The organism is Streptomyces sp. NPDC005141 (assembly GCF_053599975.1).
Genome location: NZ_JBSFYW010000018.1, coordinates 1 through 57,671, shown reverse-complemented (window position 1 = coordinate 57,671; position 57,671 = coordinate 1). Strand labels below are relative to the sequence as shown.

Annotated in this window: 43 protein-coding genes (1 of these 43 running past the window's edge); 21 read left to right on the top strand and 22 right to left on the bottom strand. The window is 67.5% G+C overall.

Translation table 11 applies throughout. The features are described 5' to 3' along the window. Positions 1 to 131, bottom strand: the 5' portion of a protein-coding gene (locus tag ACWD68_RS16655) for a hypothetical protein (protein ID WP_451807152.1). 94 nt of this gene lie to the left of the window's left edge; only the first 131 of its 225 coding nucleotides appear in the window; it begins with the start codon at positions 129 to 131; its stop codon lies off the left edge, out of view. A 42-nt stretch (positions 132 to 173) separates the two neighbouring features. On the opposite strand from ACWD68_RS16655, the gene ACWD68_RS16650 reads away from it, so the two are divergent. After that, positions 174 to 335 carry a hypothetical protein gene (locus ACWD68_RS16650; RefSeq protein WP_451807151.1) on the top strand — a complete coding sequence of 54 codons (162 nt, stop codon included), beginning with the start codon at positions 174 to 176 and terminating at the stop codon, positions 333 to 335. Between the two features lie 154 nt (positions 336 to 489). On the opposite strand, the gene ACWD68_RS16645 is transcribed toward ACWD68_RS16650, so the two are convergent. Beyond that, a complete protein-coding gene (locus tag ACWD68_RS16645) occupies positions 490 to 762 on the bottom strand; it encodes a hypothetical protein (RefSeq protein WP_451807150.1) in 273 nt (90 codons plus the stop codon). 72 nt (positions 763 to 834) lie between these two features. Then, positions 835 to 1,395 (bottom strand): hypothetical protein, encoded by a 561-nt coding sequence (locus ACWD68_RS16640; protein WP_451807149.1) that lies wholly within the window; start codon positions 1,393 to 1,395, stop codon positions 835 to 837. 240 nt (positions 1,396 to 1,635) lie between these two features. On the opposite strand from ACWD68_RS16640, the gene ACWD68_RS16635 reads away from it, so the two are divergent. After that, positions 1,636 to 2,190, top strand: a complete 555-nt coding sequence (locus ACWD68_RS16635) for a hypothetical protein (protein WP_451807148.1) — start codon at positions 1,636 to 1,638, stop codon at positions 2,188 to 2,190. Between the two features lie 158 nt (positions 2,191 to 2,348). Here the strand turns inward: ACWD68_RS16635 and ACWD68_RS16630 are convergent, their stop codons facing one another. Both ACWD68_RS16630 and ACWD68_RS16625 read right to left on the bottom strand, forming a co-directional pair. After that, complete coding sequence (locus ACWD68_RS16630; RefSeq protein WP_451807147.1) at positions 2,349 to 3,824, bottom strand: FG-GAP-like repeat-containing protein; 1,476 nt, start codon at positions 3,822 to 3,824, stop codon at positions 2,349 to 2,351. A gap of 422 nt (positions 3,825 to 4,246) precedes the next feature. Further along, positions 4,247 to 4,435: a hypothetical protein gene (locus ACWD68_RS16625; RefSeq protein ID WP_451807146.1), complete on the bottom strand. Its 189-nt coding sequence runs from the start codon at positions 4,433 to 4,435 to the stop codon at positions 4,247 to 4,249. A 722-nt stretch (positions 4,436 to 5,157) separates the two neighbouring features. On the opposite strand from ACWD68_RS16625, the gene ACWD68_RS16620 reads away from it, so the two are divergent. The 10 genes from ACWD68_RS16620 to ACWD68_RS16575 all read left to right on the top strand — a co-directional run bounded on the left by ACWD68_RS16620 (position 5,158) and on the right by ACWD68_RS16575 (position 17,111). Next, complete coding sequence (locus ACWD68_RS16620) at positions 5,158 to 6,246, top strand: FecCD family ABC transporter permease (RefSeq protein ID WP_451807145.1); 1,089 nt, start codon at positions 5,158 to 5,160, stop codon at positions 6,244 to 6,246. Next, positions 6,243 to 7,034, top strand: a complete 792-nt coding sequence (locus ACWD68_RS16615) for an ABC transporter ATP-binding protein (protein WP_451807144.1) — start codon at positions 6,243 to 6,245, stop codon at positions 7,032 to 7,034. The genes ACWD68_RS16620 and ACWD68_RS16615 overlap by 4 nt, the downstream gene beginning before the upstream one ends. 33 nt (positions 7,035 to 7,067) lie before the next feature. Continuing rightward, on the top strand, positions 7,068 to 8,165 hold the full coding sequence (locus ACWD68_RS16610; RefSeq protein ID WP_451807143.1) for an ABC transporter substrate-binding protein: 1,098 nt from the start codon (positions 7,068 to 7,070) through the stop codon (positions 8,163 to 8,165). 164 nt (positions 8,166 to 8,329) lie between these two features. Further along, complete coding sequence (locus ACWD68_RS16605; protein WP_451807142.1) at positions 8,330 to 9,748, top strand: aminotransferase class I/II-fold pyridoxal phosphate-dependent enzyme; 1,419 nt, start codon at positions 8,330 to 8,332, stop codon at positions 9,746 to 9,748. 22 nt (positions 9,749 to 9,770) lie between these two features. Then, positions 9,771 to 11,114 carry an NtaA/DmoA family FMN-dependent monooxygenase gene (locus ACWD68_RS16600; RefSeq protein WP_451807141.1) on the top strand — a complete coding sequence of 448 codons (1,344 nt, stop codon included), beginning with the start codon at positions 9,771 to 9,773 and terminating at the stop codon, positions 11,112 to 11,114. Next, positions 11,107 to 13,119, top strand: coding sequence for an FAD/NAD(P)-binding protein (locus tag ACWD68_RS16595; protein ID WP_451807140.1), 2,013 nt, complete (start codon positions 11,107 to 11,109; stop codon positions 13,117 to 13,119). The genes ACWD68_RS16600 and ACWD68_RS16595 overlap by 8 nt, the downstream gene beginning before the upstream one ends. 52 nt (positions 13,120 to 13,171) lie before the next feature. Next, positions 13,172 to 14,002: a sulfurtransferase gene (locus tag ACWD68_RS16590; protein ID WP_451807139.1), complete on the top strand. Its 831-nt coding sequence runs from the start codon at positions 13,172 to 13,174 to the stop codon at positions 14,000 to 14,002. A 193-nt stretch (positions 14,003 to 14,195) separates the two neighbouring features. Further along, on the top strand, positions 14,196 to 15,173 hold the full coding sequence (locus ACWD68_RS16585) for an aldo/keto reductase (protein ID WP_451807138.1): 978 nt from the start codon (positions 14,196 to 14,198) through the stop codon (positions 15,171 to 15,173). Between the two features lie 229 nt (positions 15,174 to 15,402). Beyond that, positions 15,403 to 15,804, top strand: a complete 402-nt coding sequence (locus ACWD68_RS16580) for a rhodanese-like domain-containing protein (protein ID WP_451807137.1) — start codon at positions 15,403 to 15,405, stop codon at positions 15,802 to 15,804. Beyond that, positions 15,804 to 17,111 (top strand): NtaA/DmoA family FMN-dependent monooxygenase, encoded by a 1,308-nt coding sequence (locus ACWD68_RS16575; RefSeq protein ID WP_451807136.1) that lies wholly within the window; start codon positions 15,804 to 15,806, stop codon positions 17,109 to 17,111. Before ACWD68_RS16580 ends, ACWD68_RS16575 begins: the two co-directional genes overlap by 1 nt. A 267-nt stretch (positions 17,112 to 17,378) precedes the next feature. Here ACWD68_RS16575 and ACWD68_RS16570 read toward each other — a convergent pair whose 3' ends face one another. Then, positions 17,379 to 18,713, bottom strand: coding sequence for an aminotransferase class I/II-fold pyridoxal phosphate-dependent enzyme (locus ACWD68_RS16570; protein WP_451807135.1), 1,335 nt, complete (start codon positions 18,711 to 18,713; stop codon positions 17,379 to 17,381). 130 nt (positions 18,714 to 18,843) lie between these two features. On the opposite strand from ACWD68_RS16570, the gene ACWD68_RS16565 reads away from it, so the two are divergent. Further along, positions 18,844 to 19,158 carry a pyridoxamine 5'-phosphate oxidase family protein gene (locus tag ACWD68_RS16565; protein ID WP_451807134.1) on the top strand — a complete coding sequence of 105 codons (315 nt, stop codon included), beginning with the start codon at positions 18,844 to 18,846 and terminating at the stop codon, positions 19,156 to 19,158. A 232-nt stretch (positions 19,159 to 19,390) separates the two neighbouring features. Beyond that, positions 19,391 to 22,171, top strand: a complete 2,781-nt coding sequence (locus ACWD68_RS16560) for an ATP-binding protein (protein WP_451807133.1) — start codon at positions 19,391 to 19,393, stop codon at positions 22,169 to 22,171. Positions 22,172 to 22,269: 98 nt separating this feature from the next. Here the strand turns inward: ACWD68_RS16560 and msrA (ACWD68_RS16555) are convergent, their stop codons facing one another. Beyond that, entirely contained in the window at positions 22,270 to 22,782 is a 513-nt protein-coding gene (gene msrA / locus ACWD68_RS16555) for a peptide-methionine (S)-S-oxide reductase MsrA (RefSeq protein ID WP_451807132.1), read from the bottom strand. 813 nt (positions 22,783 to 23,595) lie between these two features. Next, positions 23,596 to 24,786, bottom strand: coding sequence for an epoxide hydrolase family protein (locus ACWD68_RS16550; RefSeq protein WP_451807131.1), 1,191 nt, complete (start codon positions 24,784 to 24,786; stop codon positions 23,596 to 23,598). Positions 24,787 to 25,207: 421 nt separating this feature from the next. Here ACWD68_RS16550 and ACWD68_RS16545 point away from each other — a divergent pair, with 421 nt between their 5' ends. Continuing rightward, positions 25,208 to 27,115, top strand: coding sequence for a Na+/H+ antiporter NhaA (locus tag ACWD68_RS16545; RefSeq protein ID WP_451807130.1), 1,908 nt, complete (start codon positions 25,208 to 25,210; stop codon positions 27,113 to 27,115). 82 nt (positions 27,116 to 27,197) lie between these two features. Here the strand turns inward: ACWD68_RS16545 and ACWD68_RS16540 are convergent, their stop codons facing one another. The 7 genes from ACWD68_RS16540 to trxA all read right to left on the bottom strand — a co-directional run bounded on the left by ACWD68_RS16540 (position 27,198) and on the right by trxA (position 33,569). Continuing rightward, positions 27,198 to 27,680 (bottom strand): hypothetical protein, encoded by a 483-nt coding sequence (locus ACWD68_RS16540; RefSeq protein ID WP_451807129.1) that lies wholly within the window; start codon positions 27,678 to 27,680, stop codon positions 27,198 to 27,200. Positions 27,681 to 27,735: 55 nt separating this feature from the next. Further along, on the bottom strand, positions 27,736 to 28,221 hold the full coding sequence (locus tag ACWD68_RS16535; RefSeq protein WP_451807128.1) for a VOC family protein: 486 nt from the start codon (positions 28,219 to 28,221) through the stop codon (positions 27,736 to 27,738). A 251-nt stretch (positions 28,222 to 28,472) separates the two neighbouring features. Continuing rightward, positions 28,473 to 28,880 (bottom strand): PGPGW domain-containing protein, encoded by a 408-nt coding sequence (locus tag ACWD68_RS16530; RefSeq protein ID WP_451807127.1) that lies wholly within the window; start codon positions 28,878 to 28,880, stop codon positions 28,473 to 28,475. Between the two features lie 224 nt (positions 28,881 to 29,104). Then, entirely contained in the window at positions 29,105 to 30,229 is a 1,125-nt protein-coding gene (locus ACWD68_RS16525; RefSeq protein WP_451807126.1) for an NAD(+)/NADH kinase, read from the bottom strand. A gap of 400 nt (positions 30,230 to 30,629) precedes the next feature. Next, positions 30,630 to 31,232, bottom strand: coding sequence for a GPP34 family phosphoprotein (locus tag ACWD68_RS16520; RefSeq protein WP_451807125.1), 603 nt, complete (start codon positions 31,230 to 31,232; stop codon positions 30,630 to 30,632). A 345-nt stretch (positions 31,233 to 31,577) separates the two neighbouring features. Then, the gene (secY, locus tag ACWD68_RS16515) at positions 31,578 to 32,885 is read right to left on the bottom strand and encodes a preprotein translocase subunit SecY (RefSeq protein ID WP_451807124.1); all 1,308 of its coding nucleotides are present in this window, start codon (positions 32,883 to 32,885) and stop codon (positions 31,578 to 31,580) included. Positions 32,886 to 33,254: 369 nt separating this feature from the next. Further along, positions 33,255 to 33,569: a thioredoxin gene (trxA, locus tag ACWD68_RS16510; protein ID WP_451807123.1), complete on the bottom strand. Its 315-nt coding sequence runs from the start codon at positions 33,567 to 33,569 to the stop codon at positions 33,255 to 33,257. Positions 33,570 to 34,113: 544 nt separating this feature from the next. Here trxA and ACWD68_RS16505 point away from each other — a divergent pair. The 3 genes from ACWD68_RS16505 to msrB all read left to right on the top strand — a co-directional run bounded on the left by ACWD68_RS16505 (position 34,114) and on the right by msrB (position 36,309). Further along, the gene (locus ACWD68_RS16505) at positions 34,114 to 34,959 is read left to right on the top strand and encodes a Bax inhibitor-1/YccA family protein (RefSeq protein WP_451807225.1); all 846 of its coding nucleotides are present in this window, start codon (positions 34,114 to 34,116) and stop codon (positions 34,957 to 34,959) included. Between the two features lie 373 nt (positions 34,960 to 35,332). Then, a complete protein-coding gene (msrA, locus tag ACWD68_RS16500; protein WP_451807122.1) occupies positions 35,333 to 35,845 on the top strand; it encodes a peptide-methionine (S)-S-oxide reductase MsrA in 513 nt (170 codons plus the stop codon). A gap of 56 nt (positions 35,846 to 35,901) precedes the next feature. Then, positions 35,902 to 36,309, top strand: a complete 408-nt coding sequence (gene msrB / locus ACWD68_RS16495) for a peptide-methionine (R)-S-oxide reductase MsrB (RefSeq protein WP_451807121.1) — start codon at positions 35,902 to 35,904, stop codon at positions 36,307 to 36,309. Between the two features lie 75 nt (positions 36,310 to 36,384). Here the strand turns inward: msrB and ACWD68_RS16490 are convergent, their stop codons facing one another. From ACWD68_RS16490 to ACWD68_RS16475, 4 genes are all read right to left on the bottom strand, one after another. Continuing rightward, complete coding sequence (locus ACWD68_RS16490; protein WP_451807120.1) at positions 36,385 to 37,575, bottom strand: epoxide hydrolase family protein; 1,191 nt, start codon at positions 37,573 to 37,575, stop codon at positions 36,385 to 36,387. A gap of 135 nt (positions 37,576 to 37,710) precedes the next feature. Continuing rightward, on the bottom strand, positions 37,711 to 38,454 hold the full coding sequence (locus tag ACWD68_RS16485; RefSeq protein WP_451807119.1) for a GAF and ANTAR domain-containing protein: 744 nt from the start codon (positions 38,452 to 38,454) through the stop codon (positions 37,711 to 37,713). A 45-nt stretch (positions 38,455 to 38,499) separates the two neighbouring features. Then, positions 38,500 to 39,381: a GAF and ANTAR domain-containing protein gene (locus tag ACWD68_RS16480; protein ID WP_451807118.1), complete on the bottom strand. Its 882-nt coding sequence runs from the start codon at positions 39,379 to 39,381 to the stop codon at positions 38,500 to 38,502. A gap of 738 nt (positions 39,382 to 40,119) precedes the next feature. Then, positions 40,120 to 42,891, bottom strand: coding sequence for a helix-turn-helix transcriptional regulator (locus ACWD68_RS16475; protein ID WP_451807117.1), 2,772 nt, complete (start codon positions 42,889 to 42,891; stop codon positions 40,120 to 40,122). 390 nt (positions 42,892 to 43,281) lie between these two features. Between ACWD68_RS16475 and ACWD68_RS16470 the strand changes: the two genes are divergently transcribed. Further along, positions 43,282 to 44,481, top strand: a complete 1,200-nt coding sequence (locus ACWD68_RS16470) for an epoxide hydrolase family protein (RefSeq protein ID WP_451807116.1) — start codon at positions 43,282 to 43,284, stop codon at positions 44,479 to 44,481. Positions 44,482 to 44,620: 139 nt separating this feature from the next. Here ACWD68_RS16470 and ACWD68_RS16465 read toward each other — a convergent pair whose 3' ends face one another. Further along, positions 44,621 to 46,915, bottom strand: coding sequence for a SpoIIE family protein phosphatase (locus tag ACWD68_RS16465; RefSeq protein WP_451807115.1), 2,295 nt, complete (start codon positions 46,913 to 46,915; stop codon positions 44,621 to 44,623). A 543-nt stretch (positions 46,916 to 47,458) separates the two neighbouring features. On the opposite strand from ACWD68_RS16465, the gene ACWD68_RS16460 reads away from it, so the two are divergent. Beyond that, positions 47,459 to 48,205: a hypothetical protein gene (locus ACWD68_RS16460; protein ID WP_451807114.1), complete on the top strand. Its 747-nt coding sequence runs from the start codon at positions 47,459 to 47,461 to the stop codon at positions 48,203 to 48,205. A gap of 89 nt (positions 48,206 to 48,294) precedes the next feature. Here the strand turns inward: ACWD68_RS16460 and ACWD68_RS16455 are convergent, their stop codons facing one another. Next, positions 48,295 to 52,017, bottom strand: coding sequence for a S8 family serine peptidase (locus tag ACWD68_RS16455; RefSeq protein ID WP_451807113.1), 3,723 nt, complete (start codon positions 52,015 to 52,017; stop codon positions 48,295 to 48,297). Between the two features lie 317 nt (positions 52,018 to 52,334). Then, positions 52,335 to 53,333, bottom strand: a complete 999-nt coding sequence (locus ACWD68_RS16450; protein ID WP_451807112.1) for a winged helix-turn-helix domain-containing protein — start codon at positions 53,331 to 53,333, stop codon at positions 52,335 to 52,337. Positions 53,334 to 53,853: 520 nt separating this feature from the next. Between ACWD68_RS16450 and ACWD68_RS16445 the strand changes: the two genes are divergently transcribed. Then, on the top strand, positions 53,854 to 57,573 hold the full coding sequence (locus tag ACWD68_RS16445; RefSeq protein ID WP_451807111.1) for a S8 family serine peptidase: 3,720 nt from the start codon (positions 53,854 to 53,856) through the stop codon (positions 57,571 to 57,573). Positions 57,574 to 57,671 lie beyond the last annotated feature (98 nt).

Here is a 57,671-nt window from a genome sequence, read left to right as displayed (position 1 = left end):
GCGACGCCAGCGCGGTCGCCGTCCTGTTCGGCCGCGCGGGCGGCCTGCCCGGCACCGGCGCCAAGTCCTTCACTCAGGACCCCTCCGGCATCACCGGCACCGCGGAGACCCAGGATCAGTTCGGCACCCACCTCAAGCTCACCGACTACACCCGCGACGGCCGCGCCGACCTCATGATCGGCACCAACGAACAGCTGGGCTACGAGGACCGCTGGGGTCTCGTCCACTGCTTGAAGGGCTCCGGCTCGGGCATCACGACGACGGGCTCGAAGTCGTACTCCGTGACGTCGCTGAAGCTGTCGTACATGCGACTGGGCGGGCCGTTCGCACGCTGAGCCCACTGACCGCTGGGGAGCGATCGACAGCCAGCCCCCTGCCTGCCGGCACCGAGCCCGCAGGCAGGGGGTGTTGCGTCCGGTGCTCTGACCGGGAAGGTCTGCGAGACACGCGGCAACTGCCGGTGGTTGTGCGCTGAACGGGCGCAGCGGCTCAGAGATCTGTGATGGCCATCCACAGGTCAATGTCGGAGATCATCAGCCGGCCCGGCCGCTGTGTGGCAGTGTCCGGGACGACCGCCCGCACCAAGGGCTGGTCGCCCTTCTCGATGGTCACCTTCGTGCCGTCGAACTTCGGTGACTTGGCGCGGACGACGGAACGCAGCTTGTCCGCAACACGGTTGGCGGTCGTCTCGTCCTTGACCACGAGGCAGAGCGTCTCGACGTTCTTGGCGGCGGAGGCAGCCTGCTGGCCGAGGGCGGACAAGCGTACCGGCTTGGTGGAAGTGGGTGGATTGAAGTCGGCGCGGTAGACGTCGTCCAGGCACTCGGTTGCGCGCTAGTAGTCCTTCCTGTCGGCCAGTGAGGCGCCCTCCTTCGGGTTGACGGCCGCCATGGGGGTGTCGCCCTGGGAGGAGTAGGAGATCTCGTCCTTCGAGACCTGGAACGACGGCCCCGTGCTGCCGGGATGCGCCCAGGTCTGTCTACCGTCCTCTTCGCTCTGCTTGTAGCCGTTCGACTTCAGCGATGCGGTGATGGCGGCCACGTCGAACGAGCCCTCCCAACGGCCCGCGTTCTTGGTGTCGACAGCCGTGTCGATCTGGGTCACTTTCAAGTGCTGTCCCCACGGCCCGGGCTCGTACGCGTTCAGCAGGCTGCTGCCCGGCTGACCGACCGAGGTGAACCGATTCCCATCGCCCTTGCTCAGCTCGCGCACCTTGGCGGCGTCGAGGTAGGTCACCTGGCTTGTGCCGTTGCCGTCGGCCAGGGTCCCCAGCCCCTCCAGCACCTTTGACCCGTTGCCGACCTGGCCGGAGTCGGACGAACAGCCGGTGCCGGCAACCAGGAAGACGGCGAGGGCGGTGCCACCGAGGACAGATCTACGCGCTGTTGTGGGCATGACGAGGAAGCGTACCGGGGCGATCCGGAGAATCGGTCCCCGAGCCGGCATGCGCCCGCCACGGCCGGCACAACCGGCTGCACCACCGGCACAGCCGTCAACTCCCCCACCCACCACACCCACAGCGACGTCGTCATCCGTTCGGTCGGACCGGGCCGGCCTGTACCTCAAGCGCTCCCCCGTCCCTGTCAGGTTCGGTTCTGGCGTTACGCTGCGGGCCGTTGATCGTAAAGGGAAGACATGTTCAAGCAACTTGTGACGGCCGCCGTGACGGCACTTCTGATAGCCGGGCTCGGCGCGTGCAGCCGCGAAGGCGACGCCTACGACGAGGGCACGGACTACTCGGTCGACGTCGACCAGAGCAGCGGGAGCGTTGCCGAGCCCCAGCCGGACACAGCCACCACGACGGACACGAGCGTCTTCGGGCTCCGGGACGAGGTCCGCCACCTCGCCGCCAAGACCACCCGGGCCACACGGCCGCACATGACCAGGAAGTGCACCACGAGCACGCGGCGGGTCAAACACACGACAAGCACCGGATCGGGCACCAAGCGGCGCGTCCGCACCTGGTACTCCACCGAGCAGTCCAAGAACTGCAAACAGGTCCGCAGCGGAACCGAGACCTACACGCGCGTCGTCCGGCGGGAACAGTGGTGCGTCAGCCTGGACAACCTCGGCGGCAACGCAAAACGGGACGACGTCTGGTACCAGGTCAGCAAGACGACCTACGACGCGGCCATCGGCACGAACAGGCACGCCCGTATGAACTTCACTCCCACGGACAGCGGCTGCTGACCTGCTACCCACCGGCCCCTTCCTGCCGACCCCGTTACTGAGTTCTTCAGGTCGAGATCCGATCTCGTACGTTGTCTGCCGACGGCACTGACTGTTCCTCAGCGTCTTCCCGTCGAACGGGCCCGCTGGGGCGCGTTCGACGGATGGTGTTGCGAGCTCTAAGGGATCGCTATTCCGGGGCCGTTGTCGCTGCTCAGGTTCTCGCCGAACAGCGCCTTCGCCGCCGGTGCCCCGATGTCCGTCGGGTTCTGCGCGACAGACTTCGAGGCCGTCAGGCCGGAGGCGGTGCCGCGCAGCAGCCATACCGCGCCGCCGTTCACGACGGTGCCCAGGTTCTCGCCCGGCGCGCCCGCGACCAGGTCCGCCTTGCCGTCGCCGGTGACGTCGAGCAGTCGTGCCGAACCGCCGAACAGGTCACCGGACTCCGCGACACCCGGCACGCCCGCCGTGTCCTGGTGGAACGCCTGCGCGCCCGTGCCGGTGAGCCCGCGCTTGCCGCCCTTGAGCAGCACCACGGCGCCGGCCTTCTTTTTCGAACCGATGGCCTCACCGGGGACACCGACGGCCAGATCGGGATATCCGTCGCCGTTCACGTCGCCGGCGCTCAGCCGCCCGCCGAACTGGTCGCTCTTCTCGCTCACCCCGGGCACGCCCGCCGTGTTCTGTGTGATCGTCTGCGTACGCGTCTGGCTGGGGCCGGACGGCGAGCCGTAGTAGATCTTGACGGTGCCGGGGTCTTCCTCGGTCTCGGTGTCGCCGTTGGGGAAGATCCGTGTCGCGAGGTCGGCGTAGCCGTCCCGGTCGAAGTCGGCGACCGCGGTGCTGGATGAAGAGGTCAGCCGCTGCGGGACGGTGGACAGGCCGTCCTTGGTGCCGAGCCACAGCTTGCCGCCCTCGGCGTGGTTCTCGTAGACGTAGAAGGTCGCGAGGTCCTCGATGCCGTCGCCGTTGAAGTCGCCCGCGGCGGTGGAGTCGATGGTGTTGTCGGTGCTGTACACCTGCAGCCGCTGCTCACGGGCGGGAGAGCCGTCCCGGTCGAAGGGGCCGTAGAGCACGTCGTGGTAGTCGTAGGCATCTTCACTGTTGCCCATGAACAGGTCCACGTGCCCGTCGCTGTCGAAGTCGCCCGCGGTGATGTCTTCGCCGACCTGGGCGTTCGCCGGTGCGTCGATGCGGACGGCGTCCTGACCGGAGACGCCGAACTTTCGGCCCCACAGGACGATCACCGATCCGCCGATGTTGTTCTCCGGCCGGTATTCGCGGGTGACCAGGGCCAGGTCGGTCAGGCCGTCGCCGTCCAGGTCGCGGGAGATCATGTCATAGCCGAAGACCGCGTTGTCGGCGGAGACGCCGGGCACACCAGGGGTGTCCTGGGTGATGACCATAGTGCGGGCGGGCTCGAGGCCGTGCGCCGAGCCGTAGGTGATCGTGATGTAGCCGGCCCACGTATGGCCACCGACCGTCCCGCCGGGGGCTGCGACGGCGAGGTCCTGGTAGCCGTCACCGTTGAAGTCCTCGCGCACGCTGGCGGCACCCTCCCTCGCGGATGCGGTGCCTGCGACGATCGGCACGCTGAACGACCCGATCAGCGCGGCGGCTACGGCGGTCGATAGGGCGGGTCGGCGAATGCCCACGGTTCCTCCTTTGAGCGCGAGCGATGTCGAGACGCGTGCGCGCGGATGTGATTCACCTGAGAGACACGCGGCAACGGCTGATGGTTGTGCACTGAACGGCACTTGAACGGGTGGAAGACGGCTGTGGACCGGCAGTACACGCTCGACGGAGCAGGCCCGCCTCCCGGCTCGACGGAGCAGGCCCGCCTCCCGGCTCGACCGAGCAGGCCCGCCTCCCGGGCGCGCCTTCCACATCGCAGACCACCGGTACGCGCCCTGAAGGCGAGCCGGCGGGGTTGTCTCGCCTCAGGCGCCATGGTGCCGACGCGTCGGATGCCTGAGGGAGGCCACACCCCTCCCCTGTCAGGGTGTGGCCTCCCGTTCGGACTTTCGCTCTGCGTCGCCCGGATTCGCGTACCGGGTGTGCAGGCGAGGGCGTTTCGTCAGTTCACGGCGATAGTCGTGCCGGACTGGGATGCGTCGTGGTCCGTGTTGACGCCCGCCGACACCCGGTAGGAGCCGGTGGCCCGCAGGACGTCATCATCGGAGACCGTGGCGGCGTCCAGAGCCGGGAAGTTGATGACGCGCGGCTCCCGGCGCACGGTCGCGGAGGGCTGGAGCGGGCGTGGCACGGTCCGCGGCTCTTCACATCGGGGTGGACAGGACGCGGCTCCGGGCGCCGGCGCCCTGCTCTCTTCGCCGAGGCGGTGGCCCGCCTGTCGCCGAGTACGGCGATCCGTCGCGTTCCCGGGCCGACCTCGGGCGTGCTGCCGTACGAGCCGCCGACCTGAGCCATGAACGGTCGCGCCAACGCCCTTACGCGGAACGGCAGAACGATCCGGGCAGGGATTGATTCCTTTCACCGGTCGCCATATGATGCGTTTACTGACGGCGGATCAAGAGAAAAGATTCGTCGCGGCGCGAGATCAGAACTTGGGAGGTGGACCGTGACCGTGAACCCCACAGAGGTAGTGGTGCGGTCCGTCTCCCCCGCAAGCCCGTGCCCGGCGCAGAGCGTCGTGCTGCCGCAGACCAACCGCGCGTGCGCGAGTGTGGTGCGGCTCGGCTGTTGTTGTCGCTGTTGTTGTTCGGCTGCAGCTTCGATCTAGCGACCCCGTCGCCCCCTTGGCCGGCGCACTGAGCGCTGAGCCGTGTCTGTATCCGGCACACATTCCCGCATGCAATCCATCGGATCGATGTGTTTTGGGTCAGTCGCACCGCGGTCAGTCACCCTGTCGCGCTGAGCACTGGACCGGATCATATTTCAGAGCAGTCATTTGATTCACCAAACTTTTGCCGACGCGCGTGCCGACTGACAGCGGGCGCGGAGCGTCCGCCTGTGACACGGAGTGTTATGACCAACGCAGTTGCGCGAACCGTCAAGGCCATACCGCTGTGGGGCCGGTGGGGCCGGCCATCCCGGCCGGTGATCATCGGCGTCAGCCTGGTGGTGTCGCTGCTGTCGATCGCGCTGTCGGTTGTCATCGGTACGGCAGGTATCGGCGTGGGCGACGTCTTTCATGCCATCGCCATTCATGTCTTCGGGGCTCGATCGAGCGAAAGCTTCCGCCCCACAGAGGTGATCATCACCGAACTGAGGCTGCCACGCGCCCTGTTGGCGTTCCTGGCGGGTGCCGCGCTGTCGGTGTCCGGGGTCGTCATGCAGGGGCTGCTGCGCAATCCACTGGTGAGCCCTTACACCCTTGGTCTCTCGCCGGCTGCATCCTTCGGAGCGGCGCTGGCCATCGTGCTGTCCAACAAGGCCGGGCACGCGCCGTCCTCGGTCGTGACGATCTTCAGCGCCCTGGCCTTCAGCCTGGTCGTCTCGCTGATCGTCCTCGGAGTGGCATCGCTGAAGCGCATGAAGGCCATCACGCTGCTTCTGGTCGGCATGGCATTCTTCCAGCTCTTCGAGGCGCTCACCTCGGCCACACAGTTCTTCGCCGACGAGAACACGCTGGCCGAGATCGTCCACTGGACCTTCGGCTCGGTCAACGACGCCACCTGGCACCAGGTCTTGGTCGTCTCGATCCTGCTGGCGATCACGCTGCCGTATCTGTTCACACGCGCCAAGGCGCTCAACGCCATCGCGTTCGCGGGCGACGACGCGGCGGCGAGCCTCGGCGTCAACGTACGTCGCACCCGCCTGGTCCTCATCATCGTGGTGGTCGTCCTGACCGCGGTCGTCGTGTCCTTCACCGGCGTCATCGGCTTCGTGGGGCTGGTCGGTCCGCACATCGCGCGCCTGGTGGTGGGCTCGGACCACCGCTACCTGCTGCCGTTCGGGGCCATCGCCGGAGGTCTGCTCATCCTCTACGCGGATGTGGTCGGCCGGGCCGTGCTGTCTCCGGTCGTGATCCCGGTCGGCATCGTCGTCGCACTCATCGGTGCGCCGCTCTTCATCAACCTCGTCCTTTCGAAAGGAACGTTGGCCCAGTCATGACGCTGTCCGTCGAAGGCGTGGCCTTCTCCTACTCCCGCAACCGCTCGGTGCTGCACGACGTGAATCTGACGATGCGCCAGGGCGAGTTCGTCGGTCTGCTCGGCCCCAACGGCTCGGGCAAGTCGACGCTCACGAAGCTCATCGCCCGCGTCAACAGGCTGCGCACCGGGTCGATCAGGTACGAGGACAAGCACCTCAACCGTTTGCGGATGAGCGAACACGCCAAGGTGGTCGCCTACGTACCGCAATCGGGGGAGGCGACCTTCCAGCTGTCGGTACGCGAGTCGGTGCTGCTGGGCCGGACGCCGTACTTCGGGATGCGGCCGCGCCGCCAGGACTGGGACATCGTCGACGCCGCGATCGAGCACATGGGCCTGACGGAAATGACCGCCCTCTCGGTCGGCAACCTGAGCGGCGGCCAGGCGCAGCGGGTCCTGATCGCCCGTGCCATCGCCCAGGAGCCGGAGATCCTGCTGCTCGACGAACCCACCAGCGCACTGGATCTGCGCTACCAGGTCGAAACGCTGCGCCACGTACGTGATCTGACACGCAGTCGGAACCTCGTCTCACTGATCGCGATCCACGATCTCAACCTGGCGGCTCGCTTCTGCGACAAGGTCGCGATCCTCCAGGGCGGCCGGATCGTCGCGTTCGGCCGGCCCAACGATGTCTACGACAGCCAGGTGTTGGAGCGCGTGTACGGCCTCGAGGTCGATCTCTTCGAACGCGACGGCGCTGTCCAGGTACATCCCATCATCGAACCGCTGCCCGTTCCCGCCGTGTCCTGACGCTCCGCGTCGCCTTCACCCATGAGGAGAGAAGTGATCCATCCATCCACCCGCCGGCTGCGCAAAGTCGCCGCCGCGGCCCTGCTGACCGTCACCGCCCTGATCGCGACCGCTTGCGGCGGGAGTTCGCAGGACGGCTCCGACGGGGCGGCGAGCCGGTCGGGATCGAGTTCCGGCGCGTCCCCCGTCACGGTCACGGACAGCGTGAAGCGCAAGGTCGACTTCCCGAACGGTCCGATCAGCAAGGTCGCCATCGTCGGTGGCTTCAACGTCGACCTCGCGCTCGCCCTCGGCGCCCGCGATCAGATCGTCGGCATCGACGAGACGACGATCGACCAGGAGAACTTCGCCGGCTTCCCGAAGAGTCTGTCCATCGGCGCGAGCGCGGACGCGCTGAACTACGAGCGCATCATCCAGAGCGGCGCGCAGGCCGTGGTGTTGTACGGCAACCATCCGTGGCAGGCGGCGGAGTCCTCGCTGAAGTCGTCGGGCGTCAAGGTACTGGTCGTGAGTTCCTGGATATCGCAGGACTGGAAGACCAACGTGCGGCTGCTCGGCAAGGTGCTGGGGAGCGACAAGGAGGCCGCCAAGGTCCTGGCCTTCACCGACAAGGCCGGCGCGCTCACTGCCCGGGCCGGGAAGGTGAAGACCCAGGCCACCGCGTACTACGAGGACAGCGCGGGCAAGACCATCGGCGAGGAGGGCGGCAAGACGCTGGCGTTCGCCGACGCCAACATCAAGAGCATTTTCGCCGAGAGCCCGGGCAACACCATCGATTCCGACCCGGCCGCGGTACTGGCCGCGAACCCGGACGTCATCGTGGTGGAGACCGACAACCTCTATGGCGGGCGATCCGACACGGAGTACAAGGCGATCGCCGACAAGCTGCTCGCCCGGCCGGGCTGGAAGAACCTGAAAGCGGTGAAGAACGGCAAGCTGTTCCTCTACAACCCGTGGGCCTTCGACCTGGCAGGCAACCAGATCTCGCCGCTCTTCTTCGCGACGTTCGCCTACCCTGACCGCTACCGGGACGTAGACCCCCTGTCCGTCGTGGAGGAGTGGTCGAAGGACTTCATCGGCGCCACGAAGTTCACGCCGCAGGGCTACGTGTATCAGGTGGCGGCGCAGTGACCTGGCGCGTCCGGACGGGGCTCCTGTCGGTCCCGGTCCGGACGCGCCGCCTGCCTTGCCACGAGGAGTCGAAGAGAGGGGCAGCGCCTGCCGGCTCAGTCGGTCGTGGCGCCCGACCGGCGCACAGACCGACCGACGCGAGGACTGCGCGGGCGAACGAGACGATGGCCGAAGAACACGCGAATGAAACCCCGTACGCCGCTGATGTCGAGCAGCTTGACGACGACTGGCTGGTCCATCACATCGCGGCGGCCGGTTCCGCCGAGTCCGTCGTACCGCTGCTCGAACGCAAGATCCGTGAGGGGGCGATCCAGCCGGGCACGCGGCTGCCGACGATCCGCGCCCTGAGTGAGCAGTCCGGGGTGAGCTTCCGCAACATCCGCGACGCCCTCGCCGTGCTGCGCGGCAAGGGCCTCGTCGAGACGCGCCGGCGGGGCGGCACCGTTGTGGCCGATCCTCTCGCCACCCGCCCGGCCCCCACCGTCGAATCCGGGGGTACCGAAGCCCCGGCGACGAGCCCGGTCGGTGAACTCGCCCACGCCTCGTCCGACCCCGAACTGCTGCCGGACCTGACCGACGCCCTGGCCGCCGGTCTGCGCAGCCCCCACCTCCACTCGAACGTCCGGCAGTACATCACCGACCGGCTGCGGACGGTCGCCCAGCGGGACTGGCCGTTCGCGGCCGAGGCGTACATCGCGGGCGGCAGTGGCGCGGAGGCCGCGCTGCTCTGTGTCGGCACCTTGGCCACGCCGAGCGGGAAGCTCGCGATCGACGTCCCGATCAATCCCGGCCTGCTCGATCACATCCGGCGGCTGGGACTCGAAGTGTTCCAAGTACCCGCCGACGCGAACGGGGCCGACCCGGACGCACTGGCCTCAGCCCTGAAAAGGGGCGCCCGCACCTACCTGTTCCAGCCGACCGGTCCCTACGCCATGACGCCGCCCGCCACCGCCGCACGGATCGGGGAACTCGCCGACGTCATCGCCGGTTTCGATGACGTCATCGTGGTCGAGGACGACGCGGTGGGTCCCCTCGCCAACGTGGCGGGCCCGACGTTCGGCACTGTTCTGCCGGGCCAAGTCGTACGTGTGCGCTCGTTCTGCCGGTCGTACGGGGTCGATCTGCGTACGTCGGTGATCGGCGGTCCGCGCGAGGCGGTGGAGCGCATCCGTGACAACCGCAGCTACGGGCTGGCCGTCAACAGCCGCATCGTGCAGGACGCGCTCGCCCACCTCATCGAGAGCTCGGCCACCGCCCGGACGCTCAAGCGTGCGCGCGGCGTGTACGCCAAGCGCAAGGCGGCGCTGGCCGACGCGCTGCTGCGACGCGGTATCACCACCCAGTCCGGCCCGAATGCCCAGTTCCTCTGGGTCGAAGTGAACAGCGAGGTCGACACCCTCATCGACCTCGCCACCGTCGGCTACTCGGTCGGCGCGGGCAGCCGCAGTTTCGTTGAACCACCATCCACAGGCCATCTCCGCATCGCCACGCTTCGTTTGCCGGACGACACGGCGGCGATCGACCAGCTGGCCGACGCGATCGCGCGCGCGATACGCGGGCAGATGCGAGATCTCTATGCCTAGGCATGTACTGAAGGAGACCACCGTGACCGGACCGTCGCGAGCGACGCTCGGCCTGAACCTGAACATCAAGCCGGCCGGCTCGCACCCCGCCGCGTGGCGCCACCCCTCCGTGGACCTGGCGGAGATCAACGACATCGACGCGCTCCTCGACATCGCCCGCACCGCGGAGCGCGGCGGGTTCGACGCCTTGTTCCTTGCCGACAAACTCACCTTCTCGCGTGAACCGGCCGCCGTGGCACCGGCGTTCGAGCCGCTCACCCTGCTGTCGGCGCTGGCGGTGGGCACCAGCCGCATCGGCTTGATAGGCAGCATCTCGACCACCTACTCCGATCCCTTCGTCGTCGCCCGCCAGACCGCCTCACTGGACCGGATCAGCCGTGGCCGGTTCGGCTGGAACGTCGTGACCAGCGCCATCCAGGCAGCCGCTCGCAACTTCGGTCAGGAGGAACTGCCTCAGCACGGCGACCGCTACCGCCGGGCGGACGAGTTCGTGACGGCCGTCAAGAAGCTCTGGGACAGCTGGGAGGACGACGCGATCGTCCAGGACCGCGACCGGGGCTGGTACGTGGACCCGGCGAAGATCCATGCGGTCGATCACGCCGGCGATCACTTCCGGATCGCGGGACCGCTCAATTCCCCGCGGCCTCCGCAGGGTTGGCCGGTGATCGTGCAGGCCGGCTCCTCGGACGACGGCCGCGCGCTGGCGGCCCGGCACGCCGACTCCGTCTACACGGTCGTCAGCACGATCGACGACGGCATCGCCTTCCGTGCGGACCTGCGCGCCCGCGCGGCGGCCGAGGGGCGCGACCCGGACTCGGTGCGGGTCTTCGCGGGCTTCCGCGTGCTCGTCGCCGGTACGACGGACGAAGCGAGGTCCCTCGAAGCCGAGTTGAACCGCCTGGCCGATCCCCGCCATGTACTCGGGCAGGTGGCCCTGTTCAGCGGTTACGACCTGAGCCACCTGCCGCTCGACGCCCCGCTTCCGCCGGTGCCCCCGGTGGAGAGCTCCCACTCCTACCGTTCCCACCTGCTGGCGGTGCACCGCTTCGTGGAGCGCGAACGCCCCAGGACGGTACTGGAGTTCGCGCAGGGCCTCGGAGGAGGGCTCGGCGCGGACAACCTGCTGGTCGGTGACGCCGTCACGGTGGCCGACGAACTGGAGACATGGTTCAGGGCCGGGGCGCTGGACGGCGTCAACCTGCAGCCGGACCTGCTGCACCAGGGCACGTACGCGCTGGTCGATCACCTGGTCCCCGAACTGCGACGGCGGGGCCTGCGTTCGCCGGACTACACGGGAACCACACTGCGCCGGCACTACGGGCTCAGCCGCCCCGCGCGACGGGTCGAGGCCACCGCTCATGCCTGAGGCCGCAGCGCCGAACGCAGGGCCGTCCGAGCACGTCGTCGTGGTGATCGGCAGCGGCTTCCGGGGGACGTCGGTGATTGAGCGGCTGGCGGCGAACACCGGACAGTTCCGGCCGCCCGGCGGTCGGCTCCGGATCGTCTCCGTCGACGAACACCCGCCCGGACCGGGCCGCATCTGGCGCACCGACCAGTCTGCCGCGCTGCTCATGAACACTCCGGCGTCCGCCTTCACCGTATGGCTCGACGGATCGGTCGGCTCCGACGGGCCGAAGGTGGCGGGACCGAGTCTGTGGGAGTGGCAGCAGCAGGTCGCGGCCGTCCTGAACGGGACGCTGGTGCCCGGTGGCGGCAACCTCGGCACCGACAGCCACCTCGCGGACACCGGCCGCACCGTCGTCACCAGGGAACTGGCCGCCGATCTGGCCCGGCGGCCCGAGTTGACGGGTTCGGTCAGGGCCGCGACCGCGGACTCCTGCACCCCGCGTGTGCTGCTCGGCCATTACCTGCGGTGGTGCCACGAGACGGTGGTCGCCTCGCTCCCGGAGGGCGTGCGCCACGACTGGCAACGTGACCGCGTCAACGACATCGAGCGGGCCGGGGCACGCTACCGCGTCTCCTTCGCGGGCGGCGCCGCGCCGCTCCTGGCCGACGCCGTCGTCCTGTGCACCGGCTGGTCGACGCCCGCCCGTGATCGCGAACCCGGCCGCCCGCTCGCGGCGATCCAGCGACTGCGCGGCGACAACGCGAGCGACCAGGACCTGGCCGAGGCCAAACCGGGTGCGGACGTCGTGGTCGAAGGCCTGGGGCTGAGCTTCTTCGACGTCGCCACCCTGCTCACCGTCGGCCGAGGCGGACGTTTCGTGCCCGACGACGCCACCGCGTACGGGCTGCGATACGAACCATCGGGCTCTGAACCGGTGTTGCACGCCACCTCGCGCCATGGCGTTCCCTACTGGAGCCGTCCGAGTGCGGCGGTGCCGGACGGGGACAGCCGACACCGCTTCCTCGGCGAGGCGCTGCTTCGGCAGCAGCGCCCGGGACGGTTCGACGGCGTGGGCCCGGCGATCGCGCGCGATACGCTCTGGGACTACTACACGCATCTGGCGACGGCGAATCCGAACGCGCTCACCGTCCCCCTGCCGCGGTTGCTGGACGCTCTCGTCGCACTGCCGCCCGACAGTGCGGAGTGGCGAGACGTCGTCGCAGACGGGGTTCCGGACCCGGAGCACCGGCTCGACCTGGACAGCGATGCGGCGCTCGCACTGCGGGTGTGGGACAGCCCGTCAGCGTTCGGGGCCGCTGTCCGGGGCCGGCTGCTCGCCGACCTCGCCGAAACCGCCAAGGGGGCCGCGAGCAGCCTCAAGGTGGCACACCGTTCCTTCGGCAAGGCACGCGGACTGCTCGTCGCCGCGGTGGAGGACGGCGGACTCACCGCCGAGAGCTACTTCGGGAGCTACGCGCACTTCATCGACCTCGCGTTCCGTCTCAACAACGGTCCGCCACCGGTACGCCTGCGGCAGCTGCTGGCGCTCCACGACGCCGGTGTGGTCAGGTTCCTCGGCCCGCGTGCGACCCCGGACGACCTGCCCGATGCCACTGGTCATGCGCTGTGGCGCTCGCGGGCCGTCCCCGGTCCCGGCGTACGGGCGGACCTGGTGATCGAGGCACGCGTACCGGCGCCGAGCCTGCACACCGGAACAGATCCGCTCCTGCGGGGACTTCGGCACCGAGGGCTCGCGGACGTCTTCCACCTGCCCTCGGCGCACGGGCCGGTACCCACCGCGGCGCCCCGGGCCGAACCGCTGACCGGCCGCCTGCTCGGGCCGGCCGGTGCGGAGGAACAAGGTCCCGCGTCGCAGCTCTACGGGCTCGGCGTCCTCCTGCGCGACACCCGTGTGACCTCGCTGGCCGCTCCGGCGCCACGCAGCGACGCCGCGGCGCTGCGCGAGACGGACCGCACGGCCCGCAGCGTGCTGGCCGGACTGTGGGGTGGTTCCCCCTCATGACGCGTGGCCCTGACCTGCCGGAACCGTTCGAGAACAGCGAGGCAGGAGAGCGATGACAGGCACCGGGACCCGTAAGGCCGTGATCTCGGCCGAGCACCTGCTGAAGGAACTGGAGCGTGGCCGCGACGTCGTCCTGCTGGAGATCGGGCGGGAGCCGGCGCACGCCCTGGCCGCGTCGGAGCGTCTGCCGGGTGCCCACTTCGTCGATCTGTCCACGGAACTCGCGGGCGCGCGGTACCCGGGCTCCGGCACGTACCCGCTGCCGAGCGAGGAGGCGCTCCAGCGTCAGGTGCGGCGATGGGGAATCGACGACGGCTCGGTCGTCGTGGTCCACACCCGCGCGGACCCTCCCCTGGCAACCCGGGCCTGGTGGATCCTCACCTGGGCGGGGGTGCCCGATGTCCGCTATCTCGACGGGGGCGTCGACGCTTGGGTCGCCGCGGGCGGCCGGCTCAGCCGCGAGGAACCGGCGGAGGGGAACGGCGGGTTCACGGTGACGGTGGGCTCGCTGCCGACGCTCGACGCCGAGGGAGCGGCGCGGCTGCCACGGTCCGGCACGCTGCTCGACGCCCGCCCGGCCCACGCCTATACGGGTGAGAAGGGCGGAGGGCACATTCCTGGTGCGCTGAACCTGCCCAGCGCCGCGAATATCGGCGCGGACAGCCGGCTGAAAGGACAGGACGAGCTTCGGGAGCAGTACGCCGCGCTCGGCATAAAAGGAGAGACCGAGGTCGGTGTGTACTGCGGTGGCGGTATCGCTGCCACTTTCGACATTCTCGCCCTGAGCCTGCTCGGCATCTCCGCCAGGCTGTACCCCGGTTCATGGTCGGAGTGGAGTTCGGACGCATCCCGTCCCGTCATGAGCGGTGACGGGACGGGCTGACGAAAACACCTCTGCCGCGGTCGGTTCGGTCTCGATCGCGACGCATTGGGACCCCATACACACCGTCCGCCACGAACTCCACACATCACTGCCCCGCCATGAACCCCGTACATCACCTTCCCGCCACGAACCCCATCCATCCCCTTCCCGCCAGGATCACTTCTCGGCGGGGCATGAAAACAGGAAGAAGTCGATGGAATACACACGTCTTGGAAAGTCCGGCCTGACCACCTCCCGGCTGATCATCGGGTGTATGAGCTTCGGCGAACCCGACCGTGGACCGCACCCGTGGTCCATCGGGATCGACGAAGCGCGCCCCGTCGTCCGCGCGGCGCTGGATGCCGGAATCACCTGCTTCGATACGGCGAACGTGTACTCCGACGGGACGAGCGAGGAGATACTCGGGGCCCTGATCCAGGAGTTCGGGGTGCGCGAGCAGGTCGTCATCGCGACCAAGGTGAACGGCCGCATGGGCCCTGGGCCGAAGGGCGGCGGACTGTCGCGCGGCGCCATCCTGAGCCAGGTCGACGCGAGTCTGCGACGCCTCGGCACGGACTACATCGATCTGTACCAGATTCACCGCCTGGACCGTTCCGTGCCGGTGGAGGAGACCCTCCAGACCCTTGATGACCTGGTGCGTTCCGGGAAGGTCCGCTACATCGGGGCCTCCTCGATGCATGCCCGCGAGTTCGTTCGGGCGCAGTACGTGGCGGACCTGCACGGCTGGACCCGCTTTGTCTCGATGCAGGATCAGTACAGCCTGCTGATGCGCGAGGAAGAGCGCGAGATGCACCCGTTCTGCCTCGAAGAGGGCATCGGCGTCATCCCGTGGAGCCCACTGGCCCGTGGCCGGCTGGCCCGCGAATGGGGCACGGTGACCCACCGGCTCCAGACGGACGCGCCGGGTTCCACCTTCTACAACCAGGCACAGGATTCGGATCGCGCCATCGTGGAGGAGGTGGGCGCGGTCGCGGCCGAACGGGGCCTCACCCGGGCGCAGGTGGCGCTGGCGTGGAACCTGCACAAGCCCGCGGTCAGTGCGCCGATCATCGGCGTGAGCAGGGTCGAACAGCTCGAAGAGCTGCTGGGGGCGATCGACGTCAAGCTCGACGAGGACGAGATCGCGCGTCTGGAGGGTCCCTACACGCCGCGCCAGCCGGTCGGCTTCTGAGCGGGCGGCTCGAAGTGCCCTCCGAGCGGTCTTCGAGCCCCCCGCGGCCTTACGAATCATTAATGCACTCCGAAATTATGATTCAAGCCCGTAATGTTGCCGCATGGTTGTGTCGACGGCATTGAAGAAATAGAGTTCGAGGCGGCACGGCGGGCGCCCGCAAAATCGTGGATCAATAGCGCGGCGCCCGTTCTGCCGGATCATAAATTGCCGAGGAGGAATCAAGGCCATGGCCAACCCCGAGACCCGAGTCATTCACCACGCAGACCAGTTGATCGAGCCCGATGTCGCCGAGAAGAAGCGCCGGGAGGGGGCTCTCTTCATCGATGTGCGCCGGAATCGGCCGGACGCCCCGAAAGGCGACATCGAGGGTGCGGTGAAGGTGGACAAGGCGCACGCTGATGATCTGCTTGCCCCTGATTCGCCGAGCCTGATATCACAGCTCTCCGACCTGCCGGACGGCGGGGAGATCGTGGTCTTCTGTAATTCCGAATTCGGCTCTGATCCCGTCATCGAGAAATTGAACGCATACGGCTACCGCAATGTCACCCACGTCAGGGGTGGCTTCGCACGCTGGCACGCCGAAGCTCTGCCGATCATCGATCCGCCGCTGCCCGACGGGCCCCGGTAATGGCCGCCGAACGGCCACGCCAGATCCATCTGGCGATGTCGGTCGGGCGGCCCGCCGGCCAACTCTGGCGGCGGAAGGACAGCCGCATCGAGGAGGCCTTCTCGCTCGGCCTGCTGTCCGAGGTAGCCCGGGCCGCCGAGGACGCGAAGTTCGACGCACTGTTCCGTGCCGACAACATGCGCCTCGATCCCTCGCGTGTGCGGGCGAGCGGCCCGCCGCACTATCTGGAACCCATGGTCGTGCTGTCGGCGCTGACGGCACGGACCAAGCACATCGGGCTCATCGGCACCGCGTCGACCACTTTCAACGCGCCGTACAACCTGGCCCGCCAGTTCGCGACCCTGGATCACATCAGCGGCGGTCGGTCGGGGTGGAACATGGTGACCTCAACGGTCGGCGAGGAGAACTACGCGGACCAGCCGCTGCCCTCCAAGGCCGCGCGCTACGCCCGCGCACGGGAGTTCGTCGATGTGGCCATCGGACTCTGGGAGAGCTGGGAGCCCGATGCGCTGGTCCTCGACCGCGAGGCCGGCGTCTTCGCGGACGAGGCGAGGATTCGCCCGATCCGTCATCGCGGCGAACACTTCAGCGTCGACGGGCCGTTGAACATCCACCGCCCTCCGCAGGGCAGGCCGGTGCTGGTCCAGGCCGGCCGCTCCGAGGAAGGCCGTGACTTCGCCGCCACCTACGCCGATGTCGTCTTCGCCGCCGCCGACAACGTCAGCAGCGCCCAGGCGTTCTACGCCGACATGAAGGACCGGGCCAGGCTCAAGGGCCGCGATCCGGAGTCGCTGAAGATCCTGCTCGGCACCCACGTCGTCCTCGGCGCCACCGAGGCCGAGGCGTTGGCGCTGGAGCGGGAATGGGTCGACGGCATCGACATCGGCAAGGCGATCGCCTACCTCCAGACGGTGGTGAGCCCCCACCTGCGACTGGCCGAACTGCCGCTGGATGAGCCGATTCCCGTCCCACTGCTGGAAAAGGCCGAGGCCCTCCGGGAGGAGCAGTACCAGCGGGGCGGGGCGTGGCTGCGTACCCACCACGGGCAGACGGTCCGGCAGTTGGCGATCAAGCACCGACAGAACAGCCTGCACCTCGGATTCACCGGTACACCCGAGAAGGTGGCCGCCGAGCTGGCCGAGCTCTTCCAGGAGAGGGCCGCGGACGGCTTCGTGCTGTCGCACAGCCACCTGCCCGAGGGGCTGGAGCTGCTGACCCAGGGCGTGGTGCAGGCGCTGCGCCGCGCGGGGCTCTTCCGGCACGACTACGACGGGCCGACTCTCAAGCACCATCTCGGAATCGCCTGAGGGCTCGCCCGGCCACCGGCGCGAAGAGCGTTCAGGAACCAGCTGAACCGCCATGCGGGCGACTTTGTCATGCTGAACGCGTTGTCGTCGACGCAGGCGGCCCGCGGGGCGACTGCCCAGGTCATCGATCGTTGAGGCGAGCGTTCCACACCGATGTCTGACCTGATTCGGTCCCGGTTCGCCTGCGGGCGTCGCCTGCCCCGGTGGTGCCATCCGGATGCCATTGCTCCAACTCCCCTGGTTTTCAAGCTCCGCCGGTCCCGGCTGTCAGGCGAAACGTCCGGCGCGGTGCGGGCGGACGGCGGTGGCGATGGCGTCGGCGAGGGCCGGCGCGTCGTCCGTTGTGAGGGGCGAGACGGTGACGCGGATACCGGGCGGCGAAGAGAGCCGGAAGCGGGCGCCGGGGGCGACGGCCCAGCCGGAGCGCAGGAGCCAGGCGACTGCTGCGGCTTCCTCGGGGACTGGAATCCACACGTTCATACTGCTGCGGCCGTAGGCTGTGACGCCGCGGTCGGCCAGTGCCCCCAGGAGCCCGTTGCGCCGGGCGGCGTAGGAGGCCGAGACCGCCGCGATGTCCAAGGCTTCGGTGCGCCAGAGGTGGGCCACGGCGTGCTGGAGCAGACTGCTGACCCAGCCGGGGCCGAGACGGTAGCGGCCTCGCACCCGGTCGACCGTGAGTGGATCGCCGGTAAAGACGGCGAGGCGCAGGTCGGGGCCGTAGGCCTTGGCTGTGGAGCGGACGAGCATCCAGTGCGGTGTGCTGCCGGCGAGCGGGTGGAGCGGCAGTTCGGTCAGGCCGTGCACGTGGTCGTCGTCGATGACGAGGACTTGCGGGTGTTCCGCGAGAATGGTCCGCAGTTCGCCGGCACGGGAGGCCGAGATCGTGGCGCCGGTCGGATTCTGGCCGCGATCGGTGACGATCAGTGCTCGTGCACCCTGGTGCAGGGCCTGCTCCACGTCGTGGGGCAGAGGACCGTCGTCGTCGACGCCGACTGGGACCTGCCGCAGTCCGAGGGCCGGGATGAGATCGAAGACGCTGCCCCAGCCGGGGTCCTCCACGGCCACTGTGTCGCCGGGCCGTAGGTGGGTGAGGAGCGCGCGTTCGATGGCATCCAGGGATCCTGAGGTGAGCGCGACGGGTCCATCGGGGACGCTGTCGGTGTCGAAGGCGTCGCGGGCCAGACGGCCGAGCTCGTCGTCGACCGGCATGTGGCCGTACAGCATGGGTTGGCGTGCATGCCGGGCGGCGGCCTCGGCGAGTGCCTTGTCGAGTGGAGGGAGCAGTGCGGTGTCCGGGTTGCCGGTCGACACGTCCCGTACGCCGAGTGGAACCTCCGGGCGGAGTTCGTCCCGCAGGGTTGTGGCTGCCGGTCGTGGTCGAACCCGGCTCCCGCGCCGGCCTGCGGTCTCGATGAGGCCACGGTCGCGCAGCCGGCGGTAGGCGGCACCGACGGTGTTGGGGTTGACGCCGAGTTGGTCGGCAAGCTCCCGCAGCGGTGGAAGCGAAGCGCCCGGTGCGAGTGCGCCCTGCCCGATGGCACGCTCGATGCTCGCCGCGATCTCCGCAGCACCGCGTCCGGCGAACGTGTACCCTCCTACCACAATCGCCAGTATGCACTAGTTCAAAGAGGATTGCACCATATCGTCCCCGCCCTCCGTCAGCGATGTCCACGCCGCTACGGATCGCATTGCCCCGAGCCGCATCCGCGGGCACGCCTCGCCCGACCGCGAGGTGGTGCACGCGGTCCTGTGCCGGGACCACCTCTGTCACCTCGGTTTCGTCCGTGACGGAGCCCCTGTCGTGCTGCCTTCCCTCTACGCCCGTGTCGGGGAACGGCTCCACATGCACGGCTCCCCCGGCTCTCGTCCCCCGCGCAGCGCCGGCGAGGCGACCCGGCTCGCTGCGCGCCTGACCGTCCCGGACACGGACGGGCTCGGACCGGCCCGGTCGGCCGTTCACCATTCGATCCATTCCCGGTCAGTGGTGACACAGGGAGTCGACCGCGACCCGTCGGTCACGGCCCCCGCCCACCTCACGGCACGCTGAGACGAACTCTGCGCGGATCACCTCCCCCCTTGGACGCCGTCGGCGATGACAAGGCGCGGTAGGACCGACGCACCGCGATCGACTTCCCCCCGGCCGACATCCGGCGACGTGCCCTGCCGGATGCCCTCTGCCCAGCTGCCGCACATCAGCCGCGACGTGCGGCGGCGCGAGCCCGCCGACTCCCTCCTTCGAGCCACTCCCAATGACCCGCGAACTGTATGGAGAGCGTGAAATGATCAGCAGTGACTCCACCAAGCACGGCACGGTCGACCGCCTGATAGGTCGCGACCTTGACCTTCTGCGGATCCGCGGCCTCCTGAACATCGGGGCCGGAGGCGGAGCACTGCTGCTGTCGGGAGAAGCGGGCGTCGGGAAGACGGCAGTGCTCGACGCCCTCGCCGAGGCGGCCCAGGCAGAGGGAACCCAGGTGCTGCGCGCCGCCGGTGTGGAGTTCGAGGCGAACTGCAGCTACTCGGGGCTCAACCAGGTTCTGTTTCCCTTCCAAGACGCGCTGGCCGAACTGGACGCACCCTTCCGCGACGCCCTGCGCGTCGCTCTCGGCTTCGAAAGCGGCTCACCCTCGGAACGGCTCATGGTCTCCAATGCCGTACTGCTCCTGCTGCGTACGGTCGCGGCCGGTGATCCGCTGCTGCTGGTCATTGACGACCTGCCCTGGCTCGACGGGGCGAGTGCGGCCGTACTGGGATTCGTCGCCCGTCGGGCGGCCGGTATCGGTGTGAGCTTTCTCGCCGCATCGCGCTCCGGCTCGCAAAGCCTGTCCGACAGCGGTGCTCTGCCTGAATTCCGGCTGCAGCCGCTGGACGAGGAGTCGGCGGACCACCTGGTCAGTGCAAGGTTTCCGGACCTGGTCGCCAGCGCCCGTCAGCGCCTGCTGACCGTGGCGCACGGCAACCCGTTGGCCCTGCTGGAGCTGCCGTCGGCGCTGCCCACACGGCCGGGCCCGTCCCCGGATGAGATCCCGGCCGTGCTGCCGCTCAGCCGGCGCCTGGAGGCAGTGTTCGGTTCACGGATCACCACTCTGCCGCTGCCGTCGCAGCGCCTTCTGCTGCTGGCCGCACTGGAGGGTGTCGGCGATCTGGGGGTGCTGCAGGCAGCATCGAGGCACGCGAACGACGGCTACGAACTGGAGGACCTCACCCCTGCCGAGCGTGACCAGCTGGTCCACATCGACGAGGGAGCACGAAGGCTGAGATTTCGCCACCCGCTCATCCGCTCCGCGGTGGTGGACAACTCCACCAGCGGTGAACGCCGTGCGGTGCACGCGGCGCTCGCCCATGTCCTCGTGGATCAGCCCGAGCGGCGGGCCTGGCACCTGGGCGAGGCGACCTTGGAACCCGACGAGGGCGTGGCCGCCCTGCTGGAGGCCGCGGCGGGCATCACTCTTCGCCGCGGTGACGCCGTGGGCGGCATGAGGACGCTGATCCGGTCTGCCGACCTCAGCCCTCAGGGCTCCGAGCGTGCCCGTCGACTCGCGGAGGCTGCCTACGTCGGCGCCGAATCCACCGGCGCCCTGCCCAGCGCCCAAAAGCTTCTGGACGACGCCAGGCACACGGCTCGGGATCTGACCGGCCTCCTGCACTCGGCAGCAGCCGCGGCTCTTCTTCTGCTGAACGGCGACGGCGACATCGACACGGCGCACACTCTGCTGGTGTCTGCCATCGAAGGCGGAACCCATGGTTACGACGCCGAGGACAAGACGCTCGTAGACGCTCTGCACACCCTTGCGCTGATCTGCTTCTTCGGGGCCCGTCGCGACCTGTGGCAGCCCTATTACCGAGCGCTGGAGAAGATGACGCCCGAGGCGCCCGTGGTACTTGTCGCGCTGGGCAAGACATTCTCCGACCCGGTGCGCACAGGTGCCGCGGCCTCGGAGGAACTCGACACGCTCATCGCGGAACTGGCCGGTGTGAGTGATCCCGTCCAGATGACACGGGCCGGCACCGCGGCCCTCTACGTCGACCGGCTCGGAGAGGTCCGCGCATCAGCGTGGCGAGTGGTGCGGATGGGACGCGACGGAGGGCCGGCGCGCCGGTACATGTCCGGACTGATACATCTGTGCCTGGACGACTACCTCACCGGAATGTGGGACGAGGCGGCACAACTGGCCGACGAGGGAATCGAGTTGTGCGAAACGCATGGCTACACCGCCTTCGCCTGGTACTTCCTCTACATCCAGTCCATCCTCCACGCCGCACGCGGGGATTCGGGACAGGCGGACGCGACAGCTGAGAAAATCATCCACAGAGCCATGCGCCAGAGGGCCTATTGCGCCGCGCACTACGCCCATCACTCATCGACCGTTGCCGCCCTGGGGCGCGGTGACTTCGCGGACGCCTATGAGCACGCCAATGCCATCAGCCCCGTGGGGAGCCTCACCTCTCATGCGCCACATGCACTGTGGGTCGCAATGGACATGGTGGAAGCCGCCGTCCGGACCAACCGGCAGCCGGAGGCTGCCGCCCACGTGCGCGCCATGCGGGAGGCAGATGTGGCGCGGATCTCCTCACGCCACGCCTTGCTGATGGATGCCGCCGCCGCCCTGGCCACCACCGACGACGACGAGGCCCTTGGACTCTTCACGAAGGCGTTGACGGTCCCGGGGGCTGAGCGGTGGCTGTTCGACTTCGCCCGCGTTCAACTGGCGTACGGCGAGCGGCTGCGACGCGTCAGAGCGACAACAGAGTCCAGAGGGCCTCTCAGCGCGGCGCTGTCCACGTTCGAGCATCTTGGCGCCCGGCCTTGGGTGGAACGTGCCGAGACGGAACTGCGGGCAGCAGGCGGGGGTACACGGCGAACCGGAACATCGAACGTGCACGCGCTCACGCCCCAGGAGCTCGAGATAGCCAAGCTCGCCGCGTCCGGCCTGACCAACAAGCAGGTGGCGGAGCGTCTGTTCCTCTCGCACAGGACCGTCGGGGCCCATCTTTACCAGATCTACCCGAAGTTGGGTATCACCTCTCGGGGCATGCTGCGAGACGCCCTGGAGTCGTGATGGTCCTTGGGCAGAGCAGCACCCATGGGCCGTCACCTGCGGCGCCACCCTCGCGTCAGTCCTCGCTTCGCAGGATCGAAAGGACGGGGGCGGCCGGATCAGGACTCTGTGCGCTTCGGCAGCCGCCAGTTCGGCCGCGGGAAGTGGCAGGTGTAGCCGTTGGGGTACTGGCGAAAGTAGTCCTGGTGTTCCGGTTCGGCTTCCCAGAACGGACCGACTGGCAAGACCTCGGTCACTGCCTTTCCTGGCCACAGCCCCGAGTTGTCCACATCGGCGATGGTGTCCTTGGCGACACGTCGCTGATGTGCGTTGAGATAGAAGATGACGGAGCGGTAGCTGAGGCCGATGTCGCCGCCTTGTCGGTTCATCGTGGTCGGGTCGTGGATCTGGAAGAAGTACTCCAGGACAGTGCGGTAGTCGGTTACGGCCCTGTCGAATGTGATCTCGATCGACTCGGCGTGGCCACCGTGATGTTCGTACGTCGGGTGGGTTGTGTGCCCGCCGCTGTATCCGACCCGGGTGTTCAGAACACCCGGGAGTGTCCGAAGCAGTTCCTGCATGCCCCAGAAGCAGCCGCCTGCCAGCACTGCCCTTTCCTTGGCGATGGTCATGACTCGTCGTGTTCCTCTCGGATGGGGAGCTGTCTGCCGCTGTCCGCCGGTCGCCGCACTTCACGGCGTGTCTTTCGTGCCGTGTCACCGACAGAGACAAGGCGGCCGTTCGGGCCGGCCCGGGGCCGGCTGCGCCGTGGTCCCGGCATCGTCACCTGAGTGGCAAGTGCCCGGGGAGACGGCCGACTTGTGCTGTGGTCCACTGCCGTAGCACGTTGTCGGCGTGTCCTCACTCCACGGTCCAGTGGTGGGTCCATAGCCGAACGACACCGCCGTTGCCGTCCACGACCAGACCGCGGAAGGGGTCAGCCATTGATCAGAGGAGACCGCACCGGGGGCTGGTGACGCGTCGCGGAATCCGTCACACACGGCACGGGCGATCGAACGCGCAATGATGATCGGTGTGTGCACATGTGCCCGTCGTGCGGGGCATGAGGCAATCCGCCTGTCCAACGTCTGGTTGCCCCCGGTGAGAGGGGGCGTGTACGAGAATCAAGAGGGCCCGTGAGCGGGCGGGGACAGGGAGACATCGGGGCCCTGCCGTCTGTGGTCCGGCCCCGTTGCATGGCTGCTCCCATCCCAGGTGGGGCCGATGCCTCCCGCGAACTCAGGGCGGTCGGTTCGACGTTGTCGGGTCTGAACCTCCACGTGCCGAACGAGGACCTGCCGCTCCACCGCGTGAGTTCTGGGAATCCTCAGATGTGGCGCACGACGGCGGCGCTCAGCTCGGGGGCGAGCAAGAGGTCTGTCGCGAGACCACTCGGCCGCCCCGAGCTGACTCAGAGCCTGTTACAGACGGTCGGCGCCATTCGTCTAGCGCATCCGGCGCAGGCCCGTGCGGATCTCGTCGACGAGGCTCGCCGGCTGCTCCCACGCCGCGAAGTGACCGCCCTTGGCCACCCGGTTGTAGTGGACCAGGTTGGGGTACGCCTGCTCGGACCAGCTCTTCGGCGCCGTGTACATCTCGTCGGGGAAGACGCTGACGGCGACGGGAAGCTTGACGCCCTTGATGCCGAAGAAGGCGCTCTTGTTCTCCCAGTAGAGGCGGGCCGCGGAGACGCCGGTGTTCGTCAGCCAGAACAGCGTGATGTTGTCGAGGACATCGTCACGCGTCAGGCCGGTGGCCTCACCGGCGAAGGCCCTGGTGATCAGGTCCAGGCTGGCCGCATCGTGGTCGATCATGTAGGACGCCAGGGCGACGGGAGAGTCCGCGAGGCCGGTCAGGGTCTGCGGGCGGGATCCCATCAGGTACGCGTAGTAGACGTGCGAGTACGCGAACTTCAGCTCCTCGACCGTGGCCTGCTCTTCCTCGGTGAGCTCCGGGGTGCCGGCCGGAAGCGGCTGGAAGTTGGCGAGCGCAGCGTCGATCGCGGGGGGAACGATGCCGGCGAAGTTGGTGTGGATGCCGACCAGGCCCTCGGGCTCCTGGGCACCCATGAAGTCCGTGACGATCGCACCCCAGTCGCCGCCCTGCGCCGTGTACTTCGTGTAGCCGAGGCGCTTCATCAGCTCGGCCCAGGCGCGGGCGATGCGCTGGGGGTCCCAGCCGGTCGTGGTCGGCTTGCCCGAGAACCCGTAGCCGGGCATCGAGGGGATCACGACGTCGAAGGCGTCCGACGCGCTGCCACCGTGGGCCGTAGGGTTGGTGAGCGGCTCGATGATCTTCAGCTGCTCGATGATCGAGCCGGGCCATCCGTGCGTCACGATCAGCGGCAGAGCGTTCTCGTGCTTGGAGCGGACGTGGATGAAGTGGATGTCCAGTCCGTCGATCTCCGTGATGAAGTGCGGCAGAGCCTTCAGCTTGGCTTCGATCTTGCGCCAGTCGTATTCCGACGCCCAGTAGCGTGCGAGCTCCTGGACCGTCGCGAGCTGCGGGCCCTGGGACTGGTCGGTGACAGTCTCCTTCTCGGACCAGCGCGTCGCCTGGATGCGCGATCGCAGGTCCTCGAGCTGCGCGTCGGTGAAGTCGAACGTGAACGGGCGGATCTCGGGCGTGGCAGACATATTCGTCTCCTTGATAAGGGAACTCAAGACGGGCTAAAGGTGAAGTCCTGCGTCGGTTCAACAGGCGTTGCCCCGCAGGAAGGGACCCGCGTCTCTTCCGTGGGCTGATACGGCGGTATGTGGCCGTTGCTGTTTCCCGGTGCCATTTCATGATGGGCTCCGGCTCTGGCCTGGACATCTGCGATGTGACCTAGATTCCTGAGAGGCGGGTGCCGATCTACCTAAGTCACCTGACGTGGCTGCCGTAGTTCAACAGCCACAGCCCCTGCTGATCGACAGCTCCTGAAGCCGGGTGACTGAGTGCCGCCCGGCTCCCGTCAGCGATCCCGACACCGCCTGGACACTCACCCAATGGGGCGCCTCTGCGGCGCCTCAGCCGCGGACGCAATGTCGTCGAGGTGGCGGTGACCATAATCGGAAGGTGAGCGACCGCGCCGAAGACCCCGACGTCACCACCCCGCGACCGTCCGGCATGACGAAAGCGCACTGGCGCACCTTCGCACGTACCGAAACGGGCAGCGCCCTACTCCTCGTGACCGCCGTAGTGGTGGCCCTGATCTGGGCCAATATCGATCTCCACTCGTATGAAACGGTGTGGGGAACTCATCTGTACGTCGGGGTGGGTTCGTACGAGCTGTCATTGGATCTGCATGAGTGGATCAATGGTGGACTGATGAGCTTGTTCTTCCTCGTCGTCGGTTTGGAAGCCCGGCGAGAGTTCGATATCGGAGAACTCCGCGACAAACGCTGGGTACTGCTGGCAGCCGTCGCCGGGCTGAGCAGTATGGCAGTCCCCGCCCTCATTTATGTTGCCTTCAACGCCGGCCGCGACTCGATGCACGGGTGGGGGGTCGCCATGGCCACAGACACTGCTTTCGCCCTCGGGATCCTGGCTCTCTTCGGGTCACGCCTGCCCGCTTCTCTCAGGGCATTCATTCTGTCCATCGCTGTCGTGGACGACTTGGTGGCTCTTGTCGTCATTACCATCTTCTACACCGGCGACCTCCATCTACCGGCGCTGATTGTCGCTGCCGGTGGGTTGCTCGGCATCGCAGGTCTACGGCTGGCGGGAGTACGAAGCAGCGGCCCTCTCGCTCTGCTGGCCGTCGTGGTGTGGGTCGCGCTGTTGCAGGGCGGAGTGGATCCTGTGGTGACCGGCTTGGCCGTGGGGGCCCTGGCCATCGCCTATCCGGCTGGACGCACGGATCTTGAGCGGGCGAGCGGGCTGTTCCGGCTCTTCCGTGAGCAGCCGACCCCTCAGTTGCAACGATCCGCAGTCCAGGGTCTGGCGGCCGCGATCTCCCCCAACGAGCGGCTGCTGGCGAGGTTCCTGCCGTGGGTGAGCTTCGCGATCGTGCCCTTGTTCGCTCTGGCCAACGCCGGTACTCCTCTTGACTCGGAGGAACTCACCGATGCCTTCTCTTCTCCCATCACCTTGGGCATCGTGTGCGGCTGCGTCCTCGGCAACGTGATCGGCATCGTCGGCGCCCTTGCCGCTGCACGGGTCGTGTCCAAGGGGCGGCTGCAACCGACCGTGGGGTGGGGCTCGGTGACCGTGGGAAGCGCCATCGCCGGTGCCGCCTTCACCGTTTCACTGCTGATTGCCTCGTTGGCTTTCGAGGGTGAGGAACTGAATCAGGCGCGGATCGGCATCGTTGCCACGATTTTGGCGGCGTACCTCGTCAGCTCGGCTGTCGCGGCTGCCATCATGATGCTGCCTGAGCGCCAGCAGGCACGCGCACTGCTCGGCAAGCGGCAGCCGCTCAACGATCTGACCTTCGCGGTCGATCCCGATCATGACTGGATCCGGGGCCCGCACAATGCTCCGGTGACGGTGGTCGAGTACGCCGACTTCGAGTGCCCGTTCTGCGGACAGGCCGAGCCGGTGGTGCGGGAGTTGCTGGCCGACCTTGGGGACGACGTGCGTTATGTGTGGCGCCATCTGCCGCTGACAGACGTGCATCCCCACGCCCAACTGGCCGCTGAGGCAGCAGAGGTGGCGGGCGCCCAGGGGGCGTTCTGGGGCATGCACGACCTGCTCATGCAGCGGCAGGACGCGCTCACCGTGGACGATCTGCTGCGCTATGCGCATGAGCTCGGGCTGGACATGTCGGCCTTCCGCGAAGGGCTGGAGAATCATCGCGGGGCGCGGAAGGTGGCGGTGGACGTGGATTCCGCGGACATGTGTGGAGTGTCGGGGACACCGACCTTCTTCATCAACGGTCGTCGTCACCGGGGTGCCTATGACATCGAGACCCTGTCGGAGGCGGTGAGAGTGGCAAGGCAGCACGGTGTGGCGGTAGCGGATCGGAGCGACTTCCGGGAGTGACCTGCCCACTCCCCTTGTCTTCGGGCAAGCGGCGGGAGGGTCGTCAACACTCGGGTGGAGGCGGTTGCTCGAGGATGCGCTCTCAGCTGGGGCCTGCCGCTTCCAACCTGTCCAGGACGCCTACTGTGACTACCGCGTAGACAACATGCGGGACGACGTCTGAGATCCAGTCCGGGACTGCCCAAGTCCGTGGATCTGTGATTCCCAAAACCACAATCGGTACGTTCGTGGCAATGAGCGCACCGACTGAGGCGGCGACGTAGCGGGAAGTCCTCGACGAGTGCCAACCAGCAGCCTGAACGAACGACAACGCGACACCCATACCCAGTCCAGCGGAGAATCCTGTCAACGGCCCAAGTCCGGCGATCCGGTTCTCCAAGGTCTGACCATCACCGGGAATACGGATACGCAGCTTCTCGGCAAGCCTGCGCGCTGTCACCTCAGGTGTCGTACTGACGGGCCGACCTCGAAGCGCAATATCGGCGTAGCCCGCAATGTTGAGCGCAGTCGTGCCGGCAGCCCCCGCGGCAGCTCCGTCGAGAAGCGGCCGCATCACGCTGATCATGGCCAACCTCCTGCTGAGCGGATCAATCTCTCGTGGTGACCCGTCCCAGAACCTGTCACCGTCCGGGCTCTCGCACTTGAACCTGTTGCAGCAGCCACCCATTGCCGTCCGGGTCGTTGAACGTCGCGAACGAGTGGTAGCTGAGACTGTCCAGGTCGGGGCCCTCCACCTGCTCTTGGACGCCGGTGTCGTAGACGCGGTGGAAGATCTCGCTCACCTCAACGCCCTTGCTGGTCAGCCAGTCGCGGGTTCGGGCGATGTCGCGGACAACCAGGAACGTGCCTTGAGCGGAGCCTGCTGCCACGGGGGTGACCCCGCGACCGAACTGGATCGAGCAACCCGACCCCGGTGGCGTCAGCTGCACGATGCGGTAGCCGCCCGGGCTGGCCTCGTAGTCCGCATCGAGCCGCCACCCCAGACCCTGGTAGAAACGCAGGGCACGGTCGACGTCGGTCACTGGTATCACGACGACCTCGAGATTCATCTCCATGGCTGCCGTTTCATCGGCGGTCGTTGTGCCGTCCTGCTCTGCGGTGCCCATAACGGCCTCCTGCGCCGATTCTGGTCAGGTCCATGGTCTTTGAAAGCCCGCAACTGGCGGAACACCCGTCACAGGGATGCGGAGCCAGCCGGTTTTGCCGCCGGCGACTGCTCTGCGGCTACCGAAATGCGAGCGAACACCTCGGTGCCGGGCTCGCGGAACGTGATCTCCAGCCTACGCTCGCGGACCGTGTTCTGCTCGCGCACGAGCCGTACGGACGGCCTCCCCGAGGACGGTGCACCGGGAGTCCGTCAACTGGTGTAAGGGGGAACACGCGTCGTGCGGTAGCTGTACACCAGCAGGGCGATGAGAAGCAGACTCGACAGGATCAGCCCGGCACCGGTCGGCCAGCCACCGAGGGGCAGCTCAGGCATCAGGCCCCAGAACAGGCCGGCCGCCAGGAGCGCCGCCGCGGTGAGGGCGGATCCGGCGATCCGAATCGGGGAGGCGACGCTTTCCCTGGCCGCTTGCATGGCGCGCTCCCGTACCGGATCGACGTAGCGGGCTACGGCAGGGAACTGATCGGAGAGGACCAGCAGGCCGGCGAGAATGAGCAGCAGGCCTGGGCCGGGCAGGACCAGCAGTGCGATGCCGATGAGCAGCAGCACCACTCCCGCTATGAGTGCGACTCCTCGACGTAGAGCGGTTTGTCTGTGCACCTCACTCACCTTCTGGTCTCACCCCCAGACCGGGCCGCTCCACGAACAAACCGATCATTCGCTCCGACCGGTGCGGGTGCCGCCCTTCAGCCGTTGTGAATCTGCTGCTTCAATGCTGCGACCGAACTGCTCCATGCGCAATCAAGATCAGACGTCGTCCGGTACACCCAGCGGCCAACTCCCGCTCCTGGGAACCTCCTTCGGTCGACGGCCAAGAGCACGTGTTACTGGCTGGCAGGAGCGGCTGTGATCGCTCCCGCTGTCCTTCCCGCCGACGGTGGTTCGTCCCTGGGTCGCGCGGACCGGTGCGGCAGGGCCAAGTGCGCCAGGTCCCCCGGCGGCGCGGTGGTCAGGGGCCACAGGGGGGCAGAAGTGCCGTCGGCCAGAGCAGCCGGGGCGTCGGTGAGGTTCATGCGTTCGCGTAGGCGACCGTAGAAGTCCATGGGGCCCAGGCGTACAGCACGCAGCTTGCGTGGTGACGCGTACACGCCGATCCAGTCACCCGGGTCGAGGATGCCGTGGAGCTGACCGTCGATGCTGACCGCGGCCTGGCCCGAGCGCTCGAGCACGCGCAGTCCGATGGGTTCATCGGGAGCAGCCACGACCGAGCGGTTGAAGGTCATGTGGGGTGCGACCGGAGTGAAGACCAGGGCCTCGGCACATGGTGAGAGGACGGGGCCGCCGGCGGCGAAGCTGTAGGCGGTTGAGCCCGTAGGAGTGGCCACCAGCAGTGCGTCGGCGGAGTAGGCGGCCAGCAGGCGGCCTGCTACATAGACCCCTACGGAGAGTTGTCGGTCCCTGGCCAGTTTCTCCAGGACCACATCGTTCAGGGCTTCCACGTCGAGTGGAATGCCCCATTCGCCGCCCATCTCGCAGTTGGGACGCACACTCGGTGCCGGCAGGAGCGGGCCCCGGCCGTGCCGCATGAAGGCCTCGATGTCCGAGGGCACCTCCAGGCGGCACGAGGCGCGCATGGTCAGGAGCATGCGCTGCTCGACATCCAGCTGATCCTTGTGCACGGCGTCCAGCGCTTCCTGCACCCGTGTCATGGGGACCTCGGTCAAGAAGCCCACACGACCGAGATCGACCCCGAGCACCAGAGCGTCAACGGTGTTCGCAAGCCGGGCTCCGCGCAGAAAGGTGCCATCGCCGCCCAGGGTGACAATGAGGTCCGGATCTCCCGCTGCCGCCATCTCCTGCCGGGCGGTGAGCCGTGCCCCGTCGTTCCACACGTCGATGTCCCTGCATGCGATGGTGTGTTCGTCGCACCATGCCCGCACTGTCCTCGCGGTCTCCACGGCCTCCGGGCGCCCGCCGTGCACGACCACGCCGACCCGACTCACCGTCATGTCCGCCTCCCGAGGGTCTACGACAGCTGCGAAGCCGGCCGCCGCCGCCGCGCCGTCCAGCCCGCCCAGCGGGTGCACGCGCACTGGCCACAGCCGGCTCGAGGACGCGATGCGCCGGCAGCACGTCCCCATAGGGCCGGCAAACCTGGCCGGGCACTCCTTCGATCACCGTGACGCGCTTCGCACTTTGCCCGTGGCCACTACAGCCTCCTACAGCGGTCGCACTCGTCGCCCCAGGGGAAACCCCAGGGAAGTACCCCGGGGTTCAAGGCCAGGCGTCGTCGGACTCGCGTTCCTGCACCGAAGCGCAGCTGCGGGGACAGTTGAATGGCGGACACGTGCAGGGCGATGCAGGTAAATGCGGAGAAATACAGTGGCTACAGGCGAGCGGGAAGAGCAGTCATTCGGTGCTGCGCCAGATGTTGTCGTATGCGGCCTCTTCGATACCCCGCCGCTGTCGTTCCGCCGCCAGCTCCAGGAGCGCGCCGTTGACAGCGGCCAGGACGGTTTCCACGGCGTAGTCGGCGACCTCTGGGAGGTCTCCGGCCTGCTCGTCCTGGATGCCCAGGCTTCCGGCGAGATGGACAAGGACCGGTTCGGCCGAAGCCCAGCGCTCCGCCGCCCGGCGACGAGGGATGGAGTCGACCAGGACTCTCTGCCCGTCCCGGAAGCGTTTACGGCCCTGTTCCACGACCAGTCCTTCCGCCTCGGCGGCGGCCATGTAGGTCCCGGCCAGGGAGTCGCCCCTGCGCCACAGCCAGTCGTCGACCAGCTCGTACGGTTCCGACATGACCAGCGAGGCCGCAGCCTCCACCAGGAGGCGATCTGCCGGTGTCGGCAGACTGCCCGGCACGATGCGACCGGCGTCCAAGCGGATGGTCGGGGCCTGCAGAAGGTCGAGCAACTCGGCTCCAGCGAGCGCGAGCGACAGCTCACCCCCTTGCACGGGCCGGTCGGCTTCGACGTCTAGAGCGACGAACAGCAGGTCCCGCGGCGTGGTCATGAGGAACCTCACGTCCAATGCGTCGAGAACGACACGTTGTTGGAGACACCGAAGGAGTCCAGCAGCAGTCGTGGGTGCCAGGCCGCCGGCGCAGTGGGCGTCCTCAACGAGCCTGAATGGATGTCCGTGTCCCGAGTCTACGCAGCGTGCACAATCCCTGCATCCGGCATCCGGCATCCGGCATCCGGTGAGAGCGGAAGAGCCCGGCGGGCTGCCCAGGCACCTGTCCCCCGGCGACCCGCACACCCGGATACCCCGGCAGCCTCGGCCTTCCCTGCAAGACCTCACCCACCGGGAAGGCCCGGGCGAAGCCCCTTCCCCGGCGGTCACACGCGTTGGGCTGTGTCATCGGAGGAAGCCTTCGTAGTGGTGCTGCTCGACCTGGCTGTTGATCTGTTTGACCGTCTCCAGCCCGACGCTCACGATGATCAGGACGCTTGTACCGGTGAGCTGGTTGGCGCCGCCGAAGCTGGCGAACGCCACGGTCGGCACGAGAGCGATCAGTCCGAGGTAGAGCGATCCCGGCCAGGTGAGCCTGTTGAGGACGTAACCCAGATATTCGGCCGTGGCCCGGCCGGCCCGGATGCCTGGGATGAATCCTCCGGCCTGCTTGATGTTGTCGGCTACTTCGTTCGGATTAAACGTGATCGCCACGTAGAAGAACGCGAAGAACACGATCAGGAGGAAGTAGGCAGCCACGTAGAAGGGATGGTCGCCCCGGACGAAGTTGCCTGTGATCCACGCCGCCCATCCCGCATTCGAGTCGGAGAACTGCGCGATCAGCGCGGGAACGTAGAGGAGTGATGAAGCGAAGATGACCGGGACAACACCGGCCTGGTTGATTTTCAGCGGAATATAGGTCGCCGTACCGCCGTAGGATTTGCGACCGATCATCCGCTTCGAGTACTGCACCGGAATGCGACGCTGCGCCTGTTCCACGAAGACGACCAATCCCACCATCGCGAACCCAATGAGAAGAACCAGAGCAAGGTTGATCCATCCACCGGCAATGGTTCCCTCCTGCTTTACGGTCCATAGCGCGCCCGGGAGCGTGGAGGAAATCGAGATGAAGATGAGCATCGACATTCCGTTGCCGATTCCGCGTTCGGTGATCATCTCTCCGAACCACATCACGCAGGCAGTTCCGGAGGTGATCGTGATCACCATCACGATCGTGGTGAGGATCGATTGATCAGGCACAATGGAATTAGCCGTCGGGCAGCTGGGGAAAAGCGCACCACTGCGGGCTGTGGCGACGAGGCCCGTCCCCTGCAGGACGGCAAGTGCCACTGTCAGATAGCGCGTGTACTGCGTGATCTTTCCCTGACCTGAGGCGCCCTCCTTCTTCAGCGCCTCCAGCCTCGGAATGACGACCGTCAGCAACTGGAGGATGATACTCGCCGTAATGTACGGCAGGATTCCCAGCGCGAATACCGTGATCTGCAACAGAGCGCCGCCACTGAAGGCATTCACCAGCCCCAGTAGCCCGCCCTCTTTGGACACGGAATCCACACACGTCTGGACATTCTTATAGCTCACTCCAGGGATCGGGACATGCGAACCCACGCGGTACAGCACGATGATGCCGAGCGTGAAGAAGAGCTTCTTACGCAAGTCAGAGGTTCTGAACACCTGCGCGAACGTCCCGAGCACGGCTTCCTCCTTCGCCCCTGAGCAAATTCGTCAGGGGTGAACTCCTACGCAGATACGCCAAGGATGAAAAGAGCAAAACTAGGTGCAGCATAGGAGAACGCCATCCGTCAGGATCATGCGCCTCGCCCGTAGACCGCCGGAATGCCATCCGACGGCCTTGTTCCGCACCATGGCGGAGTGTGCTGCCCGGGATCGCAGCGGACATCCCGGTCAGTCGACCACCAGGCGGCGGATCCCTCAACTCGGCCCGGGCAGTCAGCCCACGAGTCCTCCGATCGGGGCTGCCAGTCCACCCCGGCGGCACCTGCGACTTCGCGGCCTGCCGGTCGCACGAGCCGCGTTTGCTCGCCCTCCACCGGTTGGCCGAGCTCAGATGAACTCAGCCAGATCCACGAGGAGGGCTGCCTTGGGCTTGGCACCCAGAATCTGCTTGACAACCTGTCCACCGGAGAACACATGCAGCGCCGGGATCCCCGAGATTCCGGCCTTCGCCGGAGTCAGGGGGTTCTCGTCGATGTTCATCTTGACGATCTCGAGCTTGTCTCCGTGCTCGGCGGAAATCTCTTCCAGAATCGGAGCGATCATCCTGCACGGCGCACACCACTCGGCCCAGTAGTCCACCAGGACGGGCTTGCTGCTCTTGAGGACGACCTCATCGAAATCGGAGTCGCTAACGGCCCTCATCGATACCTCGCATGCTCGGCGATTCTGTCGTCGGACCTCGCACGATCCGTGCCCCTCCGGTAGTCACAGCGACCCCGCGGCAGGGTCCGAAACAGATACCTACCGAAGTTACAGCAGGCGGCGAGTATCGGCCCGAGCAGGAAAAGAATCGAGAGCTGCCGAGGTACGGGATCGCGTCGCTCGGGACCGCTCCCCCGGGGTCCCCGGGATTGATCCCGTGGACCGTTTCCCGGGGGTTCCCCGGGGGCGACGCGGGCAACAGCGGCGCAAGGCTGCTGTAAGGCACTGGAAAAGACGCGCCTCTGGCAGCAACGGCGGCAGGAGGGCGGTTCCGTCGACGCCCGACTGCGGACTCTCGGGGCAAGCCAACCGGAACCGACGGGGTCCTCCCCACCTGGCACGAAGCGGGCCGAGGTGGTGAAGCACCTGCGATTCACGCCTGCACGGCAGAGGGCGGTGACCGGAGCGCAATCGTCACAGAGGCGGTAGGCAGAACGGCAACTATGTGATTGAGGACCCTATGTCGTACATGGACAGCCGGTCGCTGAAGAGCTCGAACCCCGTGCTGAAGCAGTGGGAGAAGAGGAATTCTGCTCCCAAGGGCGACGGGGAGTCGGTCGCAGGGTTCTTTGCCGAGCGCGATGCGCCGGACACATCCGTACTGAGCTTGCGCAAAGAAGTTCCGCCGCAGACCGCCGGCAACGCGATGACGCTCGACGACGTCATAAGCCGAACGGCCCTGACACTGGGCGTAGCGGTGTTGGCAGCTGTGCTGTCGTGGGCGTTGCTGCCGGTCGACTCGGACAGCATAGGCAGGTCGTACGGTATTGCGACTGGTGCGGCACTGGTGGCCCTGGTTCTGGCGCTGATTCAGGCCTTCAGGACAAAACCGGTACCAGCGGTGATTCTGGCGTACGCGGCATTCGAAGGAATCTTCCTCGGCGTGGTCTCCAGTATCGCCTCCAGCTACGTCTCCCCAGGCGTAGTCATCCAGGCAGTCGCAGGAACGATGGCGGTATTTGCCGGCGTATTGATTGCCTACAAGCTGCACTGGATCCGTGTCACCCGCCGCTTCTACGGATTTGTGATGGCCGCCACGATCGGCTACCTGATCCTGCTGGCCGGCAACCTGCTCTTCTCCCTCTTCAACGGGGATGACGGTCTCGGGGCCCGCAGTGGAGGCCTCGGAGTCCTGTTCGGCGTCATCGGCATAGTCATCGGTGCCTGTTTCCTCGCCCTGCACTTCAAGCAAGTGGAGGACGGCGTGGCCAACGGTGCCCCCCGCGAGGAGTCCTGGCTGGCCGCCTTCGGGCTCGTCATCACTTTGGTATGGATCTATGTGGAGATGCTGAACCTACTCACACTCATCCGCGAAGACGACATCTACTGAAGAGGAGTTCACCGCACACCGCCCTCATTTTCCGCATACATGAAACAGGCGGAAGAGTCTGTGATGCCAGCACCGCCGAGAGTGCCCCGAAGCGTCGGAGGGAGCCCCCTGTCCGCAGGCCGGTTGGGGTTCGGGTCGCATGCGCTACCGCATATCTGCGCCGTCACAGGTGACGGATGGCCATCTCCTTCCTTGGTTTGGTCATGGACAGGGACGGCGGCAATGTCGGGGTACGGACCTGCGAGCAGTGCGTTCGTCTCGGCTTCTCCGCCAAGAGCGCGGGGTTGCTGACGGTCCGTCGTACTACACAAGCGGGCGCGCAAGGCTGCGAACGACCCATGACCCGCGATATGGAAGCAGGTGGAAACAGATCATGACCATCACCGAAAGTAGGGCTTTGCTGGCGGGTGGCTGCTTCTGGGGCATGCAGGATCTGCTGCGGACAGCACCGGGTGTTCTGGACACTCGGGTGGGATACAGCGGCGGCACCCTGCCCAATGCCACGTACCACAGTCACAAAGGCCACGCGGAGTCGATCGAGATCACGTTCGACCCTGCCGGAACGGACTACCGCGCGATCCTGGAATTGTTCTTCCAGATCCACGACCCGACCACGAAGAACAGGCAAGGAGGCGACGTCGGCTCCAGCTACCGCTCCGCCATCTTCTACCTCGACGACGAGCAGCGAGCCATCGCCGAGGACACCATCGCCGATGTCGACGCTTCGGGACTGTGGCCGGGAAGGGTAGTGACCGAAGTCGTGCCTGCCGGCCCGTTCTGGGAAGCCGAACCAGAGCACCAGGACTACCTGCAGAAGTTTCCTGACGGCTACTCCTGCCACTTCCCCCGACCGGACTGGCGACTGTCGAAGCGCGCGGAAGCGTAACTCCTGAATCGCGGCAGCTCTCTTGTCGCCGCACCTGTTGTGAAGGGCTGAGTTTCATGTCATACGAGATCGAGAAGCCGGACGACCAGTGGCGCGCCGAGCTGGACCCCGTCGAGTACAAGGTCCTGCGCAAGGCTGCCACGGAGCCGGCGTTCACCGGCGAGTACACCGACACCAAGACGAAGGGTGTCTACTCCTGCCGCGCCTGCGGCGCCGAACTCTTCACCTCCTCGGAGAAGTTCGACTCCCGTTCCGGCTGTCCCTCCTTCTACGATCCGAAGGAGTCCGACGCGGTCGAACTGGTCGAGGACCGGTCGTTCGGCATCAAACAGACCGAAGTCCGGTGTGCCCGGTGCGGATCGCACCTCGGCCACGTGTTCGCGGGTGAGGGGTTTCCGACCCCGACCAATCAGCGGTATTGCATCAACAGCATCTCGATGCGCCTGACGCCCGACGAGAGCTGACGCGAAGGGCTGCACGTGCGCAACAGGGCAACCGGATTCGCCACGGCCACCAAGGGCACCGCGACAGCGACGCCGTCACTGGCGAAGCTGTCGCAAGCCCGTGCGGACCTCTTCGACGAAGAGCTCCGGCTGCTCCCAGGCCGGGAAATGCCCGCCCTTGGAGGGTCTGTTGTAGTGGATGAGGTTCGGGTACGCGCGCTCTGCCCAGCTCTTCGGCGGCTGGTACATCTCCTGCGGGAAGGCGCTCACGGCAACCGGGAGGGTGATGCCTTTGACGCCGAAGAAGGATTTCTTGTTCTCCCCGTAGAGACGAGCCGCGGAGATGGCCGTGTTCGTCAGCCAGTAGAGAGTGATGTTGTCCAGTACATCGTCTCGTGTCAGGCCGTCGGCCTCTCCGCCGAACGCCCGCGGGATCAGCTCCAGGCCGGGGTCGAGCAGGAAGGCCGCCAGACCGGCGGGCGAGTCCGCGAAAGCTGTCAGCGACTGAGGCAGTGAAGCCATCATGTAGGCGTAGGAGACGTGCGCGTACGCGGACGTGAGCTGCCCGACCGCACGCTGTTCCTCTTCGGTGAGATCCGTGCCGGCCGGAAGCGGTTTGCCCGTCGCGAGTGCCTGGTCGATCTCCGGGGGAACGGCACCGGCCATGTTGGTGTGGAAGCCGGCCAGTTCTGGAGGCGCCTGTACGCCCATGAATTCCGTGATGATCGCGCCCCAGTCGCCGCCTTGCGCCGCAAAGCGCGTGTAGCCAAGGCGCTTCATGAGTTCGGCCCAGGCGCGTGCGATGCGCTCGGGTCCCCAGCCGGTCGTGGTCGGCTTGCCCGAGAATCCGTAGCCGGGCAGCGACGGCATCACGACATCGAAGGCGTCCGATGCGTCGCCGCCATATTCCGTGGGGTTGGTGAGCGGGTCGATGATTTTCAGCTGCTGGATGACCGAGCCGGGCCACCCATGGGTGACGATGAGCGGCAGGGCATTCTCGTGCTTCGAGCGGACGTGAATGAAGTGGATGTCCAGCCCGTCGATCCTGGTCATGAAGTGCGGTGGAGCCTTCAGTCTCGCCTCGACCTTGCGCCAGTCGTACTCGGTCGCCCAGTAGTGCGCGAGGTTCTGAATCGTGGCTAGTGGTGTGCCCTGTGACTGATCGTCGACAGTCTCCTTGTCGGGCCAGCGCGTCGCCTGGATGCGCGTGCGCAGGTCCTCGAGTTCGGCATCGGGGAAGTCGAACGAGAACGGGCGGATTCCTGTGGTGTCGGAAGCGGCAGGCATGTGGAGCCTCCTCGCCGTTGCCTGGAGTCGGTGTGGATGGCTCCTTCACGGTGGCATCGCCGCGCATACTTCGCCCCCGTACATTCCCCCGGCCTTCTGCCGTCTGGTCCCCGGGCCGCCCTGGGAAGAGACAGGTCACTCACTCTTGTCGGGCACTGCGCCCAAGACATACTGCGGAGTGATCACGCGTCGTACGAGTTGGTCGGCGACGTCGGTAGGCCGCAGGCGGATCCGTGCTGCGTGAATGAACAGTTGGCGAGCAGCCTGGTAAGGGCTGATGCCGACGGTAGCAGCGAGCATGCCGCAGGCGGTATCGATGAGCGCTTCGCCGGACAGAGCGACCTGGACACGGGGGGCGATGTCCCCGGGCCGGAGCAGTGCGCGATCCCAGGTGAGGACAGCGGTGGTTGCCACGTCCGTCAGAGCGCGCAGGAGACGGGTCTCCGTGCCGGTGAGCGCTGAGCGGTGAACACTGAAGAGGTTGAGGACGCCTACTGTCTGGCCCCGGACGTGCAGGGGCAGGGCATGGGCGCTGTCGTACCCGGCGGCCAGCGCCAGTGGGACGAAGGCGGGCCACTGCTCCGCGTGGTCGCGCAGTTCGACGGCATGGACCTGGACACCGGTGTCGTAGGCGTCGACGCAGGGGCCCTGGCGGATCTGTACCTGCATGATCTCGGTGAGGGTGGTGCGGTCGTCGGTGGCGACTGCGGGCCTCAACTGGCCGCGGGCGTTGACGAGCATGACACCGGCAGCGTCGATGCTGGTCAGGTCGACGCAGTAGCGCGCCAGACGGTCGAGGAGCATCAGGGGGTCGGCATCGTCGGCGAGGGTGTCACTGAGGTCGACGAACGCCTCGGTCAGTTGCTGTTCGCGTGTCATGCCGTGCCACCGTTCCCGTCATCCGGCCCGTTGGTGCGGGCGGATCTATTCATGAAACCTGATCCTTCCGGCGATGACGTCGAAAGCCGCCTCGGTCACCGACTGTCCCTTGGCAAAGGCGTGGGCCCGCAGGCGGGCGAGTGCGTGGTGGGGGTCGGCCCCGAGATGCACCATGATCATTCCGGTGGCCTGGTGGACCTCCTCGTGATCTGTCTCCGACCCATCCAGCCATGCCCCGGCCAGATGGTGCTCAGCATCGTGGGCGTGCAGATTGAGCAGCGCTGTGGTGATGGCATCGGCAGCGGGGAAAGCAAGGGAGCGGTCCCGTTCGGAAAGTGGGCCGGCGCTCGCCCGGTAGAGGTCGAGGGTGCCGAACACGACGGCAGTGCCGCCCAACGGCAGCGAGAAGACCGCCCGTACCCCGAGTTCGACGGCCTGCTGGGCGAAGACGGGCCAACGGGCCGCGTCGGCGCCTCCGGCCAGGTCAGCCGCCATTACCGGGGCCACGTGCGTGAGCGCCGTCCTACACGGTCCGTTACCGAGCGTGTACTGGGCTTCGGCGAGGCGGCCCGCCACCTCGTCACTTGACCACCACGGAGTCTGGGTCTCCCCGTTCGCACCGGCGAGCGACACCGAAGCCCCAGTGACGTCCATCAGATCGACGCAGGCACGGCACAGCGCGGCGGGGACATCCATACCTATCGCGCCCTGCACGGCCGCCGTGAAGTACCCGCTCAGACGGGCCAGGTTCGGGGCGTCCAGGTCTGAGCCGGAACTGTCGCTGGTGGACTGCCCGGGCCGTTCGTCGCCTTCCCGGTCCACAGGATCCACGGCCTTCACCTCCGCTCCAGGCCCGCTCCTTGATCTTCCGTCACCCGGGCGGCCCGCTGGCGCGCAACACCACCACAGGTTCAGCGGCTGGAACACGGGGAATCCAACTCCCTCGCCCGGCTGATCCCTCGCGCCCGCTGCACCAGAACCCTCGAGTCCACCGACCGCTGCAGATCAGCGGCTTCCGCGTTCCGTGAGCGAGCCGCGAGCAACGCGGGCCCAACCTTGCCAAGGGTCACAACGGCAACCCGCCGATCCAAAGCCCAGTCGTGTACGACCTCGACAACAGCCGTCATGTCCGAACCGGGAAGGTGGCAGGTGTCCAGGACGAGGGAGTCGAGGAAGGCTGGGATCAATCCCAGCACATGGTCCAGCGGCTCCCGGCGGCCGGCCTCGGAAAGCACATGACCGTCCGGACAGAGGGTGAGGATTGCGAGAGAGCCCAGTACCTGTACCTGGGTCGTGTAGGGCTTCATGGTGGCCTTCCCCTGACTCGGGGGCGGCAGCCCTGGAAAGCGAGGCCCTCTGAGGGCCGCGGGGTCCGGCGCACGGCGGGTGCCGTGAACATGTCCGGCGTTCAAAGCCGCGACGACACCACATCAATGCCGAGACCCACCGAAAACGGGGGCGGGGAGAAAGCCTCAAGCGACGGAACCAGGCTGGTCCATCACCTCAACCCTCTCACGGAACGCACCGCATGGAGCCGGCACAGCGCAGAAAGAGCCAGGAGGCTTCCGATGGGAGCCCAAACCGTCCGCCGCGGTGACGGCAGCGCACCGGCGGGGGGCGAGGCCTTGCCGCCGAGCCGCACGGCTCGCAAACGGGTCCCCCTGCCTAATGAGGGGGCATCGCTGTGTGGAGATGCCTACGCGAGCTGACTCCGAGCTTGGCGAAAACGTTGCCGAGGTGCCATTCCACGGTGCGTGGACTGATGAACAGCTGGTTCGCTATCTCCGCGTTGGTGTTTCCCTCCTCGGCCAGCCTGGCAATCTGGGTTTCCTGGCTGGTGAGTTCCAGATCGGCTCCGGCCGTGCGTGTGCGCGCGCTATCGCCGGTCGCCGACAGTTCTCTACGGGCGCGTTCGGCGAAGCAGTCGGCTCCTGCTTGACTGAAGGCCTCGTAAGCGGAGCGTAGGTGAGCCCGACTCTCCTGTCGCCGGTTCTCTCGACGGAGCCATTCGCCGTACAGCAGTCGGGCGCGGGCCAGTTGGATGGCGATCCGGCAATGTCCGAACGCTTCGATCGCCTCCTGATAGAGCGATTCAGCGGCCCGGCCATCGCTGAGCAGGGCTTGTGAGCACGCTTCCGTGCCTCGGGCCCAGGCGGTCCCGCCGGCGCGTGTGCGCTCGGCGAGTTCGGCCAGCGCCGCCGCGGCGGTGGCCGGCTGATCGCTGCGGCAAGCGGCCTCGATCAGTTCAACGAGAGCCCACCCGTAGGTTCCGAGATCCTCGTACCGGCATGCACTCGTCGCAGCCACGAGCGCGGCGTCGTAACGGCCGAGCCCGTTGTACTGGACTGCGGTCGCGTACTCGGCCAGGCCGAGAGCGCGCCCCTCACCCCGGACGCTCGCCTCTTTGACAGTGGTTTCCACGAGGTCGAGGCCCTGAGGTTGCTGAGCCTTCCAGCCTCCGAGCACGAGGGAGGCGTGAATCACGGCGGGGTTGCCTGTGACAGCCGAGATCGCTGTTGCCTCGGCGATCTCGGCAGCCGCGGTATCGAACTCTCCGGCGTAAATATGGAAGCAGGCCTGGTCGTTCAGAGCGATGGGCAGGATGGCGAGTCTGCCCGCCGCACGAGCTCCCTTCACGGCGCCGGCCGCCAGCTCCTCCCACGCTTCGTCGTCCCACAGCTCCAGCGCGAGGGATCCGGGAATCAACGAACTCGCCAGCCCGAAGCAGGGCCGGTCCTCGAGCACGGCGGGCTCCTGTTCCTGTCGGACAGCGTGCAGGGCGCGCTTGAGGTCTTCCGCGCATGCGGGGTAGCCGTCGATCGACAGGCCGGCCACGCTGTCCAGGAGCACATCGACCGTTCTGGGCATCACCGATGAAGGCCCGGCGCGGACTGCTGCGACGACCTCCTCCTGCACACGTTCTTCGTTCAGACGTCCGGCGAAGGTGGCTGCACCGACAGCTTCCAGGAGGGTGTCGCGGGCCGAGTCCGGGTCGAGCGATGCCAGGCGCCTTGCTGATTCGAGCAGGAGTGGGGGTGCGGTACTGCCCCGCGTTTGGGAGAAGTCCAGCCGGGCTCGCATCCGCTCGAGGCGGGCGTGCTGCAGGGCGTCGAGTGGGCCGGCCTCCGCGGCCGCCAGCAAGGTGTGGGCCTGGTCGACCCCGCCCGCATCGATTTCGACCCGGGCAGCGGCCAGTGCACGGGTGCTGCGGCGTTCGGGGTTCGGGGTCAGTTCCGCCGAGCGACGCAAGAATGAGGCTGTCGCCGCCACTCCTCCCCTGCGTTGGGCTCGACCGACCGAGCGCTCAAGGTCGGTGGCAACACTCTCGTCGGGCTGATTCGCGGCATGCGCGCGGTGCCACGCTCGGCGATCAGGGTCAAGATCGAGGTCGGTGGCCTCCGCAAGTGCCCGGTGTACCGCCCGTCGGTTGGGGGCGGGCATCTTGCGGTAGATGGCTGAACGGACCAGGAGATGGTGGAAACACACTCTGATCCCGAACTCGACCAGTCCGGAGGCTTCGGCTGGAACTGCGGCTGCCGCCACTGCTATGCCTTGGGCCGCTGCTGCGCGGAACAGCAGCCCGACGTCTCCGGTCGGCTCGGCGGCAGCGGTCTGGAGAAGCTGCTGGCTGTCTTGCGGGAGCAGCCGGAACTGCTGATGGAAGGCGTTCTCGAGAACGCTGTCCAAGGAATGGGTGCGCGGGAGCCAGAAGCCGCCCGCCAGCTCAATGGGCGCGAGAGTGTGCGGCAGGTGCAGCAGGGCCGTCGGGTTGCCATGGGCCTCGGCGACGATCTGGTCCCGCACCAGGGGGTCGAGCGGAACGCCTACGGCCGAACTGAGCAGGGCGCGGGCGTCGGGCTCGCTGAGACCTCCGACGGGCAACTGCGGCAGACCTGCCGTCTGGTCGTCCCCGGGTTCCTGCAAGGCGAAGATCAAGGCTACTGATGTGTCCTCCAGGCGCCTGGCGACGAAGGCCAGGACCTGCATCGACGTCTCATCGAGCCACTGCGCATCATCGATGAGGCAGACCAGCGGGTGGTCTTCGGCTGCCGTGGCCAGCAGATCGAGTACGGCCAGGCTCACAAGGAAGCGGTTGGCTGTCTTGCCGGCGAGGAGACCGAACGCGACGGACAATGCCTCACGCTGCGGGGCCGGCAGGTCGTGAAGCCCGTCCAGTATGGGCGCACACATCTGCTGGAGGCTTGCGTACGGCAACGCCATCTCGGACTCGATGCCGGAGACTCCGACCGTATGGAACCCGATGGCGTGGGTGGCTGCGTAGTGCAGCAGGGACGTCTTGCCTATGCCTGCCTCGCCGCGGAGGACCAGGACCGTGCCGTTTCCCGCCTGCGCTGCGGCCAATGTCTGCTCTAGAGCGACCAGTTGGTCGGTCCGGCCCCGCAGCGGGTTCTGTGAACCTACGGCGAGCTCGTCCATAGTCGATCATCCTGGTCCGCTGATAGGGGCGTTCCACAGTGCTGATCAGGTGTGAAGGCTTCGGGCCCTGTACGCGCCGCGTGCGGATTGTTCGCGCTACGTGACCTTCAAGGGCTCATGGCCAACGAGACGGTCAACCGGCCAAGTAGGCCAGGCGCCCGACCCACAAATTCAAAGGCTAACACTCTTCGAGAATTAGACACCCGACAAGCCGCTGACAGCAGTTGATACACCACGCCCTGTTACCAAGATCCGCCCTTTTCATCGGAACGCCCAATCCCGGGTCCTCCACCCACGGGGGTTCCCCTGGGGCGAACACACCCCATCAGGACCAACCTGAATCTGTCACTGACGCACGTCCTGACCACTACTGGCAGCAGGGAGATCCGAATGTCTGTCATGGACGAAACAACTGTTCAGCCGTTCACCGTCGATTTCTCCGACGAGGACGTCGCCGACCTTCGTCGGCGTATCGCCGCATCGCGCTTCCCCGAAAAGGAAACGACCACCGATGTGGAGCAGGGCACGCCGCTCGCGACCGTCAAGGCCGTCATGGAGTACTGGGGGAATGAGTACGATTTCAGCAGGGTGCAGAGGAACGTCAACGCCTTCCCGAACTTCGTGACCGAGATCGATGGGCTGGACATCCACTTCATTCACGCGCGTTCGCCGCACGAGGATGCTCTGCCCATCATCATCACCCACGGGTGGCCTGGTTCGGTCGTCGAGCAGCTGAAGCTGATCGAACCGCTCACCAACCCGACGAAGTACGGTGGTTCCGCGTCGGACGCCTTCCACGTGGTCGTCCCGTCCATGGCCGGCTACGGCTTCTCGGGCAAGCCTTCCGAGGCCGGCTGGTCGACTGAGCGGATGGCAAAGGCGTGGGTCGTCCTGATGGAGCAACTCGGCTACTCCCGCTACGTGGCCACGGGCGGCGACTGGGGCGCGGTCGTCACCGAACTCATGGCGCTGGAGACCCCTCCGGGGCTGGCAGGCATCCACGTGAACATGGCCGGCGTGGTTCCCCCCGCGATCGACGCGGCCCTCGGGACGGGCCAACCCATTCCCACCGACACCCCGCCGCTCTCGGAGGAAGAGCAAAAGGTAGTTGAACAGCTGAAGTACGTGTACTCCCACGTCGCCTATGCGCTCATCTCGGGGTCGCGGCCTCAGTCCCTGGCCGGTCTCGCGGACTCGCCCCTCGGCCTGGCAGCCTTCCTGCTCGACCACGACCGCGCCAGCCTGGAGCTGATCGGGCGGGTCTTCGTCGAGGGAGCGAAGGAGGGCCTGTCGCGTGACGACATCTGCGACAACCTCACGCTGTTCTGGCTGACGAACACGGGAGTGTCCTCCGGCCGTCTCTACAGGGAGAACAAGGCACCCTTCTTCAGCGCCAGGGGAGTCACCGTCCCGACGGCCGTGAGCGTCTTCCCCGACGAGCTCTACTCTCCCCCCAAGAGCTGGACGGAGCAGGCGTTCCCGAACCTCATCCACTACAACCGGCTCCCGAAGGGCGGCCACTTCGCCGCCTGGGAGCAGCCGGAGCTCCTCGTGAGTGAACTGCGCACGGGATTCCGGTCACTTCGCTGAACCGGCCCGTTTCCTCGCGTCACAGCCCGGCACGGCGGCCGAGTCCACGAGCAACTCGGCCGCCTCGGGCTGCGCGGGCACGCGCCCACTTCAAGTGCGGTGTCACGCGCCGGAGGAGGGAACCCTGCTTCACATCGCGTCATTCCTCGACCGCGGACTCCTCGGTCGGCAGTTCTGCCCAGACGCTCTTTCCCTGCTCCTGATAGCGGGCACCCCACTGCTCCGCGAGGCTCGCGATGATGAACAGCCCCCGGCCTGTCTCATCGACGGTGCGGGCATGTTTCACGTGCGGAGAGCTGGTCGCCGAGTCGCTGACCTCACAGGTCAGCATTCGCCCGTTGATCAGGCGTAGCCGCAAGGGGGGAGCGCCATAGCGCACCGCGTTGCCGACGAGCTCGCTGGCGATCAGTTCGGTGGTGTACGCCGTCTCTTCGTCCGTGCCCCAGAGCTGCAGCTGACGCCGGACCGCCGCGCGGGCGATCGGTGCCGCCTCGGGGTCCGCAGGCAGGTCGCAGGTCAGTACCCGTTCGGAGGGGAGCGGCTTCGTACGGGCGAGGAGGAGCAGGGCTTCGCCGCCTGTGAGCTCGTTCGCGATGTCAGCGCACACGTCGTCCTGGGGCCTTCCGCCGGCGCTGTCCAGGAGGGGCCGTAGCCGACCGGACGGCGACAGAACCTCGTCCCCGAGCGTGGCTGTGCCCATCGCCAAGGTGCTCCCCAAGGGCAGGTCGACGGTTGTCGAGGGGAACGGTGCGGTGCTGGTTTCGGCGAGCAGCGGACCGAGGGGGACGGACAGGTCTGCCGAGGTGCCGCCGGGAAGGATGACGACCGGCTCGGGCAGACCTGCGCGCGCGATGGTGCAGGTGAGATCGACCGGGTCATAGATCACGATGGCGCAGGCGGCGGTGATCGGCTCACCGTGCGGGCGATCTGCGGGTGGCATGGCGGCGTAGGCGGCGGCAAGGCGGGCCGTGGTGTCGCTCAGGCGGGCCAGCAGTTCGTCGACCTGCAGATCGAGGGCCGCGAGTGTATGGATGGCTGTCCGCAGCAGTCCCATCGTGATGGCTACGGTGATTCCCTGGCCTGTGACGTCACCTACGATCAGCGCGGTCCGCGCGCCGGGCAGGTCGATCACGTCGAACCAGGCTCCACCTCCTTCCGGGTCGGGAACGTACAGGTGGGAGATGTCCAGGGTGTCCTGCGTCGCGGGGTGTTGAGGGAGCAACCTGCGTTGGACGGTCGACGCCACGACCCACTCGCGCATGTACCGGCTGGCGTTGTCGATGCAGAGCGCAGCGTGCGCGCACACGGCGGACGCGACCGCGACGTCCTCCTCTTCGAAAGGGTCCTGTCGCTGGTCGCGGTAGAAGGTGACCACGCCCAGCGCACGGTCGTGCAGCGTCAGCGGTGCGACGATCAGGGAACGGGCACCCGACCGGTTGATGAGGTCGGCGCGGACCGGGTCGGCGGCCAACCACGAACTGTCCTCGTCGAGAAGGACGAGGCGCGGCCGAAGGTCGGACAGAACGCCTGAGAAGGGGGTTCCGGCCGGCAGGGGGCGCACCTCGCCCACCGGGTAGTGCGAGACGGAACCCTTGAAGGCCGCTCGGCGCAGTGGAGTGTCCTGATGAGCGGGAACCACCGGTGGCTCCTCGCCACAGACGATGGCTTCGACCACGTCGACGACGGCCGTGCCCGCAAACTCGGGCACGGTGGCTTCCACTACATCTCGGCACACGGTACCCACTGCCGGTTCGGGCCTGACGCGGGCGCGGATCTTGTCCAGGAGGGCCTGGCGGTCGTGTACGTTCTCCCGCTCGGTGACGTCGGTGGCGAACGTCAGCAGTCCGAGCACGTTGCCGGCGGAGTCCTCCAGGCGGAAGTAGGAGACGGCGTGAACGCGGCGCCTGGACCGGCCTGGTGCTGGGGTGCCCCGGACGAGCCGCTTCACCACCGGCTCTCCGTGCTCCAGAACCCGACGGGCTACGACGGTTTCTTCCTCGGGGTCCGCGAGGTCGTACACCTCCGTGAAGTGCTTGCCCAGCGAGTGCTCCGCCGGCATGCCATTCAGTCCGCGTGTGGTGGCGCTCGTGCGGACCACGCGCAGGTGGTCGTCGAGTACGTACAGTCCCACCGGGAACTGAGTGAAGACAGCCCTCAGAATCGCTTCGCCCTGCCGGGACGGAGTGTCTGCGGCCGCGCGCACCTGCCAGAGCACGGAATTGCCGCGCAGTACCGGTTTGACCAGCACCGCAGTGTCTTCGGAGGGGCCTTCGTACCGCCATTGGCCCTCGGCGGCGAGTTCGGACATGAGGGCGGTCACGGGCCGGCCGACAGCTTCCTCGGACGACCGTCCGAACAGTTCCTCGGCCGGACGACTCCACTCGATCACCCGGCCGCCCTCATCGACCAGTGCGAACAGGTCCATGCTGGGCATTCACGTCACTCCCGGAACCAAGATCTTGCTCCTGGCCGTCAGCCGGCCCGCCGGGCGGATCGCCGATGCGGCGGCGGTGTCGCTCGCTCTCCACCGTGTCATGGATGGTTGGGCGTCGCATCCGAGGAACACACGCATGACACATCGAGCCGGGGCCGCCCGGTTCGGAGCTAAGCCCATGCAGGACAGGGCCCCATCGAGCCCATAGCCGGGATCCGGTCAGGCAACTGGCCCAGGAGCAAAGCCACTTCACGGCGAACAGAAGCGAGACGGGGACCAGAAGGCCATCCTCGAAGCCGGGCCGGCCGTCACCAAGTGGCGCTGAGGGTAGGCTGCCCCGATGCACGAGGCCGCACGTCCGGGCGTACGAGGCGACCCCTGCGGCTTGTGCGTGCTGTTCCCTCTTGTCCGGGCCTTCGGACCTGACAGCATCGCTGCGAGACCGGCCAGTGCGCTACGGCTCCTCGATCAGCTCGGCTCGGGCAACACAGGACCCGCTCAACGGCCATGGCGCGCACGAAGGCACGACCGAAGGGGAGCAGGGTGATTTCCGAACCGGAGATTTCTGGGGATTTCGGTGCGTTCGAAACCCAGGAGATAGGTGGCTTCGACCGGCCGCTCGTCACCCGGCGGGGGCCCCGACGTCCGTGGTGGTGGGCGCTGGGAGGAATGATCGTTGCGTCGGCTGTCTGGGCAGCAGCCGTTTTTGCATTCGGCCTGGTTGACGAGAAGCCGGACGCACGCGGGTACCAGCTCAGCCGGGACGTCTGCCGGTCCGTGCGGCTGACCTCGCTCGGTGCGGAGATCGCCCCCAGAGACTCCACCAGCATGATCGACTCCGGGCTGCTGAAGCATCCCGCCCTGGATCAGATCCAATGCCTCATATCGCTTCGCCCTCCGGACGCTGCCCAACAGCCCAGCAGCGGCTGGATCATCGACTACACCGCTGGTATCAAGGTGGCTCTGCACAAGGAGAACGACCCCAGCGCTGAATTCGAAGCACAGCGTCGGGTGACCGCCCTCGGTGTCGTCCCTGAAGCGAACCTGCAGCCCGTTGCCGATCTCGGCGACAAGGCATACCTGATCACCCAGGACATCAGCACCGTCGAGCTGCGGGTCCTGGAGGGCGGCGCGGTCCTCTCACTCAGCCTTTCCGCCATGCCCAGTTACCGCGAGGACTCCGGCAGCAAGCTCAGTGAGAGTGAGGAGCCGGACGTCCCTGATGTGTCTCCCTTCAAGCGGGCCATGATCAATGACATGCGCGATCTGATGTCCGGCCTCAAGTCGTGAACCGTGAGTCCGGGGCGCGGACTCCTCGCGGTCGCGGGCGGGGCCGCCGGCTGCGGCCCCGCCCGGCGGGAGTGCTACGTCAGGTGATGTCAGCGCAGGCCGAAGGCCCGAGTGATCGTCTGCGAGACGCTGTTGTCGGCGTTGTCCTTGGCGGTGCTCCGGAGCGTGACGAAACGCGCGGACTTCGGCGCGTGCAGGGCTGTCCGCCATGCGTGGCCGTGCCGGTCCAGCTCTGACCGCTGCCAGGTCGCCCCGTCGTCGTAGGAGACTTCGAGTGAGGGCTTGCCGATGGCGGCCGTCGTGCCGGGCAGGTGGGAGGCAGCCACTGTCAGTTCGGCACGCCGCTGCGCCCGGCCCGTCCTGTCGGTGTCCACGCCGTAGTCGAGCTGGATCAGCGGAAGGGACTGGGCCGACTCGGTGCCGGTGGCCGCGGAGGTGAACTTCCACTCGGTCAGCGTGTGCGTCGAGTAGGGGCTGCCCCAGGCATCCCGGTCGTTGTCGACCACCAGCCGGTAGGGCAGCCGCTGCGCGGCAAGGCCGGAAACCGGCAGGAACTCGGAGTTGCCCCAGTTGAGTTGCCGGTCGCCCTGGTAGAGCGACATCCAGTCCTTGACGTCGAAGTTGCCTCTGGCTTCTCCGACATGACCCGATCCGGAGTCGCCCCAGCCGGGCGCCGGAATGTACACCGCGTCGAGGTAGCGGACCGGCTGATAGCCGTTCGGGCCCATCCGGGGCCGCTGGATCGGCCCGAACCAGTTGACCTCGGTGGTCGTTCCGGCCCGGTAGTGGAGGACGTCGATCGAATGCTGCCCTGTCTCGGAGGGAATGAAGGCGTCGTCCACCCAGTCGGTGTCCTTGGTGACCCAGTCGGTCCGCTCGCCCTGGGCAGGGGCCGAGACCGGGTTTCCGACGGCCCAGCCCCGCCAGACGTCGGTGCGGAACTCCATCGCCTTGCCCGGCCGGTAGTTGCGGAACGAGACGTCCACGCGGGCCAGGTCGCTCGGCTTCACCCGCCAGGTCGGGTCCGCCGGGACGGCGCCGGACCAGTGGCGCACCACGTCGTAGAGGTAGTCGGTGGTGGGGTGCGAGGTGACCTTCACCTTGGTTGCTCTCTTCTGGAGCACGGCGATCAGGTCACCGCCCTGGTCGGCGTCGAGCGTGGCCACCGTCAGCGGAGCCGGGCTTTCGGGGCCCCAGAGGGTTTCGTCCCAGGGCTGCAGTCGGCCGATGCCGTCGTTGACGACCAGGAGCACGAGCGCGCCCGCCGCTGCGGCGGCTTTCGCCTGTGCCGGGATCCCGGCCGGGTTGCTGCCCCGCACCACCACGGCCTTGCCGCGTACATTCTGCCGGGCCAGTTCCTCGGCCGTGCCCGCGCCGGCGAAGACCGCCGTCAGCTGCCGGGTGCCGGCCGGCAGCGGCTTGGCCGCGCGCTTGACCAGCGGGTCGTCGAAGGTCTGCGATTTCGTGGCCAGGCTCAGCGCCGGCTGCTCGAGGCGGAAGCGGGCGCCGAACTCGAACTCGCCGTCGGTGACCTTCTTGCCGGTCGGGAGCGCCCAGACGCTGTCGTAGGACTCGTTGGGCAGCATGGAGGTCTCGTCGTAGCGATCGGTGCCGTACCGCCTGCTGATGTCCAGGCGCGGCGCGACCGCGGTGGATTCCCTCGGTGTGCGTGCCAGGATCTGACGGGCCTTGCGGGCGTCCAGGGTGACGGTCCGGTCCTGGTCCAGCTGGACATCGGTGACGCTGAGCATCGCCATACCCAGAGAGTGGGGCCCGTTGGCCCCCTGCACGTCGGCAATGAGCCATGCGCTGTAGCTGCCGTCGGGCAGCCGCAGGGTGTCGGTTCCGGACTCGTCGAGGTGGTAGGTCCCGGAGAAGTGCTTCGAGGTGAGGACGAAGTAGCCGCTGAGCGGCGTGCCCGACCGGTCCTTCGCAACGACGGTCAGGTTCTGCCGCTTCCCTTCCTTGGCGGCGCCGATCAGGGTCCGGGCCCGCACTGCTCCGGCGCTGTCCGTGCCGGTGATCGTGCCGCTGATCGGCCGATCGGCCGGCAGCAGGTCCAGTGCCGCGGTCAGGGTGACCGAGGTGGTGTCGTGGGCGGGGATGGTGATCCGGTCGTCGGAGAGGGTGAACAACCCCGCCGGGTCGGCGGCGTTGATCGCCAGGTCCAGGCTGACTGGAGCGTCGCCGTCGTTGGTGTACGTCACCTTCCGGACGTCGGTCTCTGCGGGCTTCGTGGGCCATGCGTGAAAACCGGAGTAGGCGCTGGTTGTCGCGAAGACCGAGGCGTGTACTGCCGCCAAGGCGTCGAGCCGCCCGCTGCCGGCTTGGTACGGGGTGTACGACGGGGTGGCCTTGGCGCTGCTGACCAGTGCATCCTTCAACTGGTGGCCGGTCCAGTCGGGATGGGCTGCGGCCAGCAGTGCGGCAGCGCCGGCGACGTGGGGTGTCGCCATCGACGTGCCGCTCATGGTGGTGTAGTAGCCCGAACCGGAGCTGTCCTTGGAGCGGGCCGCCAGGATATCGACCCCGGGGGCGGTGATTTCGGGCTTCAGCCCTCCGTCGCCGCTGCGCGGGCCCTGGCTGGAGAACGTGGCGAGCTTGTCCGCGGAGTCGACGGCGCCGACGGTCAGCGCGGAGTCCGCCGTACCGGGGCTGTCGATCGTGGAGGGGCTCGGGCCGCTGTTGCCTGCCGCGATGACGAACAGCGCGCCGGTCTCCCTGCTGAGCCGGTCGACCGCCTGGCTCATCGGGTCGGTCGCGTCGCCGCTACCGCCCAGGCTCATGCTGATGATCCTGGCCTGCTGGTCCCGGGCGGCCCATTCCATGCCCGCGAGGATCCAGGACTCCTGTCCGCTGCCCCGGCGGTCGAGTACCTTCCCGATCTCCAGCCGGGCGCCGGGCGCGACGCCCCGTTCCTTTCCGTCAGAGGCACTGCCGGTGCCGACGATCGTCGAGGCGACGTGGGTGCCGTGGCCGACGGAGTCGGTCATCTCCTCGTCGCTCGGCACGAAACTCGCGGTGGCATCGATCTGCCCGGCGAGGTCGGGGTGTTCGGTGTCCACGCCCGTGTCGAGGACCGCGACCTTCACGCCCTTGCCGGTGTTCCCCTGCGCCCAGACCTGCTGCGCGCCGATCTGGGCGGTCGAGTCGGCCAGGTCGGCCTTCACCTTGCCGTCGAGCCAGATCTTGGCGATGCCACCCGCGAAGGCCGGGTGCGCCGATCGTGCGGCTGCCGCGGCGGACCCGCCGGTGAGCGCGGACCAGAACGCCGTCGCCTGCTCGCGCTTCTGCCCGAGGGCCGCGCCCTGGATGCTGTCCAGTCGTCGGGCGGCGGTCGAGCCGGCCATCCTCGGCTGGGTCCGGGACCTGGCTGCGGCATCCGTGTAGCGGACGATGAGCGGCAAAGCGGCGCTGTGCGTGTCGTCGTAGCCGTCGGCGAGCAGCCGCGTCACGTTGAACAGCCGCTTGTCGAGCTTGCCCGCGCTGATGTAGGGCAGGGCGGCGTCGGGGTAGACGTATGTCGAGCCGTCGATGACGGAGGTGTGGAAACCGGTGGCGCTTCCGTTCGGTCCTTCGAAGGACCGGATGGCGGTGCCGTCGGCGGCGGTGCCGATCGTGACCTTGTCACCGGTGATCAGGGTGACGCTGTGGGTGCCGCCGCTTCCTGACGGCCGGTGAACGGCGCCGGCGGACGGCGTGGGACCGGTGTCCCCGGGGACCGCGGCGGTGGCTGGTACGACCCCTATCGCCAGAGCCGCGACCGCGGCAAGCGCGATCGGCCCTGGTCGGGGAATGGGAACGCTGGGCAAGGAGACCCCTCGAGTGAGGTGAGAACGCAGGAGCACGTACGGTGCCGGGCGTCCTCCGCCACCACCTGGGGGTGCCTGTGTCGGCCATGCCCCCGGGCCCAGGTTCATCGGTCATGCGACTGCATGACCCCGACTCGTGGCTGTTCAGGTAACCGTGCGCCGTCGACTCCTGCTGACTGTCGGTTCAGCCTCACCTTCGAGCGTCGCCGCGTCGACCTGATTCGGTCTGGCCCGAACAACGACATTCCGCACAGCAGGGACCAACCGATCTCGCATGGGTGGCCGAGCTCCCGGCCGCCGGTCGCCGACGCGGCTTGTCAGCCTCCCTCCGAGGTGTTGAGGAGTACCAGGCCGAGGGAGGTGAGGCTGTGCAGCATGGAGTTCCGGTGGCGGAGAGATCGGATCAGTCCGGCCTCGCGGAGAATCGTCGCGTGCTCGCTCGCGCTCGCGGGTGCGATACCCGCGCGAGCGGCCAATTCCTTGGTGGAACAGCCCTGGTGCTCTGCGATGGTGGTGAGCACCGCAGTGCGCGTGCGGCCCAGAAGCGTCGACGCGCCCGAGGTGCGTGCCTGGCCCGGCGCGGAGGCAAGGGCGGTGAGTTCACGGGGGCGCTGGTCCAGGCAGACGGGGTAGCTCACGGAGACGGGCCGGCCGTCGGTGACGATGGCGCGGGTGCAGAACATCGACGGAATGAGCAGGAAGCCCTCCCCTTCCAGGTAGAGGTCCCGGTCGGCTCCGCTCACCATGCGGATTTCCAGAACTGGCGGTTTCCACCGCATCCATTGAGGGTTGGCCTGGGTCAGCAACTGCTCGACACCGCCGGTGAGGAATTGCTGAAGGCGCAGAGTCCGATCGACCGCCAGGCGTTCGGTGAACTGGGCCCAGTACGGAGCCAGCAGGCACGCGTAGAGATGGCTGAGCCCTGTGCAGAGTTCGGAGAGCAAGGACGCATCGTCCGCCAGGCGGTGGGTCCACGCGGGCAGCGCAGGATGACGAGGCGCTATTTCCAGCAGATTCGCCCTTACACGTTCGCGAGGTGTGCTGCGTACGTATTCCAAAAGCTCTTCGACAGGTCCGACTTGAACAGGGCTGATAAAGCCTGGCGAATATCCCACAGCGGGCATGAGTGCCAGCGCCATACGAGCCTGGGCGGACAACTGCGCGCGAGCACGGTGCCGCCAGGCGTCGAGCCGGGCGGGCTGGCTGCGGCTCTGCAGGGCCCGCGCCGCAAGTTCCAGCTCATGCAGCGGCATCGGCCCTTCGGCCACACGTGTCCGGGCCAGATCCTGAACCGTGAAGTGTATGCGGTAGACCATGACAGCCTGGGGCGTTCCTTCCGGAATGTCGTTCTTCGGGTCAGGCCGAATCAGGTCGAGATCGTAGCGATCAAGAGGGAAGCTGGGCCCACCAGCCAGCGGACATGCTAAATGGCCCAGGCAGGTGCATGCAGCGGCACGTTGTGGGACCCGGGCCCAGCGCCGCGGCACGCGCACACCCCCGGCATGCTTTCGCTTGCTTCGAGAAGGGTTGCTTCCGGGGATGACCGAACATCTCGTCACCCATTCAAGCGCCGGCTGCCGCTGAGGGGTTTGCCCAGCACCCCGCCATCCCACACCACCGCCGGACACCGGCGCGCACGTACTGATGCGCCCTGCGGCGATCCGCATCGCGAGTGCGGGCCATCGACGAAGCAACTCCGACAGCTCTGAACAGCTGACCAATTCCTTTGGGCAACAGGCCTTTCTTTGTTGCGAGTTGACGGAATGCCACGTGAGACCGGCGGAAGCCTTTCAAGGAGGAGAAGTGCAGCGAACCGCTGCTCGAAGAATGGGCACGATGGCACTGGGCGCCGCGGTCGCGGTGCTCGGCGGCGTCCTCGTGCCCGTCGCTGAGGCGGTGCCCGCCGCCCAGCCACCGGCGGCGAACTCGGCACCCGGCAAGGGCGCCCCGCCGACCCGGACCGTCACGCTCATCACCGGCGACAAGGTGACCGTCACCCCGGGGGCCAAGGGAACACCCGCCACGGTGAGTGTGAAGCGCCGTGCGGGCGCCACCGGATCGGTGCAGACCATCACCGATGAAACAGGCACCTATGTGTACCCCGACGACGCTGAGGCCTATGCCGCCCAGGGCCTTCTCGACAAGCGGCTCTTCAACGTCACCGGCCTCGTCGCGCAGGGCTACGACGATGAGCACGCCGCCGCGCTGCCCCTGATCATCGTCCGCGACACGGACGCCTCGCGGCTCGCCGGCACGGACTTGCCGGGCATCGCCGTCAAGCGGCACCTCGCGTCCGTCCACGCTGAGGCGGTGAGCGCGGACCGGGCCAAGGCAGCGAGCCTGTGGACCGCACTTACGGCGGCACCGAAGGGCACGGCCGACCGCAAGACCACCGGCGCACCGTCCCTGCCCGGCGCCATCCACAAGATCTGGCTGGACGGCAAGGTCAAGACGGCCCTCGCGGACAGCACAGAACAGATCGGCGCGCCACAGGTCTGGGGCGAGGGCACCATCGGCACCGGCGTCAAAGTGGCCGTACTCGACACGGGAGTCGACGCCGACCACCCGGATCTGTCGAAACGCATCGTCAGCAGCCGCAGCTTCGTGCCCGGCGAGGACGTCACCGACCGCCGCGGACACGGCACGCACGTCGCCTCGATCATCGCCGGCACGGGCGCGGCCTCGGAAGGCAAGGAGAAGGGCGTCGCCCCCGGCGCGGATCTGGCCATCGGCAAGGTCCTCTCCGACGGCGGCACCGGAACCGAATCCGGGATCATCGCCGGCATGGAGTGGGCCGCCCGCACCGAGCACGCCAGGGTCATCAGCATGAGTCTGGGCAGCTCCTCCGCACACACCCAGACCGACCCCATGAGCCAGAGCGTGAACGCGCTCAGCGAGGAGACGGGTGCGCTCTTCGTCATAGCCGCAGGCAACTCCGGGCCCGGCCCGTACACCGTCAACTCACCCGGAACGGCGGCGACCGCGCTGACCGTGGGCGCGGTGGACTCCTCCGACCAGATCGCCGGCTTCTCCAGCAGCGGCCCGCGGGAAGGGGACGACGGCCTCAAGCCCGACCTGACCGCCCCCGGGGTGAATGTGCTGGCGGCCCGCTCCCAGTACTTGAGCGGTGAGGGCTTCTACACGACCAAGAGCGGTACGTCGATGGCCACTCCGCATGTCGCCGGCGCCGCCGCGCTGCTCGCGGAGAAGCACCCCTACTGGACGGGGCAGCAGCTCAAAGACGCTCTGATGAGCACCAGCACGGCGACACCGGACATCTCTGCCTACCGTGGCGGCTCCGGGCGTGCCGACGTTCTCGCGGCCTTCCGCACGCAGATCGTCGCTTCCGGCTCCGTCGACACAGGCCTGATCAAGTGGTCGCCCGACCCGCAGCCGGTCGAACGCCGCATCACCTACACCAACAGCGCAAGCAGTCCGGTGACACTGCGGCTCACGCTGGACCGGGAAGAAGGTCCCAGCACGCTGTTCGCCCTGGGCGCCGACCAGGTCACCGTGCCCGCGCACGACAGCGCGTCGGTGGGCCTCACCATCGACCCGCGCGGTGTGGCCGTCGGCAGCCACGCCGGACAGGTCGTCGCACGAGACAGCGCGGGCGCGGTGGCAGCGCACACCGTCCTGGGCGTCACCACCGAATCCGAGCGCCACGACCTGACGCTCCTGGCGAAGGACCGCGAGGGCCGGCCCATGTTCGGCACGGCCACGCTCGTGGCCGCGCATGATCCGAACTTCCGGTTCGTCAAGGTGCCGGAGACCGGGCTGACCCTGCACCTGCCCCGCGACACCTACTCCGTGATGATGTTCAAGGATGTGCAGGGAGCGCACGGACCGCACTCCATGGGCATGGCCCTGCTGGGCGATCCGGAGATCGAGCTGACGCAGGACAGGACGGTCGCACTCGATGCCTCCCAGGCACACCAGGTACGGGCTCTGACGCCCAAGCCGAGCATGCCGAGCAACACCAGGGTCGAGTACTGGCGCTCGTTCACGTCCGCGCGACCGGAGCCCGGAACGTTCGGGGACTGGATCGCGAGCAGGATGATCGACCCCGGCTACGACAGCGTCTGGGCACAGCCCACCCCGGAGAAGGTGACGCACGGGGGCTTCGCCTTCACGACGAGGTGGCGGGCCCAGCAGACCCCGCTCACCCTTTCCCACGGCGGACAGGACCTGGACGTACTCCCCCAGCGCGGCGCCAAGCACCTTCCGGACGGCACGACGACCGTGGACGCCGTCTTCGCGGGCACGGGGACGCCCGCCGAATACGCCCGCCTGTCAGCCAAGGGCAAGGTCGCCGTGGTGCGCCGCGGCCCCGCCGTCACCCCCTATGAGCAGTCCCAGGCCGCCCGGGCCGCCGGAGTGAAGCTGCTCCTCGTGGTCAACGACGGAACGGGGCGGCTGAACACCTGGTACGGCGACGCCGACTACCAGTCCCCCGGACCGGTGGCGGTCGCATCGGTGACTCAGGACGAAGGCGAGGCGCTGATCGCCGACATCTCCGCATCGCGCGGCGCCCAGGTACGCCTGCGGGCGACGGCACACCCCGTTCCCTCCTACCTGTACGACCTGGTCAGTTACCACACGAAAGGCATTCCCGAGGACCCGACCTACCGGGCCGACTCGCGGAACCTGGCACGGGTGAACGTCACCTTCGGGCAGGACAAGAAGACCCCCGCCACGGAGATGCGGATGGACTGTCCGCCGTACGTCTTCGGCGGTGGCTGGAACTTCCTCCCCGAGCCCGTGGCGCGCGGACCGCGCACCGACTGGGTCTCCACAGGCGGCGACAGCAAGTGGCAGCAGAAGGTCAGCATCCCGAACCTGCTGACCGAGACGTCAGAACCGGTGTCGTACGCATCCGCCGATACCCATGAGGACCGGTGGCTCACCCCGGTCATGCGTCCGCGCATGATCAGCGAGGATCTCCCGGTACGGCGGGACGGCAGCGTGCTGGACTTCAGGACGCGCGCCTGGGGCGACAGCGGAACGGCACACGCCGGCGAGGGCTACGGCAGCGGGCTGTCCCAGCGGACATCCCTCTACCAGGGCGACACCCTGCTCGCCGAATCGGACTTCGACAGCGGATACGCCTGGGACCTGTCCCCGGATCCGCTGCCCTACCGGCTCGTGGTCGACGCCACCGGCGACACCGCGTCGTTCAGCCCCTACTCCACCACCACACACACCGAGTGGACCTTCGTCTCCGAAGAAGCGGAGAGAAGGACCATTCCGCTGGTGCAGCTCGACTACGGAGTCGATCTGAACGCCGAGGGCGAGGCCCGCCGCACCGCAGGCCTCACGCTCACCCCCTCGGTACTCGGCGCACCGAAAACCGACGTGTCCTCCGTGCGACTGGAAGTCTCCTACGACGACGGAACCAGCTGGCACCGGCAGAACACCCTCCATCACAACGGCACCTGGAAGGCTCTCCTGGCCGCGCCGGACTCGGCGTCGTTCGTGTCTTTGCGGACCACCGCCAAAGACGAGACGGGGGGCTCGGTCACCCAGACCGTCATCCGGGCCTACGGCCTGAAGTGACCCACGGTCCCATGACGCACCCCTCTCCGGAGTTTGTCCACAGCCCCAGCAAATTGTGTGACCGCTCGCCGACAACGTGCAGGGTTGGCCGATTTGCC

Excerpts from the sequence above, each read along its gene's own strand:
- ACWD68_RS16650 (WP_451807151.1), top strand. The coding sequence starts at position 174 with ATGATCGGCACCAACGAACAGCTGGGCTACGAGGACCGCTGGGGTCTC.
- ACWD68_RS16640 (WP_451807149.1), bottom strand. The coding sequence starts at position 1,395 with ATGCCCACAACAGCGCGTAGATCTGTCCTCGGTGGCACCGCCCTCGCC.
- ACWD68_RS16635 (WP_451807148.1), top strand. The coding sequence starts at position 1,636 with ATGTTCAAGCAACTTGTGACGGCCGCCGTGACGGCACTTCTGATAGCC.
- ACWD68_RS16620 (WP_451807145.1), top strand. The coding sequence starts at position 5,158 with ATGACCAACGCAGTTGCGCGAACCGTCAAGGCCATACCGCTGTGGGGC.
- ACWD68_RS16615 (WP_451807144.1), top strand. The coding sequence starts at position 6,243 with ATGACGCTGTCCGTCGAAGGCGTGGCCTTCTCCTACTCCCGCAACCGC.
- ACWD68_RS16605 (WP_451807142.1), top strand. The coding sequence starts at position 8,330 with ATGGCCGAAGAACACGCGAATGAAACCCCGTACGCCGCTGATGTCGAG.
- ACWD68_RS16595 (WP_451807140.1), top strand. The coding sequence starts at position 11,107 with ATGCCTGAGGCCGCAGCGCCGAACGCAGGGCCGTCCGAGCACGTCGTC.
- ACWD68_RS16590 (WP_451807139.1), top strand. The coding sequence starts at position 13,172 with ATGACAGGCACCGGGACCCGTAAGGCCGTGATCTCGGCCGAGCACCTG.
- ACWD68_RS16585 (WP_451807138.1), top strand. The coding sequence starts at position 14,196 with ATGGAATACACACGTCTTGGAAAGTCCGGCCTGACCACCTCCCGGCTG.
- ACWD68_RS16580 (WP_451807137.1), top strand. The coding sequence starts at position 15,403 with ATGGCCAACCCCGAGACCCGAGTCATTCACCACGCAGACCAGTTGATC.
- ACWD68_RS16575 (WP_451807136.1), top strand. The coding sequence starts at position 15,804 with ATGGCCGCCGAACGGCCACGCCAGATCCATCTGGCGATGTCGGTCGGG.
- ACWD68_RS16560 (WP_451807133.1), top strand. The coding sequence starts at position 19,391 with ATGATCAGCAGTGACTCCACCAAGCACGGCACGGTCGACCGCCTGATA.
- msrA (WP_451807132.1), bottom strand. The coding sequence starts at position 22,782 with ATGACCATCGCCAAGGAAAGGGCAGTGCTGGCAGGCGGCTGCTTCTGG.
- ACWD68_RS16550 (WP_451807131.1), bottom strand. The coding sequence starts at position 24,786 with ATGTCTGCCACGCCCGAGATCCGCCCGTTCACGTTCGACTTCACCGAC.
- ACWD68_RS16540 (WP_451807129.1), bottom strand. The coding sequence starts at position 27,680 with ATGATCAGCGTGATGCGGCCGCTTCTCGACGGAGCTGCCGCGGGGGCT.
- ACWD68_RS16535 (WP_451807128.1), bottom strand. The coding sequence starts at position 28,221 with ATGGGCACCGCAGAGCAGGACGGCACAACGACCGCCGATGAAACGGCA.
- ACWD68_RS16525 (WP_451807126.1), bottom strand. The coding sequence starts at position 30,229 with ATGACGGTGAGTCGGGTCGGCGTGGTCGTGCACGGCGGGCGCCCGGAG.
- ACWD68_RS16520 (WP_451807125.1), bottom strand. The coding sequence starts at position 31,232 with ATGACCACGCCGCGGGACCTGCTGTTCGTCGCTCTAGACGTCGAAGCC.
- trxA (WP_451807123.1), bottom strand. The coding sequence starts at position 33,569 with ATGAGGGCCGTTAGCGACTCCGATTTCGATGAGGTCGTCCTCAAGAGC.
- msrA (WP_451807122.1), top strand. The coding sequence starts at position 35,333 with ATGACCATCACCGAAAGTAGGGCTTTGCTGGCGGGTGGCTGCTTCTGG.
- msrB (WP_451807121.1), top strand. The coding sequence starts at position 35,902 with ATGTCATACGAGATCGAGAAGCCGGACGACCAGTGGCGCGCCGAGCTG.
- ACWD68_RS16490 (WP_451807120.1), bottom strand. The coding sequence starts at position 37,575 with ATGCCTGCCGCTTCCGACACCACAGGAATCCGCCCGTTCTCGTTCGAC.
- ACWD68_RS16485 (WP_451807119.1), bottom strand. The coding sequence starts at position 38,454 with ATGACACGCGAACAGCAACTGACCGAGGCGTTCGTCGACCTCAGTGAC.
- ACWD68_RS16475 (WP_451807117.1), bottom strand. The coding sequence starts at position 42,891 with ATGGACGAGCTCGCCGTAGGTTCACAGAACCCGCTGCGGGGCCGGACC.
- ACWD68_RS16470 (WP_451807116.1), top strand. The coding sequence starts at position 43,282 with ATGTCTGTCATGGACGAAACAACTGTTCAGCCGTTCACCGTCGATTTC.
- ACWD68_RS16465 (WP_451807115.1), bottom strand. The coding sequence starts at position 46,915 with ATGCCCAGCATGGACCTGTTCGCACTGGTCGATGAGGGCGGCCGGGTG.
- ACWD68_RS16450 (WP_451807112.1), bottom strand. The coding sequence starts at position 53,333 with ATGGTCTACCGCATACACTTCACGGTTCAGGATCTGGCCCGGACACGT.
- ACWD68_RS16445 (WP_451807111.1), top strand. The coding sequence starts at position 53,854 with ATGGCACTGGGCGCCGCGGTCGCGGTGCTCGGCGGCGTCCTCGTGCCC.